General features: G+C 59.1%; 60 protein-coding genes and 1 tRNA gene (1 of these 61 only partly in view). 28 read left to right on the forward strand and 33 right to left on the reverse strand.

What is annotated here, in order from left to right; genetic code table 11:
- The 5 genes from RHEC894_RS14760 to RHEC894_RS14780 form a co-directional block, all read left to right on the forward strand.
- On the forward strand, positions 1-518 hold the 3' portion of the coding sequence (locus RHEC894_RS14760) for a MurR/RpiR family transcriptional regulator (protein ID WP_085737826.1). It extends 355 nt beyond the left edge of the window; only the last 518 of its 873 coding nucleotides appear in the window; the start codon falls outside the window, past its left edge; the stop codon is at positions 516-518.
- Positions 519-709: 191 nt separating this feature from the next.
- On the forward strand, positions 710-1813 hold the full coding sequence (locus RHEC894_RS14765; protein WP_085737827.1) for an ABC transporter substrate-binding protein: 1104 nt from the start codon (positions 710-712) through the stop codon (positions 1811-1813).
- Between the two features lie 72 nt (positions 1814-1885).
- Positions 1886-2779 carry an ABC transporter permease subunit gene (locus RHEC894_RS14770; RefSeq protein ID WP_085738993.1) on the forward strand — a complete coding sequence of 298 codons (894 nt, stop codon included), beginning with the start codon at positions 1886-1888 and terminating at the stop codon, positions 2777-2779.
- Positions 2776-3564, forward strand: a complete 789-nt coding sequence (locus RHEC894_RS14775) for an ABC transporter permease (RefSeq protein WP_085737828.1) — start codon at positions 2776-2778, stop codon at positions 3562-3564. The genes RHEC894_RS14770 and RHEC894_RS14775 overlap by 4 nt, the downstream gene beginning before the upstream one ends.
- 12 nt (positions 3565-3576) lie before the next feature.
- Positions 3577-4638, forward strand: a complete 1062-nt coding sequence (locus tag RHEC894_RS14780; RefSeq protein ID WP_085737829.1) for an ABC transporter ATP-binding protein — start codon at positions 3577-3579, stop codon at positions 4636-4638.
- 308 nt (positions 4639-4946) lie between these two features.
- Here RHEC894_RS14780 and RHEC894_RS14785 read toward each other — a convergent pair whose 3' ends face one another.
- From RHEC894_RS14785 to RHEC894_RS14805, 5 genes are all read right to left on the reverse strand, one after another.
- The gene (locus RHEC894_RS14785) at positions 4947-5948 is read right to left on the reverse strand and encodes an ABC transporter ATP-binding protein (RefSeq protein ID WP_085737830.1); all 1002 of its coding nucleotides are present in this window, start codon (positions 5946-5948) and stop codon (positions 4947-4949) included.
- A 10-nt stretch (positions 5949-5958) separates the two neighbouring features.
- Complete coding sequence (locus RHEC894_RS14790; protein WP_085737831.1) at positions 5959-7020, reverse strand: Gfo/Idh/MocA family oxidoreductase; 1062 nt, start codon at positions 7018-7020, stop codon at positions 5959-5961.
- On the reverse strand, positions 7017-7856 hold the full coding sequence (locus RHEC894_RS14795) for a carbohydrate ABC transporter permease (RefSeq protein WP_085737832.1): 840 nt from the start codon (positions 7854-7856) through the stop codon (positions 7017-7019). The genes RHEC894_RS14790 and RHEC894_RS14795 overlap by 4 nt, the downstream gene beginning before the upstream one ends.
- 9 nt (positions 7857-7865) lie before the next feature.
- Positions 7866-8813, reverse strand: coding sequence for a sugar ABC transporter permease (locus RHEC894_RS14800; protein ID WP_085737833.1), 948 nt, complete (start codon positions 8811-8813; stop codon positions 7866-7868).
- A 271-nt stretch (positions 8814-9084) separates the two neighbouring features.
- A complete protein-coding gene (locus RHEC894_RS14805; protein ID WP_085737834.1) occupies positions 9085-10344 on the reverse strand; it encodes an ABC transporter substrate-binding protein in 1260 nt (419 codons plus the stop codon).
- Positions 10345-10873: 529 nt separating this feature from the next.
- Here RHEC894_RS14805 and RHEC894_RS14810 point away from each other — a divergent pair.
- Both RHEC894_RS14810 and RHEC894_RS14815 read left to right on the forward strand, forming a co-directional pair.
- Positions 10874-11758 (forward strand): N-acetylglucosamine kinase, encoded by an 885-nt coding sequence (locus RHEC894_RS14810; protein WP_085737835.1) that lies wholly within the window; start codon positions 10874-10876, stop codon positions 11756-11758.
- Entirely contained in the window at positions 11755-12519 is a 765-nt protein-coding gene (locus RHEC894_RS14815) for a GntR family transcriptional regulator (RefSeq protein WP_085737836.1), read from the forward strand. Before RHEC894_RS14810 ends, RHEC894_RS14815 begins: the two co-directional genes overlap by 4 nt.
- Positions 12520-12521: 2 nt before the next feature.
- Here RHEC894_RS14815 and RHEC894_RS14820 read toward each other — a convergent pair whose 3' ends face one another.
- From RHEC894_RS14820 to metH, 3 genes are all read right to left on the reverse strand, one after another.
- The gene (locus RHEC894_RS14820) at positions 12522-12923 is read right to left on the reverse strand and encodes a type II toxin-antitoxin system VapC family toxin (protein WP_085737837.1); all 402 of its coding nucleotides are present in this window, start codon (positions 12921-12923) and stop codon (positions 12522-12524) included.
- Positions 12920-13153, reverse strand: a complete 234-nt coding sequence (locus tag RHEC894_RS14825; protein ID WP_085737838.1) for a type II toxin-antitoxin system prevent-host-death family antitoxin — start codon at positions 13151-13153, stop codon at positions 12920-12922. Before RHEC894_RS14825 ends, RHEC894_RS14820 begins: the two co-directional genes overlap by 4 nt.
- A gap of 190 nt (positions 13154-13343) precedes the next feature.
- Entirely contained in the window at positions 13344-17117 is a 3774-nt protein-coding gene (metH, locus tag RHEC894_RS14830) for a methionine synthase (protein ID WP_085737839.1), read from the reverse strand.
- Between the two features lie 167 nt (positions 17118-17284).
- On the opposite strand from metH, the gene RHEC894_RS14835 reads away from it, so the two are divergent.
- A complete protein-coding gene (locus tag RHEC894_RS14835; protein ID WP_085737840.1) occupies positions 17285-18544 on the forward strand; it encodes an AGE family epimerase/isomerase in 1260 nt (419 codons plus the stop codon).
- Between the two features lie 59 nt (positions 18545-18603).
- On the opposite strand, the gene RHEC894_RS14840 is transcribed toward RHEC894_RS14835, so the two are convergent.
- From RHEC894_RS14840 to RHEC894_RS14875, 8 genes are all read right to left on the reverse strand, one after another.
- On the reverse strand, positions 18604-19227 hold the full coding sequence (locus RHEC894_RS14840) for a DUF2799 domain-containing protein (RefSeq protein WP_085737841.1): 624 nt from the start codon (positions 19225-19227) through the stop codon (positions 18604-18606).
- Between the two features lie 129 nt (positions 19228-19356).
- Positions 19357-19851, reverse strand: coding sequence for a heme-degrading domain-containing protein (locus RHEC894_RS14845; RefSeq protein ID WP_085737842.1), 495 nt, complete (start codon positions 19849-19851; stop codon positions 19357-19359).
- An 87-nt stretch (positions 19852-19938) separates the two neighbouring features.
- Entirely contained in the window at positions 19939-20550 is a 612-nt protein-coding gene (locus RHEC894_RS14850) for a flavin reductase family protein (RefSeq protein ID WP_085737843.1), read from the reverse strand.
- Positions 20551-20553: 3 nt separating this feature from the next.
- Positions 20554-21297 carry an aspartate/glutamate racemase family protein gene (locus RHEC894_RS14855; protein WP_085737844.1) on the reverse strand — a complete coding sequence of 248 codons (744 nt, stop codon included), beginning with the start codon at positions 21295-21297 and terminating at the stop codon, positions 20554-20556.
- A gap of 1 nt (position 21298) precedes the next feature.
- Positions 21299-22120 carry an ABC transporter permease gene (locus RHEC894_RS14860; protein ID WP_010068281.1) on the reverse strand — a complete coding sequence of 274 codons (822 nt, stop codon included), beginning with the start codon at positions 22118-22120 and terminating at the stop codon, positions 21299-21301.
- Between the two features lies 1 nt (position 22121).
- On the reverse strand, positions 22122-23027 hold the full coding sequence (locus RHEC894_RS14865; RefSeq protein ID WP_085737845.1) for an ABC transporter permease: 906 nt from the start codon (positions 23025-23027) through the stop codon (positions 22122-22124).
- Positions 23028-23439: 412 nt separating this feature from the next.
- A complete protein-coding gene (locus RHEC894_RS14870) occupies positions 23440-24735 on the reverse strand; it encodes a PotD/PotF family extracellular solute-binding protein (RefSeq protein ID WP_085737846.1) in 1296 nt (431 codons plus the stop codon).
- 51 nt (positions 24736-24786) lie between these two features.
- Entirely contained in the window at positions 24787-25875 is a 1089-nt protein-coding gene (locus RHEC894_RS14875) for an ABC transporter ATP-binding protein (protein ID WP_085738994.1), read from the reverse strand.
- A gap of 268 nt (positions 25876-26143) precedes the next feature.
- Here RHEC894_RS14875 and RHEC894_RS14880 point away from each other — a divergent pair, with 268 nt between their 5' ends.
- Positions 26144-26854 carry a GntR family transcriptional regulator gene (locus RHEC894_RS14880; RefSeq protein WP_085738995.1) on the forward strand — a complete coding sequence of 237 codons (711 nt, stop codon included), beginning with the start codon at positions 26144-26146 and terminating at the stop codon, positions 26852-26854.
- Between the two features lie 65 nt (positions 26855-26919).
- Here RHEC894_RS14880 and RHEC894_RS14885 read toward each other — a convergent pair whose 3' ends face one another.
- Positions 26920-27333, reverse strand: a complete 414-nt coding sequence (locus RHEC894_RS14885) for a DUF4174 domain-containing protein (protein ID WP_085738996.1) — start codon at positions 27331-27333, stop codon at positions 26920-26922.
- A 123-nt stretch (positions 27334-27456) separates the two neighbouring features.
- On the reverse strand, positions 27457-27840 hold the full coding sequence (locus tag RHEC894_RS14890) for a hypothetical protein (protein WP_010069603.1): 384 nt from the start codon (positions 27838-27840) through the stop codon (positions 27457-27459).
- 348 nt (positions 27841-28188) lie between these two features.
- Here RHEC894_RS14890 and RHEC894_RS14895 point away from each other — a divergent pair, with 348 nt between their 5' ends.
- The 3 genes from RHEC894_RS14895 (at position 28189) to RHEC894_RS14905 (ending at position 29284) form a co-directional block, all read left to right on the forward strand.
- Positions 28189-28395 carry a hypothetical protein gene (locus RHEC894_RS14895; protein WP_085737847.1) on the forward strand — a complete coding sequence of 69 codons (207 nt, stop codon included), beginning with the start codon at positions 28189-28191 and terminating at the stop codon, positions 28393-28395.
- A gap of 25 nt (positions 28396-28420) precedes the next feature.
- Entirely contained in the window at positions 28421-28660 is a 240-nt protein-coding gene (locus RHEC894_RS14900) for a DUF2934 domain-containing protein (protein WP_085737848.1), read from the forward strand.
- Positions 28661-28987: 327 nt separating this feature from the next.
- Positions 28988-29284: a GIY-YIG nuclease family protein gene (locus RHEC894_RS14905; RefSeq protein WP_010067419.1), complete on the forward strand. Its 297-nt coding sequence runs from the start codon at positions 28988-28990 to the stop codon at positions 29282-29284.
- A 601-nt stretch (positions 29285-29885) separates the two neighbouring features.
- Here RHEC894_RS14905 and RHEC894_RS14910 read toward each other — a convergent pair.
- The gene (locus RHEC894_RS14910) at positions 29886-30080 is read right to left on the reverse strand and encodes a hypothetical protein (protein ID WP_085737849.1); all 195 of its coding nucleotides are present in this window, start codon (positions 30078-30080) and stop codon (positions 29886-29888) included.
- A 123-nt stretch (positions 30081-30203) separates the two neighbouring features.
- On the opposite strand from RHEC894_RS14910, the gene RHEC894_RS14915 reads away from it, so the two are divergent.
- From RHEC894_RS14915 to RHEC894_RS14925, 3 genes are all read left to right on the forward strand, one after another.
- Positions 30204-30929, forward strand: coding sequence for a LuxR family transcriptional regulator (locus RHEC894_RS14915; RefSeq protein ID WP_085737850.1), 726 nt, complete (start codon positions 30204-30206; stop codon positions 30927-30929).
- Positions 30930-31097: 168 nt separating this feature from the next.
- Positions 31098-31763 carry an acyl-homoserine-lactone synthase gene (locus RHEC894_RS14920; RefSeq protein WP_085737851.1) on the forward strand — a complete coding sequence of 222 codons (666 nt, stop codon included), beginning with the start codon at positions 31098-31100 and terminating at the stop codon, positions 31761-31763.
- Complete coding sequence (locus tag RHEC894_RS14925) at positions 31760-31951, forward strand: hypothetical protein (RefSeq protein ID WP_085737852.1); 192 nt, start codon at positions 31760-31762, stop codon at positions 31949-31951. The genes RHEC894_RS14920 and RHEC894_RS14925 overlap by 4 nt, the downstream gene beginning before the upstream one ends.
- A gap of 120 nt (positions 31952-32071) precedes the next feature.
- Here RHEC894_RS14925 and RHEC894_RS14930 read toward each other — a convergent pair whose 3' ends face one another.
- Positions 32072-32440, reverse strand: a complete 369-nt coding sequence (locus RHEC894_RS14930) for a response regulator (RefSeq protein ID WP_085737853.1) — start codon at positions 32438-32440, stop codon at positions 32072-32074.
- A 220-nt stretch (positions 32441-32660) separates the two neighbouring features.
- Between RHEC894_RS14930 and RHEC894_RS14935 the strand changes: the two genes are divergently transcribed.
- Positions 32661-32736 (forward strand) — tRNA-Ile (locus RHEC894_RS14935).
- 66 nt (positions 32737-32802) lie between these two features.
- Complete coding sequence (locus tag RHEC894_RS14940) at positions 32803-34425, forward strand: site-specific integrase (protein WP_125460970.1); 1623 nt, start codon at positions 32803-32805, stop codon at positions 34423-34425.
- Here RHEC894_RS14940 and RHEC894_RS14945 read toward each other — a convergent pair.
- The gene (locus tag RHEC894_RS14945) at positions 34413-34640 is read right to left on the reverse strand and encodes a hypothetical protein (protein WP_010069395.1); all 228 of its coding nucleotides are present in this window, start codon (positions 34638-34640) and stop codon (positions 34413-34415) included. The genes RHEC894_RS14940 and RHEC894_RS14945 overlap by 13 nt on opposite strands.
- A 63-nt stretch (positions 34641-34703) precedes the next feature.
- A complete protein-coding gene (locus RHEC894_RS14950; protein ID WP_010069396.1) occupies positions 34704-34946 on the reverse strand; it encodes a helix-turn-helix transcriptional regulator in 243 nt (80 codons plus the stop codon).
- 95 nt (positions 34947-35041) lie between these two features.
- Here RHEC894_RS14950 and RHEC894_RS14955 point away from each other — a divergent pair, with 95 nt between their 5' ends.
- Together RHEC894_RS14955 and RHEC894_RS14960 are read left to right on the forward strand one after the other, a co-directional pair.
- Positions 35042-35833: a hypothetical protein gene (locus tag RHEC894_RS14955; protein WP_085737855.1), complete on the forward strand. Its 792-nt coding sequence runs from the start codon at positions 35042-35044 to the stop codon at positions 35831-35833.
- Positions 35834-35837: 4 nt separating this feature from the next.
- Positions 35838-36281 (forward strand): thermonuclease family protein, encoded by a 444-nt coding sequence (locus tag RHEC894_RS14960; protein WP_010069398.1) that lies wholly within the window; start codon positions 35838-35840, stop codon positions 36279-36281.
- Between the two features lie 890 nt (positions 36282-37171).
- Here RHEC894_RS14960 and RHEC894_RS14965 read toward each other — a convergent pair.
- Complete coding sequence (locus RHEC894_RS14965; protein ID WP_085738997.1) at positions 37172-37729, reverse strand: recombinase family protein; 558 nt, start codon at positions 37727-37729, stop codon at positions 37172-37174.
- Between the two features lie 500 nt (positions 37730-38229).
- Between RHEC894_RS14965 and RHEC894_RS14970 the strand changes: the two genes are divergently transcribed.
- From RHEC894_RS14970 to RHEC894_RS14995, 5 genes are all read left to right on the forward strand, one after another.
- Positions 38230-39729 (forward strand): AAA family ATPase, encoded by a 1500-nt coding sequence (locus tag RHEC894_RS14970; RefSeq protein WP_085737856.1) that lies wholly within the window; start codon positions 38230-38232, stop codon positions 39727-39729.
- A 347-nt stretch (positions 39730-40076) separates the two neighbouring features.
- Positions 40077-42479, forward strand: a complete 2403-nt coding sequence (locus RHEC894_RS14975; RefSeq protein ID WP_085737857.1) for a hypothetical protein — start codon at positions 40077-40079, stop codon at positions 42477-42479.
- A gap of 548 nt (positions 42480-43027) precedes the next feature.
- The gene (locus RHEC894_RS14985; protein ID WP_085737859.1) at positions 43028-43819 is read left to right on the forward strand and encodes a hypothetical protein; all 792 of its coding nucleotides are present in this window, start codon (positions 43028-43030) and stop codon (positions 43817-43819) included.
- Positions 43820-44120: 301 nt separating this feature from the next.
- A complete protein-coding gene (locus RHEC894_RS14990) occupies positions 44121-44330 on the forward strand; it encodes a hypothetical protein (protein ID WP_085737860.1) in 210 nt (69 codons plus the stop codon).
- Positions 44331-44580: 250 nt separating this feature from the next.
- The gene (locus tag RHEC894_RS14995; RefSeq protein ID WP_010067034.1) at positions 44581-44880 is read left to right on the forward strand and encodes a hypothetical protein; all 300 of its coding nucleotides are present in this window, start codon (positions 44581-44583) and stop codon (positions 44878-44880) included.
- Between the two features lie 64 nt (positions 44881-44944).
- Here RHEC894_RS14995 and RHEC894_RS15000 read toward each other — a convergent pair whose 3' ends face one another.
- The 3 genes from RHEC894_RS15000 to RHEC894_RS15010 form a co-directional block, all read right to left on the reverse strand.
- Complete coding sequence (locus tag RHEC894_RS15000) at positions 44945-46159, reverse strand: adenylate/guanylate cyclase domain-containing protein (protein ID WP_085737861.1); 1215 nt, start codon at positions 46157-46159, stop codon at positions 44945-44947.
- A 6-nt stretch (positions 46160-46165) separates the two neighbouring features.
- A complete protein-coding gene (locus RHEC894_RS15005) occupies positions 46166-46936 on the reverse strand; it encodes a polysaccharide lyase (protein WP_085737862.1) in 771 nt (256 codons plus the stop codon).
- Between the two features lie 284 nt (positions 46937-47220).
- Entirely contained in the window at positions 47221-47415 is a 195-nt protein-coding gene (locus RHEC894_RS15010; protein ID WP_010068833.1) for a hypothetical protein, read from the reverse strand.
- A 252-nt stretch (positions 47416-47667) separates the two neighbouring features.
- Between RHEC894_RS15010 and RHEC894_RS33035 the strand changes: the two genes are divergently transcribed.
- On the forward strand, positions 47668-47814 hold the full coding sequence (locus RHEC894_RS33035) for a hypothetical protein (RefSeq protein ID WP_010068834.1): 147 nt from the start codon (positions 47668-47670) through the stop codon (positions 47812-47814).
- Between the two features lie 117 nt (positions 47815-47931).
- On the opposite strand, the gene RHEC894_RS15015 is transcribed toward RHEC894_RS33035, so the two are convergent.
- Both RHEC894_RS15015 and RHEC894_RS15020 read right to left on the reverse strand, forming a co-directional pair.
- A complete protein-coding gene (locus RHEC894_RS15015; protein ID WP_245339471.1) occupies positions 47932-48705 on the reverse strand; it encodes an FkbM family methyltransferase in 774 nt (257 codons plus the stop codon).
- Positions 48706-48899: 194 nt separating this feature from the next.
- Positions 48900-49451, reverse strand: a complete 552-nt coding sequence (locus RHEC894_RS15020) for a hypothetical protein (RefSeq protein ID WP_085737863.1) — start codon at positions 49449-49451, stop codon at positions 48900-48902.
- Positions 49452-49943: 492 nt separating this feature from the next.
- On the opposite strand from RHEC894_RS15020, the gene RHEC894_RS15025 reads away from it, so the two are divergent.
- Positions 49944-50681: an SIMPL domain-containing protein gene (locus RHEC894_RS15025; RefSeq protein WP_085737864.1), complete on the forward strand. Its 738-nt coding sequence runs from the start codon at positions 49944-49946 to the stop codon at positions 50679-50681.
- A gap of 300 nt (positions 50682-50981) precedes the next feature.
- Here the strand turns inward: RHEC894_RS15025 and RHEC894_RS15030 are convergent, their stop codons facing one another.
- The 5 genes from RHEC894_RS15030 to RHEC894_RS15050 all read right to left on the reverse strand — a co-directional run bounded on the left by RHEC894_RS15030 (position 50982) and on the right by RHEC894_RS15050 (position 53792).
- Complete coding sequence (locus RHEC894_RS15030) at positions 50982-51332, reverse strand: hypothetical protein (RefSeq protein WP_085737865.1); 351 nt, start codon at positions 51330-51332, stop codon at positions 50982-50984.
- Between the two features lie 167 nt (positions 51333-51499).
- Positions 51500-51805 (reverse strand): hypothetical protein, encoded by a 306-nt coding sequence (locus RHEC894_RS15035; protein ID WP_085737866.1) that lies wholly within the window; start codon positions 51803-51805, stop codon positions 51500-51502.
- A 115-nt stretch (positions 51806-51920) separates the two neighbouring features.
- Complete coding sequence (locus RHEC894_RS15040) at positions 51921-52343, reverse strand: secondary thiamine-phosphate synthase enzyme YjbQ (protein WP_085738999.1); 423 nt, start codon at positions 52341-52343, stop codon at positions 51921-51923.
- Positions 52344-52562: 219 nt separating this feature from the next.
- The gene (locus RHEC894_RS15045) at positions 52563-53315 is read right to left on the reverse strand and encodes a carbonic anhydrase (protein ID WP_085737867.1); all 753 of its coding nucleotides are present in this window, start codon (positions 53313-53315) and stop codon (positions 52563-52565) included.
- Between the two features lie 123 nt (positions 53316-53438).
- On the reverse strand, positions 53439-53792 hold the full coding sequence (locus tag RHEC894_RS15050) for a DUF1428 family protein (RefSeq protein WP_085737868.1): 354 nt from the start codon (positions 53790-53792) through the stop codon (positions 53439-53441).
- A 251-nt stretch (positions 53793-54043) separates the two neighbouring features.
- Between RHEC894_RS15050 and RHEC894_RS15055 the strand changes: the two genes are divergently transcribed.
- Together RHEC894_RS15055 and RHEC894_RS15060 are read left to right on the forward strand one after the other, a co-directional pair.
- Positions 54044-54514 carry a hypothetical protein gene (locus tag RHEC894_RS15055; protein WP_010069327.1) on the forward strand — a complete coding sequence of 157 codons (471 nt, stop codon included), beginning with the start codon at positions 54044-54046 and terminating at the stop codon, positions 54512-54514.
- A 69-nt stretch (positions 54515-54583) separates the two neighbouring features.
- Complete coding sequence (locus tag RHEC894_RS15060; RefSeq protein ID WP_010069326.1) at positions 54584-54934, forward strand: YidB family protein; 351 nt, start codon at positions 54584-54586, stop codon at positions 54932-54934.
- Positions 54935-55084: the final 150 nt, after the last annotated feature.

Genomic DNA, 55084 nt, shown 5'->3' on the forward strand with positions numbered 1-55084 from the left:
CCGATCTCGACACCGCAACCTTCGACAGCGTCGCCTCGCTGCTGTCCGATCGCAAACGCGGTCTCTATTTCGTCGGCGGCCGCATCACCGGTGCGCTTGCCGAATATTTCTTCACCCACATGCAGGTGATCCGGCCGGCAACGACACTGCTGTCGTCGAACTCCAGCAGCTGGCCGCAATATGTCCTCAACATGAATGCCGGCGACATCCTGATCATCTTCGACATCCGCCGCTACGAGCAGGAAATGGTCAGCCTCGCCACGGCCGCCCGCAAGCGCGGCGCCGAGATCGTCGTCTTCACCGATCAATGGGGCTCGCCGGCCGCCAAACTCGCCCGGCATGCCTTCCGCGTCCGGATCGAGGCGCCATCGGCCTGGGATTCCTCCGTCGTCACCCTCTTCATCGTCGAAGCATTGATCGAGGCCGTTCAAAATTCGACCTGGGACGAGACGAAGGAGCGCATGAAGACACTGGAGGGCCTGTTCGAACAGACCAAGCTTTTCCGTAAACCGGGCTAGGAGGACAAGACTAAAGGAGAGGAAAAAACAATGACGGATTTTTGCCGAAATACGTCACGCTGTCGCAAATGAAACATTTGACGCAAACGCCTGCTATTTATGCAAAACTACCGTCATCCAACCGTCACACAAGCTTCATGTAAGCTGATTAACAGCATCGCCAGACACTGAAAACCCGAAGGAGAACAACAGTGATCTCTAACCTTTCTCGACTGCTGTCGCTTTCTACTGCGATGATCGTGGCTTCGACCGCGATCGCCGCCGCTGAGCCGAGCGCTGAACTCATCGCCGCCGCCAAGAAGGAAGGCACCCTGACGACGATCGCTCTTCCGCATGACTGGTGCGGCTATGGCGACGTCATTGCCGGCTTCAAGGCCAAGTATGGCCTCGAAGTCAACGAACTGAACCCGGATGCCGGTTCGGGCGACGAAGTCGAAGCGATCAAGGCCAACAAGGGCAACACCGGCCCGCAGGCTCCCGACGTCATCGACGTCGGCCTCTCCTTCGGCCCCTCCGCCAAGAAGGACGGCCTGATCCAGCCTTACAAGGTCTCCACCTGGGACTCCATTCCGGATAGCGCCAAGGATGCCGAAGGCTACTGGTACGGCGACTATTACGGCGTTCTCTCGTTCCTCGTGAACAAGGACCTCGTCAAGGAATCGCCGGCTGACTGGACTGACCTGAAGAAGAGCGATTACGCCAACAGCGTCGCCCTCGCAGGCGATCCGCGCAGCGCCAACCAGGCTGTCCAGGGCGTCTATGCCGCCGGTCTTTCCGCATCCGGTGGTGACGCCGCCAAGGCAGGCGAAGAAGGCCTGAAGTTCTTCGCCGACCTCAATAAGGCCGGCAACTTCGTGCCGGTCGTCGGCAAGGCAGCTCCCTTCGCACAGGGTTCCACCCCGATCATCGTCGCCTGGGACTACAACGCCCTCTCTTGGGGCGAAAGCCTGAAGGGCAACCCTCCGTTCGAAGTCGTCGTTCCGAAGACGGGCGTCGTTGCCGGCGTCTACGTCCAGGCGATTTCCGCCTTCGCTCCGCACCCGAACGCTGCCAAGCTGTGGATGGAATATCTCTATTCCGACGAAGGTCAGCTCGGCTGGCTGAAGGGCTATTGCCACCCGATCCGCTTCAACGATCTTGCCAAGAACAACAAGATCCCGAAGGACCTGCTCGACAAGCTGCCGCCGGCAGCAGCCTATGAAAAGGCTGTCTTCCCGACGCTCGAAGAACAGGCTGCCGGCAAGGAAGCCATCACCAAGAACTGGGATTCCGTCGTCGGCGCCGCCGTCAAGTAATCTCCGATCCGGCCTCCCCGCCCGAAAGGCGGGGAGGTTTTCTCACTCCGACGCCCCAGGATGAGCTTTTCCATGAGCACGGTTTCAACGCCAATGGTAAGCAGCGCCCCCTTGATCAACAGAGATCGCGTGATCGACTGGCTGGGCATTGCACCCTTCATTATTTTTTCTCTGCTGTTCCTGATCATCCCCACGCTTTATCTTGTGGCCGGCGCGTTCCTGACGCCCGAGGGCGACCTCACGCTGAAGAATATCGGCGATCTCTTTACCCCATCGATCATGAGCGCTTACTGGATCAGTATCCGCGTTTCGGTCGCCTCCGCCCTCGGCGGGGCGCTGATCGGCTTCTTCCTCGCCTGGGCCGTCGTGCTCGGCGGCCTGCCCGCCTCGGTGCGCTCGACGCTTCTGACCTTTTCCGGCGTCGCCTCGAACTTTGCCGGCGTGCCGCTTGCCTTCGCCTTCCTCGCAACGCTCGGCCGCACCGGTCTTGTGACGATGTTCCTGCGTGAGTGGTTCGGTTTCAATCTTTACGGCACCGGTTTCAACCTGTTGTCCTTCCTCGGCCTGACCATCACCTATATGTATTTCCAGATTCCGCTGATGGTGCTGATCCTGACGCCGGCCCTCGACGGCATGAAGAAGGAGTGGCGCGAAGCCTCTGAGATTCTCGGCGCCACCAATCGCCAATACTGGACGATGGTAGCAATGCCGATCCTCTGGCCGAGCCTGCTCGGCACGACGCTGCTCCTCTTTGCCAATGCCTTCGGCGCCATTGCCACCGCCTTCGCGCTGACCGGCAGCTCGCTGAACATCGTGCCGATCCTGCTCTATGCACAGATCCGCGGCGACGTCCTGCACAATGCCAACCTCGGCTATGCCATCGCGCTCGGCATGATCGTCATAACAGGCGTCTCGAACATCCTGTATCTCATGCTGCGCATGCGCGCCGAACGGTGGCAGAAATGAAAGCTCAACGTCTTGGAGCCTGGATCGCCATCATTCTGGGTGCATCCTATTTCGTCATTCCGCTGATCGGCACTATCGAATTTTCGCTGCGCATGCGCCGCGGCGAATACAGCTTCGATGCCTATCAATCGGTCTTCTCGGACGCCCAGTTCCGCGAGACCTTCGGCTATTCCATGCTGATGGCGTTGCTCACCATCGTCTTCGGCATGCTGCTCGTCGTCCCGACCGCCTACTGGGTGCGCCTGCGCCTGCCGCAGATGCGCCCCGTCGTCGAATTCATCACGCTGCTGCCACTCGTCATTCCGGCGATCGTCATCGTCTTCGGTTACCTCAGGATGTACAATTCGTCGTCCTACCTGCCGCTGACGGGTTCGACGACCGGCACCAACATCCTGCTGGTGTTCTCCTATATCACCCTGTCCCTGCCCTATATGTACCGCGCCGTCGATACCGCCATGCGTGCCATCGACGTCCGCACGCTAACGGAGGCGGCCGAAAGCCTCGGCGCCCGCTGGACGACCATCATGTTCAAGTGCATTTTCCCCAACGTCATGAGCGGCGTGCTGTCAGGCGCCTTCATCACGCTTGCGATCGTCATGGGCGAATTCACTTTCGCCGCGCTGCTGAACCGTCCGGCCTTCGGCCCCTACCTGCAGCTTGTCGGCGCCAACAAGGCCTATGAGCCTTCGGCCCTCGCCGTCATCGCCTTCTCGATCACCTGGCTCAGCATGGGCCTGCTCAACCTCGTTTCCCGCTTCGGCAAAGCCCGCCCGGCAAAGGCTTAAGGTATCTGGCTCATGTCCTTTCTCACACTGAACAACATTCAGAAATCCTTCGGCCCGGTCCAGGTCGTCAAGAACTTCAACATGAACATCGAGAAGGGCGAGTTCGTCTCCTTCCTCGGACCGTCGGGCTGCGGCAAGACGACCGTTCTGCGCATGATCGCCGGCTTTGAAACACCGACCGGCGGCACGCTGACCATCAACGGCAAGGACCAGAGCGCGCTGAAGCCGAACCAGCGCAATATCGGCATGGTCTTCCAGGCCTATGCGCTGTTCCCCAACATGACGGTGCACGACAACGTCGCCTTCGGCCTCAAGGTCGCCGGCGCCGCCAAGCCTGAGATCAACGCCCGCGTCAAGGAAATGCTCGGCCTGATCAAGCTCGATCACCTGGCCGATCGCTTTCCCTACCAGATGTCGGGCGGCCAGCAGCAGCGTGTGGCGCTCGCCCGCGCGCTTGCCGTCAAGCCGCAGGTGCTTTTGCTCGACGAGCCGCTCTCCGCACTCGACGCCAAGATCCGCGTGTCGCTGCGCGAAGAAATCCGCCAGATCCAGCAGCAGCTCGGCATCACCACTGTTTTCGTCACCCACGACCAGGAAGAGGCGCTGTCGATCTCCGACCGCATTGTCGTCATGAATGCCGGCAAGGCCGACCAGATCGGTTCACCCTTCGAGATCTACAATACGCCGGCAACGCGCTTCGTCGCCTCCTTCGTCGGCACCCTGAACCTGATCGAGGCCAAGGTCGTCGATCCCGACGCCAACCTCATCCAGATCGGCGATCAGAAAATCACCCTGAAGCAGTCGGTCGCAGCCCACAAGGCCGGCGAGACCATCTCGCTGGCGCTGCGTCCTGAAGCAGGCTCGCTCTCCGATAGCGCCAGAAGCGATACCGCGCTGACCGGCCAGGTTGTCTCCGCGCACTTCCTTGGCTCGGTCATCCGCACCCGCATGAATGTCGGCGGCAACGTCATTTCCTTCGACATGTTCAACAGCCCCGGCACCACGCCGCCGCAGGCCGGCGAAACGGTGACGCTGCGCTTCATGGCGGCCGATCTGCTGATCATCCGCGACTGATATTCGCCAATACCGCTCACGCAAAAGGCGCCGCGAAACGGCGCCTTTTTCATTGTCGGAATGACGGAGGAGACGACAGCCTTGTCAGATCCATCTCGCTTCGGCCAGGGAGAAGAGGCGAAGGCATTGCCACGAATCTCTTCTCCCCAGCGGGGAGAAGGTGCCGGCAGGCGGATGAGGGGGCCACACGGCACAGCATTGATTGCCCTGCTCGCTCAGCACAACAATAACAAATGTTCTGGCGTGCAGCCCCCTCATCCGTCCCTTCGGGCCACCTTCTCCCCGCTGGGGAGAAGGGAAAGGACACCTCAGCGGATCGCCCGGTCATCGACATCGAAGCGGTGCACGCGCGCCTGATCCGGCGTCGCATAAACCATCTCGTCGGGCTCATACTGATGCTCGCCGAACAGCCGCGCCGTCAGCAGGCCGCACTGCTCGGATTCCAGATAGATGATCGTGTCGGCGCCGAGATGCTCGACATGCACGACCTTCGCGGCCCAGGTCCCCTGTTCGCGCGACAGCGTCATGTGTTCAGGACGCACGCCGATCGTCTTGGCGCTGTGATCGCCGACCTTCTCGGCCGCGATGAAATTCATCTGCGGCGAGCCGATGAAGCCGGCGACGAAGACGTTGGCCGGGCGGTTGTAAAGCTCCATCGGTGAGCCGATCTGCTCGATCGCGCCGGCATTCAGCACGACGATCTTGTCGGCAAGCGTCATCGCCTCGACCTGGTCGTGGGTGACATAGATCATCGTCGCTTTCAGGCTGCGGTGCAGCCGGGCGATTTCGAGGCGGGTCTGAACGCGCAGCGCCGCATCGAGGTTCGACAGCGGCTCGTCGAACAGGAAGAGTTCCGGTTCGCGCACGATGGCGCGGCCGATCGCGACGCGCTGCCGCTGACCGCCTGATAGTTCGGCCGGCCGGCGTGCGAGATAAGGTTCCAGCGACAGCATGCCGGACGCCTTGCCGACTCGGCTGTCGATCTCCTCTTTGGCCGTACCGGCCTGCTTGAGACCAAGGCCCATATTGTCCTTGACCGTCAGATGCGGATAGAGCGCATAGGACTGGAACACCATGGCAATGCCGCGCTTGGCCGGCGGCGTCAGTGTCTCGTCGCGGCCGTTGATGACGACAGCGCCCGACGTGACGTCCTCGAGACCGGCAATGCTGCGCAAGAGCGTCGACTTCCCGCAGCCCGACGGTCCGACGAAGATGACGAATTCGCCGTCCTTGACCTCGAGGTCGATACCTTTGAGCACCTCATGCGTGCCATAGGTCTTGCGGATGGATTTGAGTTGAAGCGATCCCACTGTTTTTCCCTTACAATCTGACCGGCTGGCCGGTGCGCACGCTCTCATCGGCGGCGAGGCAGATGCGCAGCGACGCCACCGCATCCGTCATATGGCGATCGAGGTTCAGATCCTCGCGGATCGCCCTCAGCATGAAGGCCTGTTCCAGGTCGCAAAGCGCCTGATGACCGGGCTCGCCCGTCATCCTCATATCCTGGTCGGGCCGGACGAACTTGCCGTCCGGGCCGGTTTCGGCCGTGTGCAGACGGATCACTGATGTCTTAGTGTGCGTGTCGATATCGTCGGACTTGGCGTTCGGATCCATGACGATCGACACCGCGCCCTTCGGCGACATCACATCCTTCACGAAGAAGGCGGTCTCCGAAATCATCGGCCCCCAGCCGGCCTCGTACCAGCCGACCGAACCGTCCTCGAACAGCACCTGCAGCTGGCCGTAATTATACATGTCGGCAGCGATCTCATCGGACAGGCGCAGCCCCATGCCGCGCACCTCGACGGCCCTTGCGTCGGTGATCTGGCACATGACGTCGACATAATGCACACCGCAATCGACGATCGGCGAGGTCGTACGCATCAGCGACTTGTGAGTCGCCCAGGTCGGGCCGCTGGACTGCTGGTTGAGGTTCATGCGGAAGACATAGGGGGGCCCGAGTTTGCGCGCCTCCTCGATCAGCTTCGTCCAGGACGGGTGATGGCGCAGGATATAGCCGATCACCAGCTTGCGCCCGGCCTTCTCCGCTGCCGCGACGACCCGCTCGGCATCGGCAACGGTGGTCGCCAGCGGCTTTTCGACGAACACATGGCAGCCGGCCTCGAAGGCGGCGACGGCATAGTCGGCATGGCTGTCGGAATAGGTGTTGATCGAGCAGAGATCCGGTTTCAGCTCGGCAAGCGCCGTCGCGAAATCGGGATGGATCGTATAGGCCTGCAGCTCGCGCTCCAGCTTTGGCGTCGAGCGGTTGACGAGACCGACGATCTCGAAACCGGGATTGTTGTGATAGGCGAGCGCATGGCTGCGGCCCATATTGCCGAGGCCGGCAACGAGAACACGGATCGGTTTCTCCTGGCTCATTTGACGGCTCCCGACGTGATGCCGCGGATCAACTGGCGCGAGAAGATGACGTAGAGGACGAGGATCGGCAGGATGGCGAGCGAGAGTGCCGCCAGCACCGCATTCCAGTTGGTGACGAACTGGCCGATGAAGATCTGCGAGCCGAGCGTCACCGTCTTGGTCGCCTCTGCCGGCGCCAGGATCAGCGGGAACCAGAGATCGTTCCAGATCGGGATCATGGTGAAGACGGCGACCGTTGCCATGGCCGGGCGCACCAGCGGGAGCACCAGGCGGAAGAAGATCGCATATTCGGAAAGCCCGTCGATACGGCCGGCATTCTTCAGGTCGTCCGAAACCGTGCGCATGAATTCCGACAGGATGAAGATCGCCAGCGGTATGCCCTGCGCGGTATAAACCAGGACAAGTGCCGTCAGCGTATTGACGAGACCGGCTGCCACCATGCCCTGCAGGATCGCCACCGTGCCGAGGCGGATCGGGATCATGATGCCGATCGCCATATAGAGCCCGAGCAGCATATTGCCGCGGAAGCGATATTCCGACAGTGCGAAGGCCGCCATGGCGCCGAAAAGCAGCACCAGCAGGATCGAGACGATCGTGACGATGAAGCTGTTCTGGAAATAGGTAGCGAAGTCACCCTGCCCCAGCACCGTCTGATAGCCGACAAGGCTGAAGGTCGACGGCGTCGGCACCATCAGCGGCTCGCGGAAGATCGAGGCGCGATCCTTGAACGAGTTGACAATGGTGAGGAAGACAGGAAACAGCGCGACCAGCGTATAGGCGCTGAGCGCCAGATGCACGAGGCCGGTGCGGATGGGAGATGTGCGTGCCTTGGACATGCGCGCTCCTCAGAACTGGTAGCGACGCATGCGCCGCTGGATGACGAAGAGATAAAGCGAGACGCCGGCGAGGATGATGAGGAACATCACGGTGGCGATCGTCGCACCCATCGAGCGGTCGCCGAGCTGCAGCTGGAAACCGAAGAAGGTGCGGTAGAGCAGCGTGCCGAGAATATCGGTCGACATGTCAGGCCCGGCCAGCGCCCCCTGCACCGTGTAGATCAGGTCGAAAGCATTGAAATTGCCGACGAAAGTCAGGATCGAGATGATGCCGATCGCCGGCAGGATGAGCGGCAGCTTGATCTTCCAGAACTGCGCCCAGCCGGTAATGCCGTCGCATTCGGCCGCCTCGATCACCTCTTCCGGGATGCTGAGAAGCGCTGCATAGATCAACATCATCGGAATGCCGATATATTGCCAGTTGGAGATCAGCGACACGGCAATCAGCGCCGAACCCGGCTTACCGAGCCAGGGGGCGAACAGGAATTTCAAGCCGATGAGATCGAGCATCCAGGGCGCGACACCCCAGATCGGCGACAGGATCAACTTCCAGATGAAGCCGACGATGACGAAGGAGAGCAGCGTCGGCAGGAACATCGCCGTGCGGTAGAAGGCGACGCCCCTGAGCTTCGGCACCGAAAGCAGGGCCGCCAGCGCAATGCCGATCGGGTTCTGCACGCACATGTGGATGGCGAAGAAGATCAGGTTGTTGACGAGTGCGTTCCAGAAATCATGCGCCCAGCGCGGATCGCCGAACAGCACCTTGAAATTCGCAAGCCCGACGAAGGCAGGCTGCCCATCGACCGTATTGTAGAGCGAAAGCCTCAGCGTTTCGATCAGCGGCAGCACCATGACGGCAGAATAGACGATTACGGCGGGCAGCATGAAGACGAAGATGTGCCAGCGCACCGGGCGCTTGATCGGGACGATATCGGCCGCGTTGTCGGTTGGGCTCATGGCTTTTGCCTTGTTGTTATCGGCTGGCATTGAAGCACAGCACAGATAGATCCTGGGGCTGGATTCGGTTCATCCACACGGCAGGGCACGTCTTCGCTATCGCGAGCCGCCATGCTTTCGCATGACGAAAGACCCCTTCTGGCCTGCCGGCCATCTTCCCCACAAGGGGGAAGAAGACCCGCGGCGTGATCCCCTCTCCACCAAAACCGCGCATTTGCGACAGCCTAAGCCCCTCCCCTTTGTGGGGAGGGGTTGGGGAGGGGTTTCACGGTTACTTCGCCGGCTTGTACCAGCTGTCGAGGCCCTTCTGCAGCTTCTCGGCAGCGACCTTCGGCGTATCCGTGCCGTTGATCACGTTGGCCGATTCCACCCAGGTCTCGTTTTCGAGGTTCGGCGTGCCGCGCGACAGGATCTGGTAGGTCGAGCGCACGGTCGACTTGTACGGGCCCCGCCAGGAGACGAATTCCTGGGCAAGCGGATCGGACATCTTGACCGGATTGGAGTTCAGGCTGAAGAAGCCCGGCAGCGAGTTCGCATAGATGTCGGCGAACTCGGGCGAAGCGACCCAGCTCAGGAACTTCTTGGCTTCCTCGGCATGCTTGCTCTTGGCATTCAGGGCGACGCCGATATCCGGATGGTCGGAGATATAGCCTTGATCGCCGGACTTCGGAACCGGCGGCGGGAAGGCGCCCATCTTGAACTGCGCCTGCGTGTTGAACAGCGCGATTTCCCAGGAGCCGGCCGGATAGATGGCGGCGCGTCCGAGGGTGAAGAGGTTCTGACTGTCAGAATAGGTCTGGGCTTCGAAACCGTCGCCGAGATAGGGCTTCCACTTGGCCAGCTCTTCATAGGGCTTGACCCAGTCGGCATCGGTCAGCTTCTGCTTGCCCGCGATCAGGGCGTCGCGGCCTTCTTCACCCTTCCAGTAGTTCGGGCCGATGTTCTGGTAGCCCATCGTGGCGGCTTCCCAGAGGTCCTTCGTGCCCATGGCGAGCGGAATATAGGTGCCGTCGGCCTTGATCTTGTCGAGCGCCGCGTAGAACTCGTCCTGCGTCTTCGGCACGGATATACCGAGCTTGTCGAAGGCATCCTTGTTGTAGATGAAGCCGTGGATGACCGAAGCCATCGGCACGCAGAAGGTCGACTTGCCGTCGTCGGTCGACCATGCCGCCTTGGCGACGGCTGAGAAGTTCTCCATTCCGGGCAGGCTGGTGATGTCGACAAGCTGCTTCTTGTTGAAGAGTTCGAGCGAGGCGTCGAACGGACGGCAGGTGATGATATCGCCTGCGGAGCCGGCATCGAGCTTGGCGTTCAGCGAAGCATTGTATTCGGTCGGAGCGGTCGGCGAGAAGACGATCTTGATGCCCGGATTCTTGGCTTCGAACGCCGGGATGATCTTCTCCTGCCAGATCTGCAGGTCGTCGTTACGCCAGCTTTCGACCGTCAGCGTGACGTCGGCGGCATGGACGAGACCTGCCGATGTCAGCAGGCTTGAGGCAAGCAGGAAGCTTTTCAGAGCAGTGTTTTTCATTTCCCTCTCCTGTTTTCAGGCGCCGGAAGGCGCCGTTTTCGATCTGAAACAAGCGGTTGGCGTGCTTGAGGAAACACCCAACGCCCCTTGGAGGACCGCCAGCGACTGCCGGCCCCGAAAGCTCGACGGACGCAAAGGCGGATCGCCTGCGGCCGGACTGCGCGCTGTTCGGTGACCTGCACCGGACGCGCCGAAAAATAATGGGAAAGCCAATGGATGCCTGAATTCCATCGCCGGCCCGACAGGCCGCTGGTGTTCTGGCATCATCCTCGAAGCGGTTCCGGCTTGGCTTTGCTGCCGGTTTTCGTGGGCTTCGAAACGCTGTTCCCTTTTGTCGAATTAAGGCCAAAAAAATACCAATTGTCCAGACGAATTTTAACTTTTTGGCCAACACGGCTTCATTAAAAATTTTTATTAAGTAAAATCAACAAGATAAAAAGGTGTAATTTCTCCGCCATTCCCACTTGGTAAATGGTATTTTTTTGGTATTGTATGAAAAACAGGTGGGAACGGCGTATTCGGAGGTCCGATGACGGAGCTTGCAATCGGCATAGATGGCGGCGGAACGAGCTGCCGGGCCGCGGTCGCGGACAGAAACGGCACTATCATCGGCCGCGGCAAATCGGGGCCTGCCAATATCCTGTCCGATCTGGACAATTCTCTTCTCAATATCGTCGACTCCGCCCGGCAGGCTTTGCGCGATGCCGGGCTCGCCGCGGAAACAATTTCCTCCGTCGCAGCGGTCGTCGGAGTCGCCGGCGCCAATGTCACGGATTATGGCCAGCGAGTCGAAAAGGCCCTGCCCTTTGCCGAAGGCCGCATTGTTACCGACGCGCTGATCGCCCTGCAGGGCGCGCTCGGCGATGCCGACGGCATCGTCGGCGCCTTCGGCACCGGCTCGGTCTATAACGCCCGGAAAGAGGGACGGCTGAACGGCATCGGCGGCTGGGGCTTCGTCGTCGGCGACCAGGCAAGCGGCGCCCGCCTGGGCCGCGACCTGATGGAACGATCGCTGCTCGCCCACGACGGCGTACGCCCGGCTTCCGCGATCACCGAATCGGTCATGGCCGAATACGGCAACGATCCCGAGCGCATCGTCGAATTCGCCCATTCGGCAAGACCGACGGATTTTGCCCGCTACGCGCCTGTTGTCTTCGACTACGCAATGAGGGGCGATACGGTCGCGATCGGCATCGTCACGGACGCGGCAACGGCGATCGGTGAAAGCCTCGAAGCGCTGCTCTGGCCCGGATGCCCGTCAATCTGCCTGCTTGGCGGCCTTGCGGAAGCCTATGAGCCCTGGCTTCCCCAACGCTACAGGCCGCTGCTTGCCAAGCCGAAAAACGATGCCCTTCACGGCGCGGTGGAACTTGCGGTCAAGCTCCTGAACGAGCGACGGAGAGGTGCGGCATGACCGACGATCTCGCCACAATCCTCTCCCTGGAACGCCTGCAGGCGGCCGGCACCGGCCCGCTCTACGTCAAGCTCCGCCGCACGCTCGAAGAGGCCGTGCGCGCCGGCACGCTTGGTCACGGCGACGCGCTGCCGCCGGAGCGCGACATCGCCGAACTTGCCGCCGTCAGCCGGGTCACCGTACGCAAGGCGATCGACGAACTCGTCGCCGACGGCCTGCTGGTGCGCCGCCACGGCTCGGGCACCTTTGTCGCCAAGCCGGTCTCCAAGGTCGAGCAGCGTCTGTCGCAGCTCACCTCTTTCACCGAAGACATGGCACGCCGCGGCATGTCCTCCCGCTCGGAATGGTTGCATAAGGGCATTCATACCCCCTCACCCGACGAGATGATGATCCTTGGCCTCGCCGCGGGCGTGAAGGTTTCGCGCCTCTCGCGCCTGCGCATCGCCGACGACCAGCCGCTGGCAATCGAGAATGCCAGCGTCTCCGGCGAATTCCTCCCCGATCCCTCCGCCGTCAGCAATTCGCTCTACGCCGAACTCGAACGCCTCAACGTCCGTCCGGTGCGCGCCGTCCAGCGCATTTCGGCAACCAATATGAAGGAAGCCGACGCCCAGCTTCTCGGCGTCTCCGTGGGTGCGGCCGGCCTGTCGATCGAACGCATCTCCTATCTCGGCTCCGGCCGCGCCGTGGAATTCACCCGCTCGCTGTATCGCGGCGATGCCTATGATTTCGTCGCCGAGCTAACGATCGGAGTGACCTGAGCCTACCAGAAGCGGGCGATCCAAAGCTGGTTTCCGGCGAGTTCGTCGAAGATCGCATCGGCGGAAATGATCGGTATCCCGTTCTGCATGGCGGTCGCGGCAAGAAGCCGGTCGAACGGATCGCGATGCGTCCAGTCCATCATGGCTGCAGCCAGACAGATTTCCGGTGTCAGGCCCGCGGCAATGCCACCCTGCTCCTGCAGCAGTTCCGGCAGCCGGCCGATGAAAGGTTCCATCTCTGGCCATTTGCCCAGACGAACCTTCTGCCCGATTTCAAACAAAGATATCGGGCTGACGAAAATAGCCTCCGCTCTTTCGATCAGAGCGACCGCCTTGGCCGAGAGCCGCTCGTCGCCGGTCAGCGACCATGCCCAGGCATGGGTGTCGAGCAGAAGCGAATTCACTCGATCCCTTCCCAGGCAGCAAGATCGCTTCCATCCATGGGCTCGAAAAAGTCCGGCCCATTTCCAGCAACCTGTCCCTTGAGCAGGCCGATCTTGAAGGAAGATTGCGCAATCGGAATGATCTTCACGACAGGCTTATGCCCTTTGGCGATCACCACTTCCTCACCGGAAAGGGCGGCGTCGATCAACTTCGACAGATTGGTCTTCGCGGCATGAATGGTAACCTGCATCACAGTCCTCATTAGCTAACTTAGCTAATCATATCACCTCACCGTGAATTCCGCTACCGAATTCGAAAATGCAGATAATTATTGAACCATATCAAAATCATAAAGCCGGAAAGTGAATCACTTCCCGGCTTTCATTCATTGAATCGGTTCCTGAGCGCGCCGCGTCAAGCCACTGCAAAGACTCGCCAAATCAGGCCGCATCTTCGATTTCGTCTTCGGTCTTGCGCGGCACGTAGTTGAGCACCGGTCCAAGCCAGCGCTCGACTTCGGAAACCTCCATGCCCTTGCGCTTGGCATAGTCTTCCACTTGATCGCGCTCCACCTTGGCGACGCCGAAATAATAGGAGTCGGGGTGGCCGATATAGAGGCCGGATACGGACGAGCCGGGCCACATCGCATAGCTTTCCGTCAGCTTCACGCCGGCGGTTTTTTCCGCATCGAGCAGCTTGAAGAGTGTCGCCTTTTCCGTGTGGTCGGGCTGGGCGGGATAACCGGGCGCGGGGCGGATGCCGGCATAGGCTTCAGTGATGAGGTCTTCGTTGCTGAGCTGCTCATCCCTCGCATAGCCCCAATATTCCCGTCGTACCTGCTCATGCATGCGCTCGGCAAAAGCTTCGGCGAAGCGGTCGGCCAGCGCCTTGACGAGGATAGAGGAATAGTCGTCGTTCGACCGCTCGAAACGTTCGGCGATGGCGATTTCCTCGATGCCTGATGTCACCACGAAGCCGCCGACATAATCCTGCACACCGCTTGCAACAGGTGCGACGAAGTCCGACAGCGCCACGTTCGCCCGGCCGTCCCGCTTCGAGAGCTGCTGGCGCAGCGTATAGAAGGTTGCAAGCTCCTGTTTCCGGCTCTCGTCGGTGAACAGGCGGATATCGTCGCCGACGGCGCCGGCCGGCCAGAAGCCGATAACGGCGCGGGGGCGGAACCACTTCTCGTCGATGATCTTCTTGAGCATGGCCTGGGCATCGGCCCAGAGCGCACGCGCCGCCTCGCCCTGCTTCTCGTCTTCGAGAATGGCGGGGTAACGGCCGCGCAATTCCCAGGTCTGGAAGAACGGCGTCCAATCGATGTATCTCGCGAGCTCGGCCAGATCGTAATCCTCGAACACCCGTGTGCCGAAGAACTCCGGCTTTGTCGGCTTGTAGGCCGACCAGTCGACCTTATGCGCATTCTCCCGAGCCCGCGACAAAGGCAGGCGCACCTTCTCCGCTTCGCTGCGGGCGTGCGCCGCCGCCACCTTGGCATATTCGGCTCTCACATCGTCGACATAGCCCTGCCGCGTTTCCGGCGAGAGCAGCGCCGAGACGACGCCGACGGCGCGGCTCGCATCGGTCACGTAGACCGCCTGCCCCTTGTTGTAGCCGGGATGGATCTTCACCGCCGTGTGCACGCGGCTGGTTGTGGCGCCGCCGATCAGCAGCGGGATCTCGAAGCCCTGACGTTCCATTTCGGCCGCGACATGCACCATTTCGTCGAGCGACGGCGTGATCAGCCCGGAAAGGCCGATGACATCGACCTTTTCGGCGATTGCGGTTTCGAGGATCTTCGTCGCCGGCACCATGACGCCGAGGTCGACGATCTCGTAATTATTGCAGGCGAGCACGACGCCGACGATGTTCTTGCCGATATCGTGCACATCGCCCTTGACCGTCGCCATCAGGATCTTGCCGGCCGATTGCCGGTCATCGCCACCGGTGAGGCGCTTTTCCTCTTCCATGTAGGGAAGCAGGACGGCAACCGCCTGCTTCATGACACGGGCGGATTTTACCACCTGCGGCAGGAACATCTTGCCGGAACCGAACAGGTCGCCGACAACATTCATGCCGGCCATCAGCGGCCCTTCAATGACGTGCAGGGGACGGGCGGCCTGCTGGCGCGCCTCCTCCGTATCGGCTTCGATATATTCGGTAATGCCGTTGACGAGCGCATGTTCGAGGCGCTTCTCGACGCTCCATTCGCGCCAGGAGAGGTCCTGGACGCGGCCCTCACGGGCGCCGGCGCCACGGAAACGCTCGGCCACTTCGAGCAGCCGCTCGGTGCTGTCGGGACGCCGGTTCAGCACCACGTCCTCGCAGGCCTCGCGCAGCTCGGGGTCGATGTTGTCGTAGACGGCGAGCTGGCCGGCATTGACGATGCCCATGTCCATGCCCGCCTGGATGGCATGGTAGAGGAACACGGCATGCATCGCCTCGCGCACCGGCTCGTTGCCGCGGAACGAGAAGGACAGGTTGGAGACGCCGCCGGAAATATGCACGAGCGGCATGCGCTGACGGATCGTCCGCGTCGCCTCGATGAAATCGACGCCGTAATTATTGTGCTCTTCGATGCCGGTGGCGACCGCGAAGATATTCGGATCGAAGATGATGTCTTCGGGCGGGAAACCGATCTTTTCCGTCAGCAGCTTGTAGGCGCGCGTGCAGATTTCCACCTTGCGCTCATAGCTGTCGGCCTGCCCCGTCTCGTCGAAGGCCATAACGACGACGGCAGCACCATAATTGTGCAGCAACCGCGCCTGAGCGAGGAAATTCTCCTCGCCTTCCTTCAGCGAGATCGAATTGACGATCGGCTTGCCCTGCACCCGCTTCAGGCCGGATTCGATGATCGAGAATTTCGAACTGTCGATCATCACGGGCACGCGGGCGATGTCAGGCTCCGCGGCGATCAGATTGAGAAACTCGACCATCGCCTTTTCGGAATCGATCAGGCCTTCGTCCATATTGATGTCGATCACCTGGGCGCCGTTCTCGACCTGGTCGCGCGCGACATCGAGCGCTGCGGTGTAGTCGTGATTGGTGATCAGCTTGCGGAACTTCGCCGAGCCGGTGACGTTGGTGCGCTCGCCGACGTCGACGAAAGGAATGTCCTTGGTCAGCTCGAAAGGTTCGAGACCCGACAGCGACATGAAGGGGCGGTGCTCGGGAATCTCACGCGGCTTGTACTTGGCCACGGTCTCGGCGATCGCCCTGATATGTTCCGGCGTCGAGCCGCAGCAGCCGCCGACGATGTTGACCAGGCCTTCGCGGGCGAAGCTGTCGATCTGCGCCGCCATCAGCTCCGGCGTTTCGTCATACTGGCCGAACTCGTTCGGCAGCCCGGCATTCGGATAGGCGCAGATGAAGGTGTCGGCGACGCCTGAGAGTTCCTGGAGGTGCGGGCGCATCGCATTGGCGCCGAGCGCGCAATTGAGGCCGATCGTGAAGGGATTGGCGTGGCGCACCGAGTTCCAGAAGGCCGACGGCGTCTGGCCGGACAGCGTGCGGCCGGAAAGGTCGGTGATCGTGCCGGAGATCATCACCGGCAGACGCACGCCCTTGGCCTCGAAACGCTCCTCGCAGGCGAAGATCGCAGCCTTTGCGTTCAGCGTGTCGAAGATCGTCTCGATCAGGATGATGTCGGCGCCGCCGTCGATCAGCCCGTCGATCTGCTCGCCATAGGCGGAGCGCAGATCGTCGAAGGTGACGGCGCGGAAACCGGGATTGTTGACGTCGGGAGAGATCGAGGCGGTGCGGTTGGTCGGGCCGATGGCGCCGGCCACGAAGCGGCGGCGGCCGTCCTCGCGCTCGGCGCGGATTGCCGCACGGCGCACAATCTCCGCACCTTCCTTGTTCAGCGCATAGACCTCGCCTTCCATCTGGTAATCGGCCTGGGCGATGCGGGTCGAGGAGAAGGTATTGGTCTCGAGGATATCGGCGCCGGCCTTGGCGTATTTGTAATGGATCTCTTCGATCGCATCCGGCTGGCTCAGGATCAGAAGGTCGTTATTACCCTTTTGATGGCAGGCGCAGCCGATGAAGCGGGTTCCGCGGAACTGGTCTTCGTCATAGCCGAGCCCCTGGATCTGCGTGCCCATCGCGCCGTCGAGAACAAGGATGCGCTCGCTCGCGGCTTTCTTCAAAGCGGCGAAAACTTCACTGCCGTCACGCTTGCCCGTTTCCGGACCAAAGAGAGTATCAAACACGGGAGGGCTCCTTGACGTCGTAAGACCAGACTTCCAGATCACATAAAGATATCTTTATGTCAATATATGCCTGTCGATTTCGTGCTTTGCAAGCTTGCCCGATGACAGACTCGCCCGACCTCTATATAGGCGTTTGCGACGCTTGTGCACGAAATCGGAGGAGCATCATGGCACCCGCAACCGGCAACACCGCGCTTGGAAACTGGACGACCCGCGCCTACCATCGCGGCTGGCTGCTGGCGCAGGCAAACGGCCTTTTCGATTTCTTCCAGCACAATTCGGTCAACCCGAAGGGCGGCTTCTACGATCTCGACGACCAAGGCAGGCCGCTCGACGCCGAGGGCCAGGTGCGCGGCATCCATATCGCAGCGCGCGCGATCCATTGTTTCTCGATCGGCGCCCTGCTCGGCCGCCCGGGCGCTGGCGACCTCGTCGACCATGGCATGGACTATCTCTGGAACCATCATCGCGACCGCAGGAATGGCGGCTATTTCTGGTCGCTGAACAATGACGGCCCGGTCGATACCAACAAGCAGGGTTACGGCCATGCTTTCGTGCTGCTCGCCGCCTCCTCCGCCAAGATGATCGGCCATCCGCTTGCCGACGGCATGCTCGACGATATCACCGAGATCCTGAACGTCAGGTTCTGGGAGGCAAAACACGGCGCGATCGCCGAGGAATTCACCGCCGACTGGCAGCCGCTCGACGGCGGCGCCTATCGCGGCCAGAATTCCAACATGCACCTGACCGAAGCGCTGATGGCCGCCTTCGAGGCGACCGGCGAAAAGGAATACCTCACCAAGGCCGAAAGTATCGCCGACCTCGTCATCCGCCGCACGGCCGGTTCGGTCGACTGGCGCGTCGCCGAGCATTTCGACGCCGAATGGAACCTCGACAAGTCTTACTACCATCCGAACGAAATGTTCCGCCCGGCCGGCACGACGCCCGGCCACTGGCTGGAATGGGCGCGCCTGATCCTGCAGCTCTGGGCGCTCGGCGGCAAACGCATCGAATGGATGCCGGATGCGGCCAAGGCCCTTTTCGCCCAATCGATGGCGCTCGGCTGGGACAACGACAAGGGCGGCTTCTTCTATACGCTCGATTGGGACGACAAGCCCGCCAAGCGCAACAAGCTCTGGTGGCCGGCCTGCGAAGGTGCGGCTGCCGCCCATTTCCTCAATGAACATCTGCCGAGCGATTTCCACGAGGAGAGCTACCGCAAGATCTGGAACGTGATCGAGCGCGCCTTCATCGACCATAAGAATGGCGGCTGGCACGAGGAACTGACCGAAGATCTCGTCCCCGCCCATTCGCTCTTCCCCGGCAAGGGCGATATCTACCACGCCCTGCAGGCCTGCCTCATCCCGCTCTTTCCGGCAACGGGCAGCCTGACGAAAGGCATCACCGAGGCCGGCGGCAAGCTCTGAGGCACCCATCCAGGGTTCAGCATGCCCCGCGCGTTAGAAAAGGCGCGGGGCTGTAAAGCTCAATAACCCGGCGCCCGCAATTCGGCGGTGGGGTTGCGCTGGAACCATTCGACATCCTCGTTTGCACGGTCGAGTTCATCCTGCACGTCGCGCTGGTCGCGGCGGATGTCGTGCATGTCGTCTTCGAGATCCTCGATCCGCCGGCGAAGCTCAGACCGGTCCCCATCCTTGGCATCTTTCAGCCTGTCGGAAAGCTCGTCGATTTCAGTCTCCTTGGAGCTGTAATCGTTCTGCATCGAATTGAGGCGCTCCTGCAGCCCGTGCTGCTTGGCTCCGATATTGAAGCCGCGCAGGAAGCCCGATGCGGTTTCGGGCGGGCAGACATTGGCATAGCCGCTGCCCGCCTGGCCGCGCGCCAGCCCGCTGAGCGGCGTGCAATAACGCACCAGGCCGGACTGATATCCCTGGAACCAGATCGTCTGATCGGGCACGATCTTCACCCGCTCGCAGGATTTCGCATGGGCGGCGAAACGCTGCTGCGGCTCGTAGCCGGCGGCGCCATCACTTTCACCGATCACCCGCCAGTCGGCGGCGACACATTCCTCCTTGGAGAGCGTGTTGCAGGAGGCAAGGAGAAGGCCGAAGCCGATGGCGGCGGCAAGCGCAAGGAACAGGCGGATCATGGCGTCCCGGGAAGGTTAAGGAGGGCGATGCCGCACCTTAACCACAGGACAAGCCCGCGTCACTGGAGCGGCGACGCGATTTTGCATTTTTCATGGCTTTTTTCTGTCGAAATTACGGCAGATCCCGCCTCAGAGCGGAGCGAGCCGCAGCGTATCCAGATCCTTCGCCAGCATCAGCGCCAAGGCCTCGACCGCGAGATTGTGGTCGTCGCGCTGCGGCAGACCCGAAACGGTGACCGCGCCGATGCAGCCGGTGCCCTTGACGTTGATCGGAAAACTGCCGCCATGCGGCGCATAGTCGGCACCATCAAGCCCGTTGTCCTCGACGGTCTTGCCATCCTTGCTGAGCTTCAGCCCGGACGCATAGCTGCTGCGGAAATAACGCAGCACCATGTTACGCTTGCGGCGCACCCAGTTGACGTTATCGGGTGTGACGCCCGGCAATGCCGCGTAGAAGACCGGCATCGAATGCAGCGTCACATCAATCGCGATGCCGAGGCCGCGCTCGGTGGCGAGTTCCTGCAGAAGCTTACCGAGCTGCCAGGCAGTGGTGAGATCGAAGGCGTCGAAGCTCAGCGCCTTTTCCTGCTCGGCGATCCGGCTGAGATCGTTCTCGATTGTCATAATAGGCGCTCCTCTCCTGCAAAGATACGCTGCAGACCATTCTCACCAGAAGAGAAAAAGTAAAGCAAAACTTGGGGTATGGAGACGTCAGAGCTTCGGCGTCAGCATCTCGAAACGCTCGCGTGTTGTGGCGCAGGTGTCGCCGCCCAGTCTCGCAATGGCATCGACCGCGGCCGGATCGACATGCAGCCGTTGCGGATCGACGACACCGTCGCGGTAATGCGCATAGACGATTTCGCCGAGGATAATCTGCCGCGAGCGTCCAAGCTCCAGCGTCACATGCCGCCGGCATTCGAAGGCGGCCGGTGCTTCGGCGATGAAGGGGGAAGCAACCTTCTCGCCCGGCATCGCCGTCAACCCGGCTTCCTTCAACTCGTCGACGCCGCGCGGATATTTGCTGCCGCAGACATGCATCGCCTCGGCGATGGCGAAGGAGACGATGTTGACGGTGAAAACCTCGGTCATGCGGATATTGTGACCGGTATCCTTGAACGACATGTCGGCATTGTTCTCGACGCCGATCGCCAGGATCGGCGGATCGGCCGACAGGCAGTTGAAGAAGCTGAAGGGGGCCGCGTTGATCCGGCCGTGCTCGTCGACCGTCGTCACCAGCGCGATCGGCCGCGGAATGATCGTGCCGATCATCAGCTTGTAGCGTTCGCGCTCGCTGAGCGCTTTGAAATCGAAGGAGACGGCCATGGCTCAGCCGATTTTCGCGGCCGGCGAGAAACCGCTCATCGCGCCCATAAAGGGTTTCGGCAGCGGCGAGGCATAGGAGCCGCGCTTGCTGGTGGAAAGCCCGAGCGACACCAGCGCCTCGGCCTGCTTGACAGCGGCTGCGACACCGTCGACGACGGGCACGCCGTAGATATTCTGCAATTCCCGGGCAAGATCCGTCATGCCGGCACAGCCGAGCACGATCGCCTCGGCCCCGTCTTCGACAAGAGCCCGCTCGATCTCGGCCCGGAGCTTGCCGATCGCGCCCGAGGCGGCATCTTCCAGCTCCAGCACCGGAATATCGCAGGCGCGCACCTTGGCGCGCTCCCCCATGCCGTAGCGGCGCACCAGATTGTCGATCAGCACCCGTGACCGCTCCAGCGTCGTCACCACGGTGAAGCGCTGCGCCAGGAAGCTCGCCGTCACCACGGCCGATTCGCAAAGACCGAGGATCGGCACATCGGCGAAGCTCCGCGCCGCTTCGAGCCCAGTGTCGTCGAAGCAGGCAATGACCGCCGCGTCGTAACCCGCCGCCTGCCGCTCCTTCAGTTCCAAGAGCAAACCGGGGATCGCCAGCGCGCCGTCATAATGCCCCTCGATGGAGACCGGCCCCATACGCGAGGTGGCGGCGATGATCTCGGTGCCGGATGCCGCCACCGCGCGTGCGGCGGTCGCGGCCTTCTCGGTCATGGAAACAGTGGTGTTCGGATTGACGATGAGGATGCGCATATCAGTCTATCTTTGCCTGTCGCCGGCTGAGCATGGTCATGACACCGAGCGCAATGAGAATGATGGTGAAGGAAAACAGTGTCGTCACCGTGCCGAGCGCATAGAGCACCGGCGTCGTGACATTGGTCGTCATGCCGTAGATTTCAAGCGGCAAGGTATTGTAGCTGCCGGAGGTCATCAAGGTGCGGGCGAATTCGTCATAGGAGAGCGTGAAACCGAACAGGCCGACGCCGATCAGGCTCGGCGCGATCATCGGCAGCACGACATGGCGGAAGGTCTGCCAGGAGCTGGCGCCAAGATCGCGCGCCGCCTCTTCATAGGCAGGCGAAAAACGGTTGAAGACGGCAAACATGATCAATACGCCGAAGGGCAGCGTCCAGGTCAAATGCGCGCCGAAGGCCGAGGAATACCAGGCAGGCTTCAACCCACCCTCCTGGAAGACGACGCCGATGCCGAGCGAAATGATGATCGACGGCACGACGAGGCTGGCGACCGTCGCATAGAACAGCGCCGTCGAACCCCGGAAACGGCGGCGGAAGGCAAGGCCGGCAAGCAGCGACACGACGACCGTTACCACCATCACCATCAGCCCGAGGGTGAAGGAACGCCGGAACGAGGCGCCGAAATCGCCGACCGCCTGCTTTTCGAACAGGTTGAAGAACCAATGGGTGGAAACGCCGTTCATCGGGAAGGTCAGCCCGCCGTCCGGCCCCTGGAAGGAGAGGATCAGGATCGCCGAAAGCGGGCCGTAGAGGAACAGTACGAAGACGATGAAGAAAATCGCCAGCAGATAGAATTCGAGGCCGCGTTTTTCGTGGTTCATCTCAAAGCTCCTTGCGGATGTCGACGACACGCAGGATGGCCGCGACCATCAAGAGCACCACGGCCAGCAGCACCACGGCATTGGCGGCGGCGGCCGGATATTGCAGCAGCGACATCTGGTTTTTCATCATCAGCGCCACCGAAGCGCTCTGGCCGCCGGACATCACCTGCACGGTGGAAAAATCGGCCATCACAAGCGTGACGACGAAGATCGTGCCGATCGCCATGCCGGGCTTGGCAAGCGGAATGACGACGTTCCACAATACCTGCCAGCTCGACGCCCCGGCATCCCGCGCCGCCTCGAACAGTGACCGATCGATGCGCATCAGCGTGTTGAAGATCGGCGTCACCATGAACAGCGTATAGAGATGCACCATGGCGAGCACGACGGCGAAGTCGGAATAGAGCAGCCATTCGATCGGCTTGGGGATGACGCCCATTTCGATCAGCGCCGAATTGACGAGGCCGTTGCGCCCGAGCACCGGGATCCACGAGATCATGCGGATGATGTTCGAGGTCATGAACGGCACGGTGCAGACGAGGAAAAGGATCATCTGCGTCGAGGTCTTGCGGACGTGGAAGGCCAGGAAATAGGCGACCCAGAAACCGATGACGAGCGTCAGCGCCCAGACGATGGCGGTGAATTTCAGCGTGTTGAGATAGGTCTTCCACGTTACCCATGAACCGAGCGTGTCGGTGTAGTTCATGGTGAGGAAATCGGGATAGAGGCCGGCGAAATCGTAATCCCAGAAGCTGACGACCGATATCATCGCGATCGGCAGCAGGAAAAAGAAGCCGAGAATGACGATCAGCGGTGTTGCCTGGAGATAGGAGATGGCTGAGGGGGAGAGGCGGAAAGAACGTCTGCCGCGGGCGCCCTCTTCCGTGTCTACTGCGATGGTTGCCATATCCCGTTCTCCGTTATCTCATTGACAGGCACGGTAGAGGATGCCGCCCCCTCATCCGCCTGCCGGCACCTTCTCCCCGCTGGGGAGAAGGGAATCGCGGCAGCGCCTGCGCCACCGCGGACCTTGCTTTGGGATGAGGAGGACTCAAAAAGACCCCTCCCCAACCCTCCCCACAAGGGGGAGGGAGCTACTGTGCCGCACCGCCTCTGGGCTCCCTCCCCCTTGTGGGGAGGGTTGGGGAGGGGAAAGCGGCAACCGGTTACGCCTCGATGAACTTGCAGTACGCGCCCCCAGTCTCGAACTCCCTCTTCTCCCCAGCGGGGAGAAGGTGCCCGAAGGGCGGATGAGGGGGCGGAGCGGAGCGACGTCTTGAGCATCAGCGAAAGACAATGCTTCTCCGCCCCCTCGCCGATCAAGCCGCGATGAACTCGTTCCAGCGGCGGACCATGTAGCGGTCCTCGTCCATGACCGAGTTCCAGCAGGCGACCGCGCCCATGCGGGCTTCGAAGGAACCGCCGTCGCGCACGGCGCCGGCCTTTTCCATGACCTTGCCTTCGGGGGAGAGGATATCGCCCTGCGCCGGCTTGCCTTCGATCCAGTAGCCCCATTCGTCGGCCGACATGAACTCTTTGGCGGTGTCCATGCAGGCGGAATAATAGCCCTGGCGGTTGAGATAGCCGCCGACCCAGCCCGACGTGTACCAGTTGATGTATTCGTAAGCCGCATCGAGCTCAGCGCCCTTGAGGTGTGCGGCAAGGCCGAGGCCGCCGCCCCAGGCGCGGTAGCCTTCCTTGAGCGGCTGGAAGGTGCAGGCAATGCCCTTGGAGCGGACGGCAGCGACAGCAGGCGACCACATCGACTGGATGACGACTTCGCCCGAGGCCATCAGGTTGACCGACTCGTCGAACGACTTCCAGAAGGCGCGGAACTGGCCGTCGCCCTTGGTCTTGATCAGGAATTCGATCGTCTTGTCGATCTCTTCCTTGGTCATGTTGCCCTTGTCGGCATATTTGATCTTGCCGGCGGCTTCCATGATCATCGCCGCATCCATGATGCCGATCGACGGGATGTTGAGGATCGCGGTCTTGCCCTTGAAGGCCGGATCGAGAATGTCGGCCCAGCTGGTGATCGGACGGCCGGTCAAGTCGGGGCGGATGCCGAGCGTGTCGGCATTGTAGATGGTGGGAACCATCGTCATCCACTGCGTCGGTTCCTTGGCGAATTTCTTGGAACCCTGGGCTTCGACGAAGCCGACGGTGTGCGGGGCCGTGCCCTGAGCAATGACGCTGTCCGCCTTGAGCTTGCCGTTGATGAACAGCGGCACGATCTTGTCGTAATATTTCAGCTTCTTGACGTCCATCGGCTGCAGGACGCCTGTTGGGAACACCTTCTTGGCGATCCAGTATTCGACGTCGGCGATGTCGTAGCTGTCGGGCTGGGTGACGGCGCGCTGGGCGGCGGCGTCGGAATCGGTCGCCGTCATCTCCAGCGTGATGCCGAGATCGGCTTTGCACTTCTCGGCGATGGCATTGATGTTCGAAACACCGGTGCCGAACTGGCGAAGCGTGATGTTCGTCTTCGCCCATATGGTGGGAAAGCCGGTGATGGCACCGGAGCCGGCGATGGCGCCGACGGCGGCAGCACCCGTCTTCAGGAGCGTGCGGCGGGATAGACCTTTGCCCGCGTTCGATGTCGTTTCAGTCGTCATGTCAGTTCCCCTTTTTGTTGATGTGGAAGGATGGTTGTTGATGGTGATTGTTCACGCAGGAGATCGGCCGAGAAGCACGGCGTCCTCGAGCGCCCAGCTGAGCGAGACGGCATCGCCGACTGAAACCGGCCGGGCGAAATAGTCGCCGTCGTCCGAGATGACGGTGAAGTCGTCGCTGCCGGCGCCGAGAACGGTGATTTTTACGGAAGAGCCGCGATATTCGACATTGGAGACGATGCCGTTGAAGCCGAGCGTCCATTCGGTCGCCACCTGCAGGCGCACGCGATCGGTGCGGATGCCGATATCGACAGCTTCGCCGACCTCCCTGCCCTCGCCGCGCACGGAAAAGCTCTGCCCCTCCGGCACGGTCATGACGAGCACGCCGTCCTCGCTCGATGTCACCCGGCCGGTGAGCACGTTGTGATCGCCCATGAAGCGGGCGACGAAGGCGGTGGCCGGCTTCTCGAAAACCTCGCGCGGGGCCGCCGCCTGCTCGATCCGGCCGTCATTCATGATGACCATGATATCGGCGAGCGCCATCGCCTCTTCCTGGCTGTGGGTGACATGCACGAAGGTGATGCCGAGCGATTTCTGCAGTTTCTTCAGTTCGGCGCGCATGCGGATCTTCAGGAAGGGATCGAGCGCCGACAGCGGCTCGTCGAGCAGCAGCGCTTCGGGATCGGTGATCAAAGCACGCGCCAGCGCCACACGCTGCTGCTGGCCGCCGGAAAGCTGGGCCGGCCGCCTGGAGGCATAGGGCTCCATCTGCATCAGCTTCAGCATCTCGAGCGCCTTGGCGCGGCGCTCCGCCTTGTCGACGCCCTTCATCTTCAGGCTGAAGGCGACATTGTCGATCAGGTCGAGATGCGGAAACAGCGCATAGGACTGGAACATCATCGCCGTGCCGCGCTTGGCCGGCGGAAAATCGGTGACGACTGTTCTGCCAAGCCGGATATCGCCCGAGGAAATGCTCTCATGGCCGGCGATCATGCGCAGCGTCGAGGTCTTGCCGCAGCCGGACGGGCCGAGGAAGCAGCAATAGGAGCCGGCCGGAATCTTCAGGCTGATCGCCTGGACCGCTGTCGTCGCCCCGTACACCTTCGAAACGGATACTATATCGATCTCTGCCGCTTTCGACATCATGCCTTCCCCTGTTCGAACAAGGCGATGCATCTCCCGTGCCAGTTCGGCAGACCAGCAATAACCCATTGTGAATAAAGGATTTTGCCGACGACAGATGCCAGACGGCAATTTATGGGCGCAGCAATGTCTGCACATGATTTAGGCTATTGTCTGCAATTAAAGCAGACGTTCGTATACAATTCATTCGGCGCTTCGAGCACAAATTCCGTTTAACTTTTGCCGGGAAGCCGGATATGGTTTGCCGATCATCAGGAAATCGATTTTCATGAAATCCGCTGCCAAGGCCACGCAGGCCGAAGACTCCGCCGAAACCAGCACACAACTGATCCGTGATTCCATTCGCGAAGCAATCGTCGAGCGCAGACTTTCGCCCGGCACAAAGCTCTCGGAAAACGATGTCGGCAATCTCTTCAATGTCAGCCGCACGCTTGCCCGGGCGGCGCTGCAGGCGCTCTCCTATGAAGGCCTCGTCAGCGTCGCGAAAAACCGCGGCGCCTTCGTCGCCTATCCCTCGCCGGATGAGGCCCGCCAGATCTTTGCCGCCCGCCGCCTGGTCGAGCCCGGCATATTGCGCGAGGCGGCGGCGCGGATCACCGCCGATGACATCAGTCAGCTGAAGCAGCTTCTGCTGGAGGAAGGCCGCCTGATGAGCGAGCGTGGCCAGACGGCGCGGCGCGCCGAGATCAAGGCATCCGGCGATTTCCATCTGAGGCTGGCGGAAATCTCCGGCAATGCGATCATGCAGCGCTTCATGGAAGAGCTCGTGGCCCGCTCGTCGCTGGTGATCGCGCTTTACGGCCAGTCGACCGTATCGAGCTGCGGCCACTCCGAACATGGCGACATCATTGCAGCGATCGAAGGCGACGACCTCGACCGCGCCTGCCGGCTGATGCTGCATCACATCGCCCATATCGAGGCCGATCTCGACCTGCGCGAACGCAAGAGCCTCGGCCTCAAGGAAGCTTTCGAACTCTGAATGCGTAAAAGACAGGCGCAGCTTTCCCCGCCCCGCAGCACCGATTCAAGCGGAAACTGCGAGGATTACCAGGGCGTCTTCTTCGGCAGCATCTCGAAGGCCGCGAATATTTCCTCCGCGCCCATCGGCTCGCTGGAGCGCAACTTCACCGTTCCGTCACGCCCGACCAGAATCAGCCCGAACTCGCCGGACGGCGGCCCCTGCAACCGCTCCCTGATATCGTCGGCATCGAGGTCCCAGTCGTCGTCGAACAGCGCAAACGCGCCGCCGCCGGCGATGCTGAACACCTCGACGTCTTCCTCGATGAGGCGCATATGCGCCTTGCGCAGCCATTCATCCTGAATCACGGCGCGGTCGTCCTGCGCGTCGGCGAAGATGATCAGAACCCGCTTCCTGTCGCGGAACTGCTCGAGCGATTGCGGTAGCCGAGGCTCGCGCCTGGGTGTGCCGATGAGTTCATGAACGATGGATTTCAGCATGGCATTCATTCCTCGCCCGTCACTGGCGGCGGGCTGTGCATGCCGGATTAAACGGCTGGGAATGAGCGAGGTTCCGCCGGGAAGCGGAAAAGGACCGCAGCCTTGGCCGCGATCCTCATCCCGTCAGTCGCGGTTCTGCTCTTCGGCCGCGTGGGCCGAAACGGCGACGAGATCGGCCGTGCCATTGGCAAGAAGGCGCTTGCGCACCAGCACGCGCATGACGCGCGCCGCCGTCGAGAAGGTCATCTGGTCGAGCGGGCCTTCGCCCTCCCACGGCTTGGTCAGCCGTTCGGTGACGGCGCCGACGATATTCATCGGCACGATATCGGTGCATGTGCGCATGGCTTCGAAAACGAAGCTGATGGGGATGACCCGTCCTTCGTGAGTGACGATCGGCTCGGTCAATTCGCTGTCCCATTCTTCGAAGGCGTAGAGCGCTTCGCGAAACAGCTGCTGGAGGTTGAACGGCGCGTGGCCGTCATGAAGTGGCGGCAGGGCATTCATCATGTCTGTCTCCTCTTGATGGGTGGAAGCCAAAGTCCTCCGGTATCGGTCGCGCCAACGCGGGGAACGCGCGATTTGCTGCCCCTGCGAACCGATTAACACGATTGATTCTATAGAGTAACGCGCCGGGGTAAAGCCCATTTATCGGCCATTACGGAAGCGAATTCCATAACACCCTGATATTTCAACGTGTTTTAGTTGAAATTTTCTCAGAGACCATCGTTCCGGAAAATCCATGCCGTCGGATACCGTTGGTGCGACCAGGCGAAAAAACGCTGAAAATTCACGGAACCTTTATCGCGGTAATCTGTTTTGTTCTCATAATCGCAAAACAGTCTGGGGTTACCACCAATGACGCAAATCCGAGAGCCGGAGCGCCGAAGCAGGATCCTGCGCGGCCGCCCCTATAGTCTTGATGAATTCGCCTCCAAATATGGCCTGGGCGGAGAACAGGCCGAGAGCCTATTCACCCGGTTCGGGCCCTCTTCGATCGAGCTCGACCTGCTCATGGCGGCCAAGCGCCGTTCGCCGGTTTTGCAGAACAAAATTGCTGAATAACGCCTTTAAAGAATGGAATGAATAGATGAGCAGTCGACGTCACGAATGGATCAGCAAAAGAGCTTATTCGATCTGGGAAGAACAGGGCCGTCCCCACGGCCGTGACGATGATCACTGGCGCCAGGCCGTTGCCGAGCGCGATGAATTGGAGCGCACGCAGGCCTCTTCCGACGGGCGCGAGGTGCTGGTGAAATTTCGCCCGAAGCCGCAACGGCCCGAAGTGCCGCGCGACGGCTGGGTCAACCCTTCGACAAAGGTCGGCTGACTCGCGTCAGTGGCCGCCCTCGTCCTTCGAGGCCCCTGCGGGGCACCTCAGGATGAGGGCGGAGAGAGGGTGCGGCTTGTGGCGCCGAGAGCGGAGCGGCAGCCGTCCAGTCTGTGGACATGGCGCACCGATCGCTCGCTAGCTACATGGCGCCCATGTCAGCCTACCAACCACACAGCACGCCGATGAGCCCACCCGCTATGCGGCACCACAATTAGCCCTCATCCTGAGGTGCCCCGTAGGGGCCTCGAAGGACGAGGGGGGGTGGCTGGAACACCTCAAGCCTCACGATTGCTGCCTGCACACTCCCCATGCTAGCCTGCCGCTATGGAAGTCACTGTCTACATCCTCCGCTGCAGCGACGGCTCTTATTACACCGGGCTGACCAAGCAGGAGGTCGAGGCGCGTGTCTGGGAGCACAATGCCGGAACCTATGACGGCTATACCGCCAAGCGCCGCCCCGTCGAACTGGTCTTTACCGAAACCTACGACCTCATCATCGACGCCATCGCCCGCGAGCGGCAGATCAAGGGCTGGTCACGCCGCAAGAAGGAGGCGTTGATAGCGATGGATTACGAGGCTTTGCCTGGTTTGTCGAAACGCGGGCCAATCGAGGCCAAGTGAGCGCGGGTGGCCGGTGGCCGCCCTCGTCCTTCGAGGCCCCTGCGGGGCACCTCAGGATGAGGGCGGAGAGAGGGCACCGCTTGCCTCACCTAAGAGCCAAGCAGCATGCCAGAGTCTGTGGAATGGCATGACACGGCGCACTGATCGTCCGCCAGCCACACGGCACTCCGATCACCCACCAGCCACGCGGCACAACGATCAGCCCTCATCCTGAGGTGTGGAGGCCGCAGGCCGGAGCCTCGAAGGACGGGGGCGGGTGATGGGCGCTGCCCCATTTGCCGGTGCAGATACCGGTGGCCGGGCTCGCCTGCGAGAAAGCGGCCGCAATGGCACAGTCTAAACCGTCTCCGCTCCCATTAGAAACGCTTCATCAAGCATATTGGCATAAATCCAGGGGATAAGCGCTTTCTGCTCCCCCTGCCCGCGACATTGCCGCTCGACACTCTCCTTGCAAAATCGGAAACGGATGAGACTGAAAAACGTGTTCGTTCGCGCGCACGGATTTCATCTCGCCGCCAGGCGCGCCGCAGCATCGATTCCGATGCCCGGCCGATCCTGCTTATATTGGGGAAAAGCCTGAAACCCGCCGGGGCGGGCCGTGTCAGAAGACCTTGAGTTCCGTGCAAAGCGTCCGGTGGACCTCTGTCCAGAACAGTGCCAGCGGGCTGTCTCCGTTGCGTTCGGCAACGAGGGCGCGGATCAGCGCTTCGGAGCCCGCCATGTCCTGCCAACTGGATTTCAGGCCCTTGGCGGCCTGTTGGCATTCGGCAATCTCGAATGGTCTCTTGCTGTCCATATGAGGTCTCCTCGTGAAAGGCGCTAGCAGGCGGAGCCGGGATTGTCATTCCCCGCATATGTGGGGATGCCTTGTATTTGTGACGGTCCTCACGGTAGGATTGAGGGAACTGGGGCAGTGGAAATGATCGAGAATACCTACAGCGAAAAGTTCGAACCCGCATTCGAACAGATCAAGGCCGCGGCCAATGTGGATGGCGCCATCCGCATTCTGCAGGCGGAATATGGCCTCGACTTCGTCACCTACCACCTCGCCCAGACGATCGCCAGCAAGATCGATTCGCCCTTCGTGCGCACCACCTATCCGGATGCCTGGGTCTCGCGTTATCTCCTGAACAGCTATGTGAAGGTCGACCCGATCGTCAAGCAGGGCTTCGAACGCCAACTGCCTTTCGACTGGAGCGAGGTCGAGCCGACGCCGGAGGCCTATGCCATGCTGGTCGACGCCCAGAAGCACGGCATCGGCGGCAATGGCTATTCCATTCCCGTTGCCGACAAGGCGCAGCGCCGCGCGCTTCTGTCGGTGAATGCCCGCATTCCGGTCGACGAATGGACCGAGCTCGTCCGCCGCTGCCGCAACGAATGGATCGAGATCGCCCATCTGATCCATCGCAAGGCCGTCTACGAGCTGCACGGCGAGAACGATCCGGTGCCGGCCCTGTCGCCGCGCGAAATCGAATGCCTGCACTGGACCGCACTCGGCAAGGATTACAAGGATATCTCGGTCATCCTCGGCATATCCGAGCACACGACGCGCGATTATCTGAAGACCGCCCGCTTCAAGCTCGGCTGCGCCACGATCTCGGCGGCCGCCTCGCGGGCCGTGCAGTTGCGCATCATCAATCCCTGAAGCTCTTCATTCCAATGCATGCGGTTATCCCGGAACGCTGCACACGTCCGGGGCGAGATGCATCGATTCCGACCCCCCTCATCTGAGGGGGCCTATCTGAGGGAATTTCCGATCCGGCCTGCCTGAACCATTGTGCCTTCCACGGACTTGCAAACGCTGGAGGGCAAAATGTTCGCTATCATTCAGGCACATGAGTATCAAAAATACGCTGCCGTACTCGACCAGATGTTTCGCCTGCGCAAGAAGGTTTTCGCCGATACGCTCGGCTGGGATGTTCCGGTCGTCGGTCCCTATGAACGCGACAGCTACGATGCGCTGGCGCCTGCCTATCTCGTCTGGTGCAACGACAGCCGCACCCGTCTTTACGGCGGCATGCGCCTGATGCCGACGACCGGCCCGACCCTTCTCTACGATGTCTTCCGCGAGACGTTCCCCGCCGCCGCCGATCTCATCGCCCCCGGCATCTGGGAAGGCACGCGCATGTGCATCGACGAGGAGGCGATCGCCAGGGACTTCCCCCATATCGATGCCGGCCGCGCCTTCTCGATGATGCTGCTTGCGCTGTGCGAATGCGCGCTGGACCACGGCATCCATACGATGATTTCCAACTACGAACCCTATCTCAAGCGCGTCTACAAACGCGCCGGCGCCGAAGTGGAAGAACTCGGCCGCGCAGACGGCTACGGCAAGTATCCCGTCTGCTGCGGCGCCTTCGAAGTCTCGGACCGCGTGCTGCGCAAGATGCGCGCCGCCCTCGGCCTGACCCTACCCCTTTATACCAGACACGTGCCGGCCCGTTCGGTCGTGACCCAATTCCTGGAGATGGCAGCATGAAACGCCTCGTTGAAACCGCAACAGAGAAAGACATCGGCACGCTGGAGCGTCATGTTCTCGCATCCCGCGACATCGCCACACAGATAGGAGACCCCTTCCTCTCCTATCTCCTCTCGATGGCGCTGTTCACGATCTACGAAAAGAAGGCTCATCACGAGAACGAGGCGCTGAAGAGCAGCTTCGGCTGAGGGCGCGACCCCCTCCGCTGCACCCGAAGACGAGCATGTCTCCCGGCGCCTCGCGCGCAGCCGCAAAACCAGTCCCCGTTTTGCGGCTGCGCGCCCCTGTCATGTCACCAGACAATCCGGTCACGTCATCAGGGAATTGATGGTCGAGATCAGCGCATCGTGCATATAGGGTTTCGGCAGGAAGGCAGTGTTGGCGGGCAGCGCCATCGGGTCGAGCTGCACCATGCCCGAGGTGATGATAATGCCGATATTCGGCCGCATCGCCCTCACCCGCTTGGCAAGCTGAATACCGTCCATGGAACCCGCCATGTTGACGTCGGTGAACAGGATATCGACATCCTGCCTGCCCTTCAGCACCACCAGCGCCTCATCAGCATTCGCCGCCTCCAGCGCCACATGGCCGACATCCTCCAGCACATCGAGGATATTGAACCGGATCACCGGCTCATCCTCGACGATCAGCACCACGGCACTGTTCAAACCCACCATCAGCAATCGCCTTCTTCATCGAATCCGATCTCTGTAATTGTCGCCCGCGCGGCAAGCTTCCAGTGCCCGCACCGATGAAATATGCATCGTCCACAGATGCTTGCGCTCTGCGCTTGTGGCTCCCATCAATTTGCGTTAGAGCGAACCGATGCTGCGGGAACCATTGCCCCGGCATCTCGGTGCCGGTTTCCGGCACCCAGGCGCCGACCACCGGCGTCAAGGGCCTGTAGCTCAATGGTTAGAGCCGGCGGCTCATAACCGCTTGGTTGGGGGTTCGAGTCCCTCCGGGCCCACCATTTCGTTTAAAATCAATGACTTAGAGATCGGCTTTTCTTGGGGAGACATCCAAGGGAGACATTGGATTGTTCATTCCTGCCTATCTCGTGAAGTCCCGATGCGGCGTTTTCTATCTGCGTTGGCCCCTACCGAAGCAGCTACATCCACAGAAAAAAGCGTCTACGCTCAAGCTATCTCTACAGACCCGTGACCCACGAAAAGCATTGCGCTTGTCCCGCTCCCTGATCCAGATAGGCGAACGATTGAATGAGTATGGAATTGCACACGGGATGCGGCACGAGGAACTAAGAAGCGTACTGACTGAGCATTTTCGCCAGTGGCTGAACGAAATGAAGAGTCAGATGGATGATACCGGCCCGCTGAGCGAGCTGGACAGACAGACTTACGAGACCAGCAAACGTGTCGCCAAGCAGGCAAGGAAAACAGATACTCCGCTCTCCCTTGTCAAATCCGACAACGATCTTTTAGCCAGCTTCATAGAGAAGTACGACCTCGACATACAGGAAGGCAGTACGGAATACGGTTGGCTAGACCGGGAAATGAAGCTGTCCTTCCACGGTTTCCTGAAGGCTGTCCTTGCCTACGATAAGTCGTTGCAGCGTTATGATTTCGACGCCAGACCAGCCTCACCTGTCGGTGATACGTCCCAGCCCGTCAAAGCTGCCGGTATGACCATTGCTGAGGTAGCCGCCGCATACAGCAAGGAAAGGCAACGCGGCAATGCATGGGCTGCAAAGACTGTCATCGAGAAAGCGGACCATGTTAAGCTATTAGAGGAAATTCTTGGCGGCGATACAGACGTGCGCACGCTGACGGCTATGGACGCCAAGCGGGTAAAGGACACACTGCTTGGCTATCCGCGCAACCGTTCCAAAAACCCGCTGACACGAGGCAGGCCCCTTGCGGACGTTCTCAATCTTCCAGGCATACAGATCATACAGGTCGCGACAATCAACAAGTACCTGCAAACCTACCACGAGGTGTTCGAGTGGGCGAAGCAGAACCACCATACAACCGAAAACCTCTTCTCCGGTCTTGCCGTCAAGCAGACCAAGAAAAACAAGGACGGCGACCGGGACGCTTACACAGACGATCAAATCCGCCTGATATTGCGAACCGTCCTGCACAACGACGACGGACTAGTTACAAAGCCCTACCAGAAATGGGCAACGCTCATCGGCATCTATACAGGTGCCCGACTTGGCGAGATCGCGCAGCTACATCTCAAGGACATTCATCAAGAGGGCGGCATATGGGTCTTCAACATGAATGAGGAAGGCGACCGTAAGAGCTTGAAGACGTCTGCCGCTCGTCGTCTTGTGCCGATACACAGCAAGCTTATAGAGGCCGGACTACTCGACTACGTGCAGGACATGACCAACAAGAAGGCTATTAAGCTGTTCCCCGACTTCAGCTACGACCCGAAGAACGGATGGGGACGACAGCAGAGCCGCTGGTTCAATGACAGGCTTCTTGTGCAATTGGGACTGAAATCGAAGACGCGCGTCTTCCATAGCTTGCGACACACGGTCAATACGCGCCTATTGCAGGCTGGGGTGGCTGATCCATTGGTAAAGTCAATCATCGGCCACGAGCAGGATGGCATGACGCACCGGCAATATTTCAAGGAAGGTTTCACATTGCAGCAGCGCAATGAGGCGATGCAGAAGCTGGATTACGGCTTGTAGCCATGCTTGGCCCTGAACCTCTCCAGTTCCTCGTCTAGTTCCTCTTCTCGTATCTGTTCGGGTGTCTTGTAGACCTGCGAAGGTGGCGCATCCCTTGGCACGAGCCGAATGAACGCCCCGTTGATAAGGATCTCAGCCACAAAGCCTGCTTGGGCTGCGCCAAGGCACAGTGCTTTGACCTGACGTTGCGTTAGCGCCATGGCTGTCTTTGCCATATTGGCTATCCTTTCCTCGATGATGAGCCGTGCCTCTGGGCGAGGCTTTGCACAAGCTGACCCTTATCCGGCCGTCCGCTGCAACCGGTCAATTAGAGCATGGACATCTAGCTCAATGATGTCGGCTAACGCCAGTAGCTCCAGCAAATCGACCCGCCGTTCACCGCTTTCTATGTTGGCGATGAACGGTTGGTGGCGTCCCAACGCCTTGGCTACCTGCGCCTGAGACAGGCCTTTAGCACGGCGCTGCTCTGCAATCGCCGCCACCAGCACTTCTTGCCTTTTTGAGTGCAGCGTTTTCGCCATGCTCGGTTGACTGTCCCTTCAACCGTGCGGTAATCCGATTTTCAGATTATCCAAAAATCGGATATCTGACCCAGGTCGGGCGCGGGGACAGGCACTTGGAAATCATCATCATTGGGCTGCTGGCATTCGCTGGGTACAAGTTTTTTCGCCACACCACGAGCGCAGGCAGGGAGACTGTACGAGCTTACATCTACCTCGAAGCCTTGAAGCTTGGCGGATCGCAACAAAGTGCAAACCGCGATGCTGATACGATCACACGCGACCTTGCTTCCGATCAGATGAGGAATGTCGTCCTTATGGCCAAGCATCAGTTGCAGACGGTGCATGGCGGCAAGCAGCTACCAATTATCGGCTACGCCTATCGTCGGGGCATGCAGACAGCGATGCCCTCGTGGTATCGGTACATAGCGCTGTCCGCGCCGCAGAGTATCGCGCTGGATATCGCGTACGGCAGCGGTATTCCCGCCACCAAGGTTCACGAGCAGCAAGCCGACAGGCAGTTAAACGCGGATGAAGCGTACGACGCTTTCTACCGGACCTTCGCGGACGAGGTTCACCGGCTGTCCGGCAGGAGCAGTGGCGAACTCAACATTATAGACTTCACGAATGACGAGCCGCTGCAACGAGCCTATCGGAACAGTGTTGACCCTCTCGTTCTCGCAGCCGCGTTTTGTCACAAGCACGACCTGACGGCGGAACGGTACCAGACCTACGACAGCTATTATGCTGCCTTCCAGAACGAGCTTAGACGTTTTGCAGCCGATGCGGTGCAGTGGCGTCGCTGGCTTGAGAAGGCCGATCAGGCTCGGATCAACAGTAGCTTCGAACGGGGCGTCCATCCGCGCCTTGCGGCAGATGGCTATTTCCGGTTCGTGACTCAGCGCTGACAGCATGCGCGATGGCATTCCCGGCGAATTGCCAGTCTGGCTATTCATACTAGTTGGTCTCGCATTCCTCGCCACTTGTCCGGCTGGCGCCGATATCGCGCAACCGGCATACCAGCGATGCGGCACTGGTCCACGGTTCAATTGCATCGTGGATGGCGACACGCTCTGGAACAACGGGGTCAAAATCCGTATTGCCGACATCGACACACCGGAGATCAGTCAGCCCCATTGTGCTGCCGAAAAGGCGCTAGGAGAACGGGCAACTGTACGGCTCATGGAACTGGTCAATGACGGCCCCTTCGAGATATTGGCATGGAAAAACCGGGACAAAGACAGGAATGGGCGCAAGCTCCGGGTACTGGTACGGAATGGCCAATCCCTTGGTGACATTCTCGTGTCAGAAGGCTTGGCCCGAACATGGACAGGGCAGCGTCATCCATGGTGCTGATCGGCCTCCCATACAGCCGACTCGAATAGGCGTTTAAAACAGGGCAACGTTGAGACCAGCCTACAGGAACATGAACTATATCAAGGGCATGCCGTAATTTTAGCAATGCCGGAAATTCCCGTATTTGGCCATGGGCGCATCTCTTGCTGTCTCGGCGCTCATTGCCTATCCCAGCCCCTGTTTGCGCCCTGGCGGGCATCTACGGCCAAAAGAGAGGGCACAGGAAAGCAAACCATCCAATCGAGCTATGAAATCGAAAGTATCGACACGAAAGCCACAACCAAATACCGAAAACCTCTGTATTGTCGAAGCCGTAAATTGCGCCCGTATAACAACAATGGACTTAACGACCTATGGATTACTCTATTATAACCGGATCGTACTTAACTCTGGTCCTGTTCGAATTTCAAAACTCTGTAATTAATTCAGCTGAAAGCTGGTTTGTTCAATCTGTAGCCCTTGTTATTGAACCGGTCAGTAGGCAGCGCTAGGTGCACAAGTCCACGGAAATGATCGCAAGCCTATAAAACCGAATAGATATTTCATCTAGTGCCGCCATTGTCACCTATCCGGTATTGAGATATAAATGTATTTTATAGTTATATGCATGGATTATCTTCAGCCACATAATACTAGTAATTTACTCATTGCACTACATGCGCCACAACTAATGACCCGTATGTATTATGTCTACATTATAGGCATGTTCACTATCATTCCTATATGTATCACATGTAATCTTACATAGTATAATCTTCCGGATTGCATTCTGTACATGCCACTGTATCTAACTGTTCATATATACATTCGTATATCTGCTTAAACCGATACATCACCTGTTATTCCTAAAAGGGTCCGGAACCATAAGAGCCAGCCGAGCTCTTCATAACTCATTGCTTTTCAATGATCTTTTGAACAGTTGCCTTTGAGAAGCCAATTTCCTCGGCCACCTTGCGAATGCTCATTCCCTGGTCTCGTAAATCAAAGACCCTAGCGCGAACTTCCTCGGTCACAAGAGCCGGTCTACCGCCTGTACGGCCCTCAGCTTTCGCTCTGGCAATTCCTTCCATTTGCCGCTCTCTGCGGATGTCGGTTTCAAACTCAGCGATCAAAGCTAGTATGCCCATCACAAGCTTGCCGGTTCGGCTGCTGGTATCGATTGCGGTATCGTCCAGCACCTTGAAGGAAACCCCGCGCTCGTCGATGTCGCTTACGATCTTGTAGAGATCCGCCGTGGACCGAGCCAATCGATCAAGCTTGGTCACAAGCAGCGTATCGCCTTCCCGCAAATACCGTAGGCATTCAGCCAATGCCGGACGCTCACCATCGAGGCCGGATCGCTTCTCGGTAAATACCTTTGTAGCTCCGGCTGCTTCGAGCCTCGCAACCTGACTCGAATGGTCCTGCTGGCTAGTTGACACTCGCGCATAGCCGACAACTGCACCCATAATACGTACCCCTATCTCTAAAACTGATATGTACGTACCATTAGTGTACTCTATGTGTACGGTCAAGATTGCTGTACTGAAAAGGTATACATTTATGTACGTATGGGGCTGTGACGATCCGTCTCCAACGGTAGCGATTATGCCCGCTGAATGCACCGTAAGCCGGTCCGGCTTGCCGTTGCCAGCAGCCGCTATGATATGCCCCTGCGAACACAGCCCCACACCTCGGTCTTATGTACTCCGTCTTGACATGAATGTTGGACTGAAAAGACCGTAAGCATTGACGGACGATCATTCGGTGCAGGCATAAGAGGCACCCCATTGGGGGAAACGACTGCACGGATGGAGTTAAATACCCCTTCGGAAAAGCATACAGTTTTCAGCATTTCTAAAGAGCTTAAAGGCAGACTTCTCGTACTACTTGCATGATCCATTCGAAATGCATCTGCGATCCGACTTCCGCCTTTTTGAAGCGAAGTCTCGCATCTCAAGGAGCACGGATGTACGACGGCCCGGCTTTTGTACGCGAACTCTCAATTGACAACTTCCGTTGCTTCTCTGCGGAGACAATCAAATTGGCGGTGCCGAACGGTAGCCATGGTAGCGGCCTTACCTTGTTCGTCGGCAACAATGGAACAGGGAAGACGTCGGTCCTTGAGGCATTAGACTACCTGTTCAGCGGGCGATACAAAGCCGAGAACAAAATGAGCATCAAAGACTTCAACGACTTCCTGAAACCAATTTCGATAGCAGGCGCAACCGAGAGGTTTAGCGTCAAATCAGAACTGGAGTTCTACAAGGGGAAATACTTCAACTGCACCGGACTGAAGTTCTTTGCTGAGCCAAGGGACAGGAAGCAGGCGGGCAAGCTGTTATCGTCGCCGATATCAGCGAAGAGTCATTACTCATTGGACGAAAACGCCTACTACAACGAAAGCGACGGACAGCCCTACGTTCAAAGCAAGTCACGCGACACAAAGACCGTGGACCCGCGAGAACTAACACTCGACACGGGCAGGATCGTGCCGAACGGTGTCAACGTCTTCTACTTTGACAAGAACCGCGCCCGCCATCTAGCAAGCGGCACCTACCGTACAACCTTCGATGCGATCTGCGATGATCTGAATTGGCGATACCAGAAGAAGCTCAGGGAGGAAGGAGCGAGCGCGGACTACGCTTCCAAGGTCACAAAGGACGTATTCAGTTGGGCTCTGGACACAGCACAGAAAGGGGTCGGCGGCAAGTTAGGTGAGCAATTCAGCGACTTCTTCGACAATGCCCATTTCAAGAACCTGAGACTTGAATTGCTGTCCCTATTGGAACCTTTTTCGTCAGCGTTTCTCGCCGTCCGGGCAGAAGATGACATTCAGCAAATCACAACCCGCAACCTTGGTTCCGGAGTCGAACTCGTATTGGCCTTGCTACTTCAGCGTCTACTTTCAGACCCGGCAAAGGGCGACAAGATACTGCTGATAGACGAACCTGAAATGCACTTGCATCCGACTGCCCAAAAGAAGCTGGCCGATCTCCTGCTTGAAGAAGCCAGGAACTGCCAAATAGTCGTAAGCAGCCATTCCCCTTACTTGCTGCAAAGGCTGGTGAAGTTTGGAACCACGAATGTGTTTTCGTCCACAGCCGCAGGCAAGATAGAAGTGGAGCAACAGGCGGCAAGCGCGGGCCTGTTTCCATGGAGCCCCTCGTTCGGCGAGGTCAATTTCAAAGCCTTTGCCATGCCGACCGTAGAGTTCCACAATGAGCTGTACGGCCACCTCCAATCAAAGCACAATCTCCCAAGATCCGAAGACGTTGACCGCTTCTTGTCGGGCCGAGGTGTTCTAAGCAATCACACATGGGTGCACTCGGGGACAGGCAAGTCGCACATGGTGTCAGAATGCACATACGTGCGCCACTGCATTCACCATCCCGAAAACACCATCAATGCGACCTACGATGAGGCTAAGCTAAACGCTTCCATTAAAAAGCTGATTAGCGCCCTATGATTGGCCGTTCCTGCTTCGCCCTGGCATGTTCTCATGCTGCTTCGTGAGCGCCTGTGCAGATAATCGTCGAGAGCTTTCCGTGTGCTTGTCGAGGCTCGGTCCACTGAGCGACTGTCATGCTCGCCAATGCCGTCTCTTTAGGGGACTAGTACCGCTCTCATGGGGATAAGCTGCTCGACGAGCCTCTAAATACCCCAATAAAGATTTTCTGGTTTTGTCACTTGGTAACGTTGTGCAGTATACGTTCCCTCATCCTTCACGAGCACACACTTCCGCCAGCTTCCCAGCCCCCAAACCGTCAACATGCGATCAGCGATACCGCACTCCGCCACACTTCAGGATTTCCCATGAGCCTTAGAAACGATCTACTTCAAGCCAAAACCGAAGAAGATGTGAAGGATGCCTACATAAAGGCGATCGGGCTTAAGGCTTACAATAAGACGCTGGTTGACATCCGCACCAAAGAAATCTGGTTCGAGGCTAAGGGGTTTCCAACGCCTCCTGTCGTGATGTTTGCGCAGTTGCTTTTCTATGTAAGGAGCGCGAGGAAGCTTGGTGAACAAATACCGCCTTTTCTCTGCGTGATCGATACCGAAAAAGCCGCCATTATGGAGACGTCGAAAGCCCTCCCGATCTTGGATGAAAAGGCGATCACATGGCCTAAATCTGGCTCGAAGATCGACAAGTCTCTGGCAATCCAACTAGCGCCTCACATTGAAACCCATTTTGTTGTTTATCAGTTGGATACCTATGAGCGAGACTTCATAACCGCGGTCCGTTCGGCTATTACCGCTGGCAAAATCATTCGCACCCCCATCACCCCAGATAATCTTCGGCAGGTGTTTGACAAATGGGTGGAGATGATTGGCAGCGAACTGACAGGCGTATCGCCTCCCGACTATGCTCTGCTCTTCTTTGCGGACATCATGCACGATGGGAAGAAGGCCGCAGTAAAAGATCTGCCTGCAAAGCTACTTCATGATGACGACAAACCTGTGTTCGTTCTAAACGGCGTGATGTATGAGCTAAACAGCCTTCACGGCTACCGGAATTTTTGGGCGATTTACCATCGTCCTCCTGAAGCGGAATACCGGGGATATCTTCTTGAACGGCGGGACAGTCTGCTGCCGCTAGATGAGCGTGAGTTTAAGGGGGCATACTACACACCGCTTAAAGTTGTAGACAAGGCGTATGATGAACTGGCGGCCGTTCTGGGAAAGAACTGGCAGCAGCGCTATATCGTTTGGGACATGTGCTGCGGTGTTGGCAACTTAGAAGTAAAGCATTCGAACTACCACAATGTCTTTATGAGCACTATTGATCAGGCGGATATTGATGTGATGCGAGCATCACAGACATGCGTCGGAGCAAGTATATTCCAGTATGACTACCTTAATGACGACATAAACGAGTTTGGTCTTATTGATTATTCTCTGTCGAACAAGATGCCAGCTGCATTGCAGACCGCGATTGCAGACGCGAAAGCGAAGAAGCCTGGCGCGAAGAAAATCCTTGTTTTGATAAACCCTCCTTATGCTGAAGCGACGAGTTCTGAGAACGCCGCAAGCAAGGGCGTGGATCGCAGCAAAACTGGGGTTGCTCGGTCGAAATTCGCCAGTGCGGGAATGGAAGGCTATGGAAAAGCTAGCAATGAACTCTTTACGCAGTTCATCGCGCGAGTTCATAGAGAAATTCCCACTGCAACTGTAGCATCGTTTGGGAAGATGAAATATGTCAATTCTCAAGCATTCGAAGAATTCCGCAACGTCTGGCGAGCCAAATACCTGGGCGGATTTGTTGTCCATAGCCGAGCCTTCGATGATTTGAAGGGCGACTTTCCAATCGGGTTTCTTATTTGGGACACATCTAAGCCCCAGCCTATTACTGAGATCGTGACGGATGTTCTGGATCGCAACGCAATCTACGTTCGCGACAAGACATTTATAAATGTTGAGAACGACTTACTGCTTTCGACATGGCCCACCCGTCCAAAGGCAAACAAAACAGCCGCGATACCCCTAAAGGGTGCTGTGGAGCCCGCAACAACTACAGCAGACCTTCGCGGAACTAACTGGTCCGATGGAGCCGTCGGATGGTTTAACTGTGCTGGTAACGACCTCCAACAAGCCAGTCGACTGACTATGATACTGTCTTCGGGGTTTGCCAGCGGGAGGGGATTTTTCATTAACAAGGATAATCTGTGGCAAGTTGCAGTGATGTTTGCTGTCCGACGCCTCGTAAAACCCTCTTGGCTTAATGATCGAGACCAATTTCTGCAACCGACCGAGAAACTCCCCGACGAGTTCAAAAACGATTGCTTAATTTGGACACTCTTTAACGGAGCGAATTACGCTGCTTCTGTTGAAAAACTACGCTGGAATGGAGCCGACTGGCCGCTAACAAATCACTTCCTACCTTTCACGGAAGCCGATGTAGGGGCGAAAACGGCGTTCGCATCTCACTTCATGACCACCTACATAGCTAAACTTAAGTTCTCCCCTGAAGCAAAAGCCGTCATGAATGAGGGACGTAAGCTGTTCCGCCGATATCATCAGCAAAAGTTTGGGAGGACTATTATAGATGAATTCAAGCTCGGCCGTTCGGACGTAGGGTGGTGGCAGGTTCGTCGGGCGCTCAAGGCCAATTCAGCAAATGAACTGACTGACTTTGATCCGTTCGACGCCGTGTATGAAACACTAAGCGAAAAGCTTCTGCCGCAAGTATTCGAGTTGGGCTTTCTGCTGGACTAACGGAAGAAAGAGGCGGCGATCAAGATTACTTTTGACCGCGTGAGACCGGGTAGCTTGTGCTCGAACGTGCCCGCCATCTTCCCATATCGGGAAATGGGTTGGAGCTCATAACACGCGCCTGCGAGAGACCTGGAAGCCGCCTGTCCAGACCAGACGTCTTCCACACAAGCCAACCGTATCGACATTTTTTCACACGGCGTCTCTAAGCTACGGGGCGATCAATCGTGACCGTTGCATGCTCTATCGTCCTGTGCGATGCAAAGACACAAAAGGGGGACATTGTGTCTCCCTAGCCATCCATGAAAGCCCGGCTTCTAAGGCTTTTGAGCGATGGTGGGCGCTCCCTCCGGGCCCACCAGTTTTTGCATCAGTGTTTGGGGACATCCCGCCACGCATTCTGATTCACCAAATATCTTTCGACTGGGCCACAGGAGTCCCGCCCTGCAGGGTATCGTCGTCGAGGCCGAGATGCTTCTTAGCAACATGGATTGCAGCGATCGAGGCGGTCATGCGATGATTCCGTTCGAAATGCGCTGGAGGCGATTCTTATGGGGCCTTATCTGAAATGGAGCCTAGTAGGCGGGGCGGTCGGCCTGCTTGCCGCGACCTTCGCATTTCCGGTTTTCCAGGCCTGGATACGTGAGTTTCAGGGTTTGATAACCGGACTGGCCGCTGTCTTCGCCGCAACTATCACTATCGGAAAAATGGATGCGACCATCCAGACCATGGAAAGGACTGACGAGGCTGCGCAGCGTCGACATGAGCAAGCTCAAAGACAGTCGCAAAAGGCTCTCGCTCTCTCCCGAGAAATAGAACAAAAAAGCGAGCAACGGCATCGTCAAATGATGGCGTTGACGCTCAGGGCAGACCGCCTCAAGGTTAGTAGGAGTGTGGGGCCGTTCCTGCCCGCTATCGTCCAGGCAATAGCTGATTTGAAAAGCTTGATTTCGCGGACCGGCCTTGATGACGTTGGGAGCCAGATGCTTTTCGTGGCCGAAGTTGAGAATTTCGCGAATGGTATTGTCCAGATCATCGGCAATCCACGGATGAAAGAAGCCTATGAGCTTTTTGAAGGCAAGCTTGCGATCGAGCTTGACGCTTCGATCAGCAGTGGGCACAGCCTTCACGCGGAGGCACAAAGTCTCCTTCAAGATATTCGAACGAGAAGTGGTCAAGCGGTAGCGGAACTGGAGATTCTTGCTTATTCTCAGGGCCGCATCAAAACCATGATGATTCACACCATGCTTTTTAAGGGTTGCCTGGAAGGTGTGCGAGATGGGCTCAACGGACTGGCTTCTCTTTACCTGTCAGAGGCCACTGCTCTCAGAATAGATATTTAGCACGACAATACCAGCGTTCTCACCATTCCAAAGGCGAGGCGCGCGCCGGGTTTCAACGCTGATTGAGCGTGCGATTTTCTTCCAAGCGCCGTGCGAGTCGCAGGAGAAGATGGATGCCAAAGACAAATCGCGGACGGGTCCTCTCAGTCTAGACTTACCGAGAATGATCGGAAACCTCTCGTTCGTAACGCTTCGCGGATTTGATATGCGCATGATGAGCCCGATCGTCGAGCCACCTGCCTTTCGACCGAAGTTGTGGTACTGTTTGAATGTCGTTGTTCTCGGGAGGGGGTAGCAATTCATGGTCGTGCACACGGATATGACGAGCGACGAATGGAAGTGGCTTGTGCGCCTTTGCCAACACGAAGCGGATAGAATTCCCAAGGAAATCGAAGCGCGGTTTACCGAGCTTGGTCTGTTGGGGCCGAATGGTCTTTCGGACAATGCCAGGAATCTGGTTCAAAATGAACTGCTGGCAGAACGGCGGAACAGACTGCAAGGACTTCACTGAGTGATAAGTTTGGTCACGCTATATGAGTGGCGACAGGGTAAGCCAGTTGGAGAATGACGAGCGGCGAAGTCCGAACCCTTGAGCTTGTTCGGCCCGGCTCCTCGGTCGGTTTTCGCCCTCACAGCGGCTTCATTTAACCTTGCCGGCTAACCATTTTTGGTGGTTTCGGCGCCATTGCTGCACCGCACGATTTACGCGAAATTTGCAACCTGTTACCCCAATTCCTGGGTTGAGGTATACAGGACGCAAAATGCAATTTCCGCAGACGATTGAAGAACTCCTTGGCGCTGTCGCCGCCAAGGGCGGAGAACTTGACGGTCTTGGGTTCGCCGACGATAAAATCGTCAAGCAGGCGCGCTCCCAAGGCCTTGTCGATGTCGATCCCGGCGATGCTTGGACATTGGTCGACACCGTAAGGCTCACTCCCACACAGCGGCTGGTGATGGGCTTGCCTCCAATCCTTCGAAAGCCTTCCGTCCTCGCACTGACGCTGCATGCCGTTGCTACGGCATTTGCCAGGATTTTTGGAAACCGCAGAGCTCACCCTTGATTTTCAGGGGCAGGAACGCCGCATCTCTCGCATAGCTATGACCGGTCGTCGCCGTCACCGCTACTCAGTTTGATCCGTCAGCGAGCGATGCCTTTTTCTCGCCCTCAGCCGGCACTTCGATAATCACCGAATCCTGGCAATCGTCGATGTCGTCCCAGTACGGCCCCGGCTGGGTTCCCATCGCGCGAAACTGGGCGAGATCCTGATGGCCTTTTGAATTGCCCGGGCTTCCCCGGTCCCAATTGGTGTAGCTCGCCTCTTCCCCATCAAGCCAGTGCCAGCCCTGATCGGGCTCCACTGAGCCCGGCGCCTGCACAAGCCCGATCATCGGGCCGCTGACCTGTTTCGAGCCGTCGCTGATATCCTGAACCATCCAATGGCCGGGCTTCTGAAGGGAGAGATCGAAGAGGTACTTGTTCTCGGCCGGGGAATTGATGGTCACGACATGGCCGCCCAGTGCTTCGGCAAGATCCTCCAGCACATCCATCGTCAGGCCGCCCCAATAGCGGATGATGTAATAATCGGAATTCTCGAAGTGCCCCTCGGTCACCAGATCGAATTTCGCAAGGATCTGCGCCTTCGTCAGCCCTTTGAACTGCCCGCGCTCATCGCCGCGCGTGGCCCAATCCGGAGTCCGGATATTCAGGAGCAGAGTGACCGAGAGGAAACTTGCCACGAGCGCCAGGCAGAGCATGATGAGCTGCGTGGCGGGTCGCTTCACCGTCCGGGTGAGAGATGTCTGCAACCGGTGGCCCAGTCGGTTGCTCGTCTCGCCGATCGCATAGACTTTGATCGGCTTTTCGAGATTCTTGACATATTGCTCGCCGAGCTTGGTCAAGGTCGTCGGCAGCTTGCGATCGACCTGCTCATAGACGTTTTCGGAAACGCAGATGCCGCCCGGCACAGCGACCGACTCCAGGCGGGCAGCGATGTTGACCCCGCCTCCGAGCACATCGCCATTCGGCTGGATGGTGACGTCGCCAATATTGATGCCGATCCGGTAGCGCAGCCTCTCGCGCTCCGGCACCCCGGCATTGTAGGCCTTGTGCGCTTCCTGGATCGCGATCGCCGCTTCAACCGCTTCGACCGGGCTTTCGAAAACGGCAATGACGCTGTCGCCCGCCGTATTGGCGATCCGCCCGTTGAACCTGGCGATGATCGGGTCCATCCGGCCGCGAAGCTCCGCAAGGTGCGCAAGGGCCGAGGCCTCATGCTCCTCCATATGGCTGCTGTACTGCGCCACGTCGGCAGCCAATATTGTTGCAAGCGCGCGTTTCATGATCCCCTATTGCGTGCCGTCCACCATATTGCGGCTGGAGCCGCGGCGGATGCCGCTATACCAGGCAATCAGCGGGCCGTCGGATTTGAGGCGGCTGACGAAGCTTCGGTAGACCCCGTATTTGAAATAGACGGGGGAATCGCGATCAACATTCGGGCCTTTCAGCGTAACTTTCTTGGCGCCGTTCACCCACACATTGACGAAGCCCGCCGGCGTCCTCGACCAGTTGGCGTTGACCGTCACACTCGTCCACCGGCCTTTCATCGCACTCGCCGAGGTGAGGCCGATCTGCCGCAAGGGCGCCAGCGGCTGCATCGGGCTTGCCTGTCTGACCGCAGGATTCGACAGCTCGAAAATGTATTGGCCGTTCTGGATTTCGAAGAGCACCGGCGGCTTGCCGTTGCCGAATTGATGGAACTGCCCGAGCTTGGTGTTGATCGAGCCGCTGGCCGGCCAGTCCTTCGGAATGAAAACGGAAAAATGGTACCAATATTCGTGGTCAAGCCGCGATGCCGGCTTGTTCTCCCATTTCTCCACCCGTTCGCGATCGGCCTGGCAATCCCCCGTGGAGGACGGGCAATCGCCCGAACGGAGTTCGAAACGCTCGGCTCTCGAGCCATCCGGGGCGGCACCCCGCTGATACGAATAGCTCTTCGCCGACTGCAGCGAAAAGCTTCCAAATCCATCCGCGGCCGATGCGACCGATGCGACCGATGACGCTGCAAGCGCTGAGATGACCGCAGCAATAGAGATTCTTCCGAGAGAAAAGCCGCCCATCCTAACCTCCGCCCTAAGCTAGTGATGACTTTGGAAAGCTGATGCGTCAGCTCCGCCGGCAAATATTAACACAAAGACAAACGAATAAAATGGAGATGCACTCAAATATGAAATGGTAATTCTTACGGATGACGTCATTAAATGAGAAAATCGGACATTGATAGAATTTTTACTTCGTTTACATTAGAATATTTCCCTGTCTCCCGAGATTGAGCCGCACACATGGGCTTCCCAGGCGTCACCTTCGCTGCTGGGAATAGGCTCAGATCTGCCGCCGAGTGCGTTTAATAGCTACAAGAACGGCCATCGCTCGGCCTGAATCCACCGCCGCAGGCGGGATTGAGCGGCTGGCTCTCGTAGTGGTAATAACCGCCGCCGATCGACGACGTCTGGTCGGGGCTCGTGGATGTGCAGGCCGAAGTGATCGTGGCAAGGCTGATCAGCGTTCCGGTCGCGATAACGGCGAAAAATCGGTTCATCTGAGCGTCTCCTCGGAGGGCGTGGCTTTGCCCCGGCCGAGCAATCTACCATGGCACAGAGAATGCAGGCATTGATTAATGGCAATCGACGGCCCGCGGCGGCCTCTCGTCACGCTAAAGTGATCGCTATTCAACCCATCTTTTCAAGCCCATGCACTGTCACATAACTGTCATGCAAAATTGCCCATTGTTATGGCAGCCTGGGCAAAATATATGCCGCCGGCTAACAAAAAGAAGAATGAGTGAACTGCCATGAGTGCCATACAGAAACTTTTCAACCGCAACCTCCTGACCCGTTTCGTCACCGGTCTCGGTGCGGTTCCGCAGCGTTTTCGTGACGCACGCGAAGAGCGCAAGCCCGCGATCCATCCGTCTTTCATGGATGATTTCGGCGCCTGACCATACAATGCGTCCGCCGGCCGCCGGGTGAGGTAAACGACCTATCCCGGCTGGCGCGCCCGCCGCTCTTTCAGCCTTTTTGATGAAACCGAAAGTACGGGGCGCGCGAAAGGCGCCTTATAGATCCGCGCCGATAGAAAAGACGTAGTTATAAGGCGTGCCGGAAGAGCCTTTCCGGGCCTCGTCGATCGACAGGGAACAAAGTTTCCGATCTTTCAGGCAATAGACGGAATATCCAAACGGCCTGAGATAGTCGATCACGCTGGCAACAGCGTCGGGTCGATGTCGCTCTTCCGCTTCGATGAGCAGATTCGGCCGATCGCGGTTCAACAGAGCTTCCGCGCCTTTCAGAACTTTTAGTTCGTGCCCTTCGACGTCGATCTTGATGAAGCCTACCGGGCCGAACTGATAGCTGTCCAGGCGCCGGGTCGGGACGGAGATTTCTTCCACATTTTGCGTCGAGAGCCTATTCTGCTCCTCAATCGTGGCGCAGCCATCCATAAGCTGGTCACGGGGAATCCGCATCGTTGCAACGCCGGCGCTGTCGGAAAGTGCGACCTGCTCGACCCGAACCGACGAACCAAGCGCAGCCTCCAGAAAAGCGACCATGTGGGGCTGAGGTTCGAAGGCGACGACATCGCGCGCATACTTGGTCAAGAACCAGGAATAGACACCGTAGTTCGCGCCGATATCGATCGCAGTCTGGCCTCGACGGCATAGTTTATCGAGGATCCGGAGCTCGGGTTCACCGCGACGCCATTCCCGTGAAGCGCGCGTCCACAGCCTGAAGCGAGGTGGCGCCATATTAGCGATATGAAGCATGTCGGCTCCCAGTAACTCAAACGCGTGCGCCATCCGCTCGCCGAGCGGCCTGTCCACCTGTTTCTGCATCTTGGGTGAATTGGCAACCCGTGGCTAGATCGCCGATAGTGGATGCCTTGCGCGGCCATTTCGCCACGCCTAGTTCTTTAGGTGAAGCCGACGCGGTTGGTTCCGAGTTCCCGACGCGGGTTTGCGAACTCCTGCTCCCCGGTAATCCGCGGCGCGCGAAGAGCGCAAGCCTGCGATCCATTCGTCCTGCATGCTCAGTTCACCACGGGCGCTGCCGGTTCGCCCCAGCTTGATATGGGCTGGCCGGCCTTGGTCGCCACCCTGGCATCGTAGAGCGCAAGCGACGCCTGCAGCTGGCGCATGTCGTTGCAGCGGTTGATGATGCCGCCGATATATTGCACGCAATCGCTGGCGCTGCCCTGCACCGAGCCCGTCGCCCAATCCTTGACCATCCCGTCGGCGCCGACCAGGAAATAGGAAAGGCGGTTATTCTCGGAAACGGTGGAGCTGCCGACCAGACCGGCGAAATTCGTGCCGGTCTCGGTTCTCGCCGCAGGCGCCATATGCCGGTAGATCGTCGTGCCGTTCTTCAACGGTGTTGCGCCGATCATCGGTCCGAAGGTTGCGTCGGAGCCGGAAAGCCGCGCCATTGGCGACTGGCCGAGATTGGCGATTTCCGCATAGGGTTTGCCCAGCGCGTAGCTGGTGAACGAGCGGTTGGCTGCACTCTCCGCCTTTTCCGCCACCTGAGTACAGCCCGCCAAGCCGATGGCGAGACCAATCGAAAGAACTGCCATGAAACGCATGCTGCCCCCTTGCCGGGCACGAAGTGTCCGGAAGCCCCTGTTTCTTAACCCGCCGTCATTGCTAGCAGCTTTGGGGGATTTGGGAAGGTGGCGGGTTACGGAGCTGGATTAAGCGGAGGAGCATTGTTGGCTGGCATCTTTACCGGCGTGCCGGCGCCTCCCCCCTCTGCCCTGCCGGGCATCTCCCCCACAGGTGGGGAGATCACAAGTGGCCCGCACTTCCTGTCCATTTACCGTTTCGTCGTGCTGGACGCTGATTGTTTGGGAAGCCATCGCGCCCATCCGATCTCCCTCCTTGTGGGGGAGATGCCCGGCAGGGCAGAGGGGGTATCACACGGCAGCCTCTCTCCGCGTCACTCCCGTCAAGCCGACTGCGTCGAGCACCCTCAACATTTTTCTCTCCATGCGCACTCGCCCTTCCCTTCCGCCGCAATAGCTTCACAATCAACCGACAGAAAGTTCGTCCGGGAAACGACAACTAGGGAATGAAACATGGCGCCGATTCTCTCCAAGACTCTTCTGATGACTGCCCTTCTGACCCTGCCGATCGCGGCCGCAGCGCCCGCCTTGGCGCAGGAGGCAAAGCCGCGCGAGGCGGTGATTTCGGTGACGGGCGATGGCGAAAAGGCCGTGGCTCCGGATATGGCGATCGTCAATCTCGCCGTCGTCAAGCAGGCGAAAACCGCCCGCGAAGCGCTCGACGAAAACAACAAGGCGATGAACGAGGTGCTGAAGGCGCTGAAAGACGGCGGTATCGCCGAGCGCGACCTGCAAACCTCCGGCTTTTCCATCCAGCCGCAATATAATTACCCGCAGCCGGTCGACGGCCAGCAGCAGCAGCCGCAGCTGATCGGCTACCAGACGATCAATTCGGTCACTGTCAGGCTGCGCGATCTGGCCAAGCTCGGAGCGGTCATCGACCAGTCGGTCACGCTCGGCATCAACCAGGGCGGCGACATCCAGTTCACCAACGACAAGCCGGAAGCGGCGATCGAAGAGGCGCGCAAGAACGCCGTCGCCGAGGCGGTGAAGAAGGCCAAGACGCTGAGTGAAGCCGCCGGCGTCAAGCTCGGTCGCATCATCGAGATCAACGAGAATGTGCCGCGCGCAATGCCGCAGCCCGCCTATCGCGCCACGATGATGAAGGAAGCGGATTCTGCCGTTCCGGTCCAGGGCGGCGAGAACACTTACAATATCAGCGTCACCGTCACTTTTGCGATCGAGCAGTAAGATTACACCGGTGGCAGCTAAAACCCCTCCCCAACCCCTCCCACGAGGGGGAGGGACTAAGCTGCGGTTACCGGCAGCGGCCAGAATAAAGGTCCTGCTGGCTGCTACTGTTCAACGAATTGCTGCGATGGAAATTATCTGAAGCGGTGCGGCTTCTTAGCCCCTCCCCCTTGTGGGGAGGGGTTGGGGAGGGGTCTACGGCCGGTACAGCCCGCAAAAGAAAACCGCCCTTGCCGATCCGGGGAGACTGGCAAAGGCGGTTCTGGCCGCCGCATCGGGGAGACGAGGCGGTATTTGATATCAGCGACGGATCGCCGGGCAGCCGCGGACGTTGGCGAAGCTCATTTCGCCGGGGCCGCGACGGGTCCAGCCCTGGACGATGACGCGGCGCGGGGTGATATCGACGACGCGGGCGCGGCGGAAGCCGTAATCGCGAGCCATATCTTCGGCGAGACGCGGATCGCAGCCGCGCGGCCGGCGGTCGAAGCCCGGACGCTCGTAGTCCGGAGGCGGACGGCGATAATCGCGCGGCGCACGGTCCTGATCGCCGATAATGATATTCAACTGGGCGGCGGCAGGCGCCACGGTGCCGGCAAGGGTGCCGGCTGTCAGCATGACGGCAAGACCCGCCTTTGCCAAAAACTGCATCATCGAAAAACCTTTCGTTCTATAGTCGGTGCGGCCGAGCCGCCCTCCTCCTCATCACGCCGAAGCGTCATCGGGAATCACTCATACGGATTAGAGAAAAGACGGCGGAAAGTGGCGCCGTCAAGGCAAAACGGCGGCAAGCGCTCGTCGGCGCTTGCCGCCCCAGTGTCCTAGCGGCGGATTAGCGGGCACCCGCGGACATTGGCGAAGACCATTCTGTCCCAGCCGTGACGGTCGCGGCCGGCAACGACGACGACGCGCGGCGACATGCGGGTAATATGGGCTCTGCGCAGGCCGAAATCACGCGCCTTGTTCACGGCATGGATCGGCGAGCAGCCGCGGATCGGCCGAGAATATTGCGCCTCGACGATGAAATTCGTCTGCGTTCCCGCGGCGGCGGCCGTGGAGAAAGTGGCCGGAACGGCGCCGAGGGCGAGCACTGCGGCGAGGCAAGCCTTGGTGAGGAAATGCGTCATGGGATGTCTCCGTCGTTAGCACTATCTCCCTTCAGGGATTGTCTCGACAGTAGACCCCGCAAACTGAACGCTGTTCGAACCGGACATTCACCTCCTATTCAGAAGGATTAATCCCTCAGGGGCTGAGGTGCAGCACAATTTCGCGCCGGTGCGGGCGGTCGCGGTGTTCGAAGAGGTAAAGCCCCTGCCAGGTGCCGAGCATCAGCCTGCCGCGCGCAACGGGAATGCCGATCGAGACCTGTGTCAGCGCAGCCTTGATATGCGCCGGCATGTCATCCGGTCCCTCGGCCCGATGCACGACCCAGCCCATCGACGGATCGGAGGCCGGCGGCACGAGGCGGCGGAAGAAGGAGAGAAGATCGGTGCGCACATCGGCATCGGCATTTTCCTGGATCAGCAGCGAACAGGAGGTGTGGCGCACGAAGACGGTCAGAAGCCCCTCCGCCTGTCCCGACCTGTTGACGAAGGCTTCCGCCTGATCGGTGAATTCGTAAAGGCCCTGCCCGCGAGTGGACAGGGTGAGAATGGTCTGGGGCAAGGCGATCTCCCGTCTCCGAACGATAGCTTGCGAGGTGCCGCGCCGCCGGCCGCAAGTCAAGCTGGCCGGGGCAAAGACGAGCTTGCCCGGGCAAAGCAAGCTTGCCGGGGCAAAGGCGAGCTTGCCCGGCAAAGCAAGCTTGCCTGGGGCAAAGCAAGCTTGCCCGGCAAAGACGAGCTTGCCTGGCAAAGGCGAGCTTGCCCGGGCGAGTCGGGCGCCTCAGAAAGAGGACAGGATGAAGCGCCGGTTGGCGGCAAGCACCGGGCGGGCATTCATCGGATAGAGCGTGGTGAAGGCGCGAATATCCTTTTCGTCGACTTCGATCGGCTGCCGCAGCACCATCCAATCGACAATCTCGCTGCAGGGCGGCGTTGTCAGCGATCCCTCATAGGACCAGTAGGTCAGCTCTTTCGGCAGCAGGCCGTTCGGGTCGACGTCGTCGACCGCGGCTTCGCCGCCCGATGTCTTTGGAAAGGCAGCCGCCAGCCGCGAGAAACCGGCATTGGCCGCCCCCGGCGTCAGGAATACGCCGAGCACGCCAAGCGTGCCGGTTTCCTTGCGCCTGGGGACGAAGTGCATCTCCATCGGGAAGCTGCGGCCGTCGACATGATGTTCGCTCGGTGCATGGAAATGATATTGCAGCAGGTCGTAGCGGTTGCCGCCGCGCGAAAGCGTGCTGCCCTCGGGCACGGTGACCTGGATCGTGTGACCGTTATTGACGATCTTGCCGCCGGCCTTCCAGTCGAGCGTCAGCGGCGCAAGTTCCGCCTTGACGGCCCCGGTCAGATCGAGCGGCGATTGCTGCGAACCGGCAGAACAGGCGGCATTATCCGGCGCCATCGCGCCCCAATGATCGGGGCCGGACTGGCCTTCATAACTCCAATGCGCGGCCTCGGCGGCAAAGTCGGCCTGGGCACAGGCCGGGCAGGCGCCAAGCACAAATAGTCCCTTGATGAAATCACGTCGCTGCATGTCCGTTCCCCTCGTTGCCAGACATCCGCTATGGCTTTGCCGAATTCGGGGCGACTATATCACAGGCAAGAACGCAGAGAAGCCATAGGGCGGCAGTGCGACCCGTTGCGCCGATGCCATCGGTCAGAGTTTGATCAGGGTCTCGAAGCCGCCATAGATCATCCGCTTGCCGTCGAACGGCATCTGCCATTGGTCATCCTTGAGCCTCGGATCGGCCATCACCTTCGCGTTGATATCGTCGCGCTCCTGCCGGGAGCGGTAGATAATCCAGGCAAACACCACCACCTCATCCTCCCTCGCCTGCACGGCGCGGGGAAAGGAGGTCAGTTCGCCATAGGGCACGTCGTCACCGATGCATTCGACATATTCGAGCGCACCATGTTCCTTCCAGATCGTGCCGGCCAATGTCGAGAATTCCTTGTAGGCCTCGACATTCGCTTTCGGCACCGCCACGATGAAACCATCGACATAGGACATGATACATCTCCTTTGAGCATCTGCGCCTCGTGCTGGCGGAGATAGGGGCCCAGCCGGATATATCCAGGAACCGGGCATTCCTCCGATCGCAACTATATGTAAATTTACTGATTTATTACTCTCTTATATAATAATCGCCTAAAATTTGACAGTATTACCCCCCGATCTGGTGTTGCCTGACTGCACCCACCCACACGGCGCGTGCACACGCTCAGGCGTCGGCATCAACACAGCTCGTGGAGGATGTATTCATGATCAAACTTGCTTTTATCGGAACAGCCGTCGCCCTTGGTATCGGAGCATTCGCCTTCGCGTCTCACGCGAGTGCCATGACGATGCAGGAATGCAGCGCCAAATACAAATCCGCCCAAGCGGCCAACAGCCTGAACGGAATGAAGTGGAATGATTTCCGCAAAGCGCAATGCGGAACCGATGCCGCGGCAGCGCCTGCTGCGGGCGATGCCAAGGACGAAGAGCCGACAATGGCCAACACGGATAACGCATCCGAACCGCCGATGACCACGACCAAGGCTCCAAAGGGGGTGGTCTTCCCCACCAAGGTTTCGGCGAAATACGCAAGCGAGTCACCGGGCAAGGCGAGAATGCATACCTGTCTTGATCAATACAAAGCCGACAAGGCCAATGACAGTCTGGGTGGCCTCACCTGGATCAAGAAGGGCGGCGGCTATTACAGCATCTGCAACAGCAAACTGAAGTCCTGATGTCATTTCGCTCGAAATTATCGACGTCGCCGGAAAGCGGCGTCGATAACAATCCATACGGAGGATGCAATGAGTTTCTTTGACAATTTTGGCGGAATGCTCAGCAACGCGATCAGCAACCATCCGGGCGGCCTCGCCGGACTGATGTCCGATGCCTTTTCCCAATTCGGCGGGCTGGACGGCGTGGTGACCAAACTGAACGACGCCGGCCTTGGATCACGCGTCAATTCCTGGCTCGGACGCGGCGAAAACCAGCCGATCACCCCGGACGAAATCCGCTCTGCGCTTTCGAACGAGTATCTCGTCTCGCTTGCCCAGAAACTTGGCGTGCCGACCGACCAGGTGGCGAGTATCCTTGCGCAACACCTGCCGGCGGCGGTGGATCAAGCAAGTCCTGACGGGACGATCCGAACCTCCTGACTCCTAAAGCGCGTCGCAATCTTTCAGATTCGCTCCTCGCGCTTTAGGTCTTTGGTTTACGCATGTCGTTGCGGCAAAAGCGCTTCGCGCTTTGCCTGGTAAAACCGCTGCACACTTTTGCGCGACATGCTTTAACTTACCAGCACGCCT

The sequence above is a fragment of the Rhizobium sp. CIAT894 genome (genome assembly GCF_000172795.2).
In the GTDB taxonomy this organism is placed as follows: domain Bacteria; phylum Pseudomonadota; class Alphaproteobacteria; order Rhizobiales; family Rhizobiaceae; genus Rhizobium.

Excerpts from the sequence above, each read along its gene's own strand:
- RHEC894_RS14770 (WP_085738993.1), top strand. The coding sequence starts at position 1,886 with ATGAGCACGGTTTCAACGCCAATGGTAAGCAGCGCCCCCTTGATCAAC.
- RHEC894_RS14775 (WP_085737828.1), top strand. The coding sequence starts at position 2,776 with ATGAAAGCTCAACGTCTTGGAGCCTGGATCGCCATCATTCTGGGTGCA.
- RHEC894_RS14780 (WP_085737829.1), top strand. The coding sequence starts at position 3,577 with ATGTCCTTTCTCACACTGAACAACATTCAGAAATCCTTCGGCCCGGTC.
- RHEC894_RS14790 (WP_085737831.1), bottom strand. The coding sequence starts at position 7,020 with ATGAGCCAGGAGAAACCGATCCGTGTTCTCGTTGCCGGCCTCGGCAAT.
- RHEC894_RS14795 (WP_085737832.1), bottom strand. The coding sequence starts at position 7,856 with ATGTCCAAGGCACGCACATCTCCCATCCGCACCGGCCTCGTGCATCTG.
- RHEC894_RS14800 (WP_085737833.1), bottom strand. The coding sequence starts at position 8,813 with ATGAGCCCAACCGACAACGCGGCCGATATCGTCCCGATCAAGCGCCCG.
- RHEC894_RS14805 (WP_085737834.1), bottom strand. The coding sequence starts at position 10,344 with ATGAAAAACACTGCTCTGAAAAGCTTCCTGCTTGCCTCAAGCCTGCTG.
- RHEC894_RS14810 (WP_085737835.1), top strand. The coding sequence starts at position 10,874 with ATGACGGAGCTTGCAATCGGCATAGATGGCGGCGGAACGAGCTGCCGG.
- RHEC894_RS14815 (WP_085737836.1), top strand. The coding sequence starts at position 11,755 with ATGACCGACGATCTCGCCACAATCCTCTCCCTGGAACGCCTGCAGGCG.
- RHEC894_RS14825 (WP_085737838.1), bottom strand. The coding sequence starts at position 13,153 with ATGCAGGTTACCATTCATGCCGCGAAGACCAATCTGTCGAAGTTGATC.
- RHEC894_RS14835 (WP_085737840.1), top strand. The coding sequence starts at position 17,285 with ATGGCACCCGCAACCGGCAACACCGCGCTTGGAAACTGGACGACCCGC.
- RHEC894_RS14840 (WP_085737841.1), bottom strand. The coding sequence starts at position 19,227 with ATGATCCGCCTGTTCCTTGCGCTTGCCGCCGCCATCGGCTTCGGCCTT.
- RHEC894_RS14845 (WP_085737842.1), bottom strand. The coding sequence starts at position 19,851 with ATGACAATCGAGAACGATCTCAGCCGGATCGCCGAGCAGGAAAAGGCG.
- RHEC894_RS14850 (WP_085737843.1), bottom strand. The coding sequence starts at position 20,550 with ATGGCCGTCTCCTTCGATTTCAAAGCGCTCAGCGAGCGCGAACGCTAC.
- RHEC894_RS14855 (WP_085737844.1), bottom strand. The coding sequence starts at position 21,297 with ATGCGCATCCTCATCGTCAATCCGAACACCACTGTTTCCATGACCGAG.
- RHEC894_RS14860 (WP_010068281.1), bottom strand. The coding sequence starts at position 22,120 with ATGAACCACGAAAAACGCGGCCTCGAATTCTATCTGCTGGCGATTTTC.
- RHEC894_RS14865 (WP_085737845.1), bottom strand. The coding sequence starts at position 23,027 with ATGGCAACCATCGCAGTAGACACGGAAGAGGGCGCCCGCGGCAGACGT.
- RHEC894_RS14870 (WP_085737846.1), bottom strand. The coding sequence starts at position 24,735 with ATGACGACTGAAACGACATCGAACGCGGGCAAAGGTCTATCCCGCCGC.
- RHEC894_RS14875 (WP_085738994.1), bottom strand. The coding sequence starts at position 25,875 with ATGTCGAAAGCGGCAGAGATCGATATAGTATCCGTTTCGAAGGTGTAC.
- RHEC894_RS14880 (WP_085738995.1), top strand. The coding sequence starts at position 26,144 with ATGAAATCCGCTGCCAAGGCCACGCAGGCCGAAGACTCCGCCGAAACC.
- RHEC894_RS14885 (WP_085738996.1), bottom strand. The coding sequence starts at position 27,333 with ATGCTGAAATCCATCGTTCATGAACTCATCGGCACACCCAGGCGCGAG.
- RHEC894_RS14890 (WP_010069603.1), bottom strand. The coding sequence starts at position 27,840 with ATGATGAATGCCCTGCCGCCACTTCATGACGGCCACGCGCCGTTCAAC.
- RHEC894_RS14895 (WP_085737847.1), top strand. The coding sequence starts at position 28,189 with ATGACGCAAATCCGAGAGCCGGAGCGCCGAAGCAGGATCCTGCGCGGC.
- RHEC894_RS14900 (WP_085737848.1), top strand. The coding sequence starts at position 28,421 with ATGAGCAGTCGACGTCACGAATGGATCAGCAAAAGAGCTTATTCGATC.
- RHEC894_RS14905 (WP_010067419.1), top strand. The coding sequence starts at position 28,988 with ATGGAAGTCACTGTCTACATCCTCCGCTGCAGCGACGGCTCTTATTAC.
- RHEC894_RS14910 (WP_085737849.1), bottom strand. The coding sequence starts at position 30,080 with ATGGACAGCAAGAGACCATTCGAGATTGCCGAATGCCAACAGGCCGCC.
- RHEC894_RS14915 (WP_085737850.1), top strand. The coding sequence starts at position 30,204 with ATGATCGAGAATACCTACAGCGAAAAGTTCGAACCCGCATTCGAACAG.
- RHEC894_RS14920 (WP_085737851.1), top strand. The coding sequence starts at position 31,098 with ATGTTCGCTATCATTCAGGCACATGAGTATCAAAAATACGCTGCCGTA.
- RHEC894_RS14925 (WP_085737852.1), top strand. The coding sequence starts at position 31,760 with ATGAAACGCCTCGTTGAAACCGCAACAGAGAAAGACATCGGCACGCTG.
- RHEC894_RS14930 (WP_085737853.1), bottom strand. The coding sequence starts at position 32,440 with ATGGTGGGTTTGAACAGTGCCGTGGTGCTGATCGTCGAGGATGAGCCG.
- RHEC894_RS14945 (WP_010069395.1), bottom strand. The coding sequence starts at position 34,640 with ATGGCAAAGACAGCCATGGCGCTAACGCAACGTCAGGTCAAAGCACTG.
- RHEC894_RS14950 (WP_010069396.1), bottom strand. The coding sequence starts at position 34,946 with ATGGCGAAAACGCTGCACTCAAAAAGGCAAGAAGTGCTGGTGGCGGCG.
- RHEC894_RS14960 (WP_010069398.1), top strand. The coding sequence starts at position 35,838 with ATGCGCGATGGCATTCCCGGCGAATTGCCAGTCTGGCTATTCATACTA.
- RHEC894_RS14965 (WP_085738997.1), bottom strand. The coding sequence starts at position 37,729 with ATGGGTGCAGTTGTCGGCTATGCGCGAGTGTCAACTAGCCAGCAGGAC.
- RHEC894_RS14970 (WP_085737856.1), top strand. The coding sequence starts at position 38,230 with ATGTACGACGGCCCGGCTTTTGTACGCGAACTCTCAATTGACAACTTC.
- RHEC894_RS14975 (WP_085737857.1), top strand. The coding sequence starts at position 40,077 with ATGAGCCTTAGAAACGATCTACTTCAAGCCAAAACCGAAGAAGATGTG.
- RHEC894_RS14985 (WP_085737859.1), top strand. The coding sequence starts at position 43,028 with ATGGGGCCTTATCTGAAATGGAGCCTAGTAGGCGGGGCGGTCGGCCTG.
- RHEC894_RS14990 (WP_085737860.1), top strand. The coding sequence starts at position 44,121 with ATGGTCGTGCACACGGATATGACGAGCGACGAATGGAAGTGGCTTGTG.
- RHEC894_RS14995 (WP_010067034.1), top strand. The coding sequence starts at position 44,581 with ATGCAATTTCCGCAGACGATTGAAGAACTCCTTGGCGCTGTCGCCGCC.
- RHEC894_RS15000 (WP_085737861.1), bottom strand. The coding sequence starts at position 46,159 with ATGAAACGCGCGCTTGCAACAATATTGGCTGCCGACGTGGCGCAGTAC.
- RHEC894_RS15005 (WP_085737862.1), bottom strand. The coding sequence starts at position 46,936 with ATGGGCGGCTTTTCTCTCGGAAGAATCTCTATTGCTGCGGTCATCTCA.
- RHEC894_RS15010 (WP_010068833.1), bottom strand. The coding sequence starts at position 47,415 with ATGAACCGATTTTTCGCCGTTATCGCGACCGGAACGCTGATCAGCCTT.
- RHEC894_RS33035 (WP_010068834.1), top strand. The coding sequence starts at position 47,668 with ATGAGTGCCATACAGAAACTTTTCAACCGCAACCTCCTGACCCGTTTC.
- RHEC894_RS15015 (WP_245339471.1), bottom strand. The coding sequence starts at position 48,705 with ATGCAGAAACAGGTGGACAGGCCGCTCGGCGAGCGGATGGCGCACGCG.
- RHEC894_RS15020 (WP_085737863.1), bottom strand. The coding sequence starts at position 49,451 with ATGCGTTTCATGGCAGTTCTTTCGATTGGTCTCGCCATCGGCTTGGCG.
- RHEC894_RS15025 (WP_085737864.1), top strand. The coding sequence starts at position 49,944 with ATGGCGCCGATTCTCTCCAAGACTCTTCTGATGACTGCCCTTCTGACC.
- RHEC894_RS15030 (WP_085737865.1), bottom strand. The coding sequence starts at position 51,332 with ATGATGCAGTTTTTGGCAAAGGCGGGTCTTGCCGTCATGCTGACAGCC.
- RHEC894_RS15035 (WP_085737866.1), bottom strand. The coding sequence starts at position 51,805 with ATGACGCATTTCCTCACCAAGGCTTGCCTCGCCGCAGTGCTCGCCCTC.
- RHEC894_RS15045 (WP_085737867.1), bottom strand. The coding sequence starts at position 53,315 with ATGCAGCGACGTGATTTCATCAAGGGACTATTTGTGCTTGGCGCCTGC.
- RHEC894_RS15050 (WP_085737868.1), bottom strand. The coding sequence starts at position 53,792 with ATGTCCTATGTCGATGGTTTCATCGTGGCGGTGCCGAAAGCGAATGTC.
- RHEC894_RS15055 (WP_010069327.1), top strand. The coding sequence starts at position 54,044 with ATGATCAAACTTGCTTTTATCGGAACAGCCGTCGCCCTTGGTATCGGA.
- RHEC894_RS15060 (WP_010069326.1), top strand. The coding sequence starts at position 54,584 with ATGAGTTTCTTTGACAATTTTGGCGGAATGCTCAGCAACGCGATCAGC.